Source organism: Janthinobacterium sp. SUN211 (assembly GCF_030587315.1).
In the GTDB taxonomy this organism is placed as follows: Bacteria; Pseudomonadota; Gammaproteobacteria; order Burkholderiales; family Burkholderiaceae_D; genus Janthinobacterium; species Janthinobacterium kumbetense.
This window is the reverse complement of sequence record NZ_JAPWIC010000003.1, coordinates 398,099-455,769: the sequence shown is the minus strand read 5'-3', so window position 1 is coordinate 455,769 and position 57,671 is coordinate 398,099. Positions and strand designations below refer to the sequence as shown.

The window sequence follows — 57,671 nt, the reverse complement described above, 5'->3', positions numbered from 1 at the left end:
CGCATGAGCGGCGATATCGACTACCTGCTGAAAGTCGTTACCACCGACATCAAGGGCTACGACACCTTCTATAAAAAGCTCATCAAGGCGGTGCAGCTGACGGGCGTGTCGTCCGCCTTCTCCATGGAACAAATCAAGTGCAGCACGGAATTGCCGCTGGAATTGATCGCCCACGGCTTGCCTGCCTGACCCATTTTCGCCGCATGGCGAACAAGCATGAAAAATCGGCATGATTGCCTGCTTCTTGCGTTGCTGCATTGCAACATAAATAGCCTGAAAGCAGCAATGGTGCAGTGAAACGCACGGCCCGGCCGGTATACTGCAGGCTTGCCTGCCCGCTTTTCTGCCGATTGTGCAGGCCATCATTCAAGGTCTTCCATGTCACTGCTCCGCCGTCTCTCCATCCAGAAAAAACTCCTGTTCAGCATGGGCTTGTGCCTGCTGCTCTTCATGGCGATCTCGTCCTTTCTCAGCGTGCGCATGAGCAGCGATTACGTGCGCGAACGCGTCGTCGGCCAGGAATTGCCGGCGCAAGTGGGCGAGATCCGCAACGATGTGCTGCGCCAGATCAGCCAGCCCCTGTCCGTGGTGCAGACCATGGCCAACGATGTCTACCTGCAAGACTGGGAAGACGCCGGCTTGCCCGACAGCGGTATCGCCACCTTCCAGCGCTACGCCACCGTGGTCAAGGAAAAGAACAAGGCCGCCTCGATCAACTGGGCGTCGGCCAGCACGGGCAAGTATTTCACCACGGAAGGCTTGCTGCGCACCTTGGACAAGAACCAGGCCGCCGACCAGTGGTTTTATGGCTTGCTGGCCGGCGACAAGGCCTATACGCTCGACATCGACAAGGCGGAAAACTCCAGCGACCTGATGCTGTACCTGAATGCGCGCGGCCAGACGGCGGGCGGCAAGCAGATCGCGGCCGGCCTGGGCCTGTCCATCAATGCACTGGCCGACACCATCCGCAGCTACAAGATCGGCCAGACGGGCCATGTCTACCTGGCGCGCGCCAACGGCGTGCTGCTGGTGCACCGCGACACGGCCCTGGCCGACGGCAAGCATCTGCTCAAGGATTTGCCCGGCTTTAGCGACACCCTGAGCAAGAGCCTGCTGACGGGCAACAAGTACGCGTACGCCATCTACGACGCGCCGGCGGGACGCCAGTTCGTCGCCGCCTCCTTCGTGCCGGAATTGAATCTGTATGTGATGGCCGAAGTGCCGGAAGCGGAAGTGCTGGGCAACGTCACGCGTTCGGCCCTGATCGCCGCCCTGATCGCCGGCCTGGTGGGCGGCGGCATCGCCCTGCTCATCATTTATGTCATCAGCCGCGCCATCGCCGCCCCCGTCGCGCGCGCGGCCGACATGCTCAGCGAGATCGCCAGCGGGAATGGCGACCTGAGCCGCCGCATGCCCGTCGAATCCGAAGACGAGGTCGGCGCCCTGGCCGCCGCCTTCAACCGCTTCGTCGCGTCGCTGAACGTGACGATACGCGAAGTTCGCGACAGTACCGGGGCGATTGCCAGCGCATCGAGCCAGATCGCGTCGGGCAACCTGGATCTGTCGGCGCGTACGGAAGCCCAGGCGTCAAGTCTGGAAGAGACGGCGGCGGCCATGGAAGAGCTGACATCGACCGTGAAACAGAACGCGGACAACGCGCGTCAGGCCAACCAGCTGGTGGTGTCGGCTTCAAGCCACGCCGTCAAGGGCGGCGAAGTAGTCGGACAAGTCGTGCAGACGATGGGCGCGATTACGGAAAGTTCACGCAAGATCGCAGATATTATCGGTGTGATCGACGGCATTGCCTTCCAAACCAATATCCTCGCGCTGAACGCAGCGGTCGAGGCGGCGCGCGCGGGCGAACAGGGACGCGGCTTTGCCGTGGTGGCAACGGAAGTGCGCAATCTGGCGCAGAGGTCAAGCCAGGCGGCGAAGGAAATCAAGGACTTGATCGTCGACTCGGGCAGCAAGGTGGACGCGGGCAGCAAGCTGGTCGACTCGGCCGGCGCCACCATGCAGGACATCGTCGTCTCCGTACAAAGAGTCGCCGACCTGATGGGAGAAATCGCTTCGGCCAGCCAGGAGCAAAGCCAGGGTATCGCGCAAGTCAATGCCACGGTCACGCAGATGGATGACGCCACCCAGCAAAATGCGGCCCTGGTGGAAGAAGCGGCGGCGGCAGCCCAGTCCCTGCAGGATCAGGCCGGGCGGCTGGCGCAGGTGGTCAGCGTGTTCAAGCTGGAAGAAACCGGGCATGCCGCGTAGCAGCCGGCCGGCAAGCCGGCGCTGCCCAAGCCGGCCCGTCCGGCACTGGCCAAGGCAGCGGCACCCGCAGCGCGCCCGACAGCGCCGGCCAGCGATGCGTGGGAAGAATTTTAAGGGTGCTGGAAAACGCTTAAATCGCCGGCGCTTTCACGCTCGCCGCTTGCTTGAAGAAATCATAAATGCCGCTCTCGCTCATGCGGCGGGCATTCGCCAGTTCGCCGCCCTTGGTGGCGTACAGCATCTGGTTGTTGTCGCTCGATACGAGCACGGCGGCGGGGATGCCTTTCTTGAGCGGATTACCATAGGCTTGCGCCACGTCAAGGTTATGGTCGAAGTTACCCACGTCGACCTTGACGACCTTGAACTGCTGTTGCATCAGCTCGGCATTCTTGCCTTCCTTCAAGGCCTTGTCGAGCGCGCGGCAATCCTCGCACCAGTTGGCGCCAAAGATCAGCAGGACTGGCACGTGCGCCGCCTTGGCCTCGGCCAGCGCGCGGGCCACGTCGGCCTTGGCGTCGGCCGCCGCGTTGTACGGCAAATGCGGCGTGGCGACAGGGTTGGCCGGTGTGGGGGCGGCGGCAACGGCGGTGCCGGCAAGCAGCAGGCTGGCAAAGAAAAGGAAAACGAAACGGGAAACGCGCATGCGGGACTCCTGAGAGAGATCGTGAAGCCAGCTGAACAGCTGCCAGCGGGCGTGATTGTCTAGAATATGCGTACCTGTAGGAAATATCCACCATTTAATTGCACTGTGCTTATGCGAAAAACGTATAAGCACGCCAAGTATAAGCCGCTTGAACATGCCAGACAGCCTGCCCCCAACGCTATCCGGCGCCGCGCGCATGCTGCGCAGCACCTATCCCGGCGGCATGCCAGACTCGGCGTACTTCGCCGTGCTGGCCCTGCTGTATGAACACTTTTCCGACCGCAACCTGGCCGAGCTGATGGCCGCCGTCACGCACCAGGATGCGGCGACGGTCCTCAATGACATCCATGCCTGCGCCAGCAGCAAGCGGGAACCGTCCGCCATCGCGGCGGCCAGAAACTTGCTGGCGCGGCACGGCCTGCACGCCGTCTGCGCCGGGGATTAATGCCCGCAGGCAGCGAAATGGAACGCATGGGATAATATCGGGCTCACACAGAGCAACGCGGCCCGAACGCGCCCTCCCCATGACAACTTCTTTCCTGGCACGCTGGCTGCCGCAACCAAACAACGGCAGCCGCCGCGAACAATTGCGCGCCTGCGCGGGCGCCATCTGCGGTCTGTTGCTCACTGGACTCATCTGCCACTTCCTGCTGGCCCCCGACAGCGCCAGTGTCTACCTGATCGCGCCCATGGGCGCCTCTGCCGTGCTGCTGTTCTGCCTGCCGGCCAGCCCGCTGGCGCAACCGTGGTCCGTGGTGGGCGGCAACGTCGTCTCCGGCCTGGTGGGCATGGCTTGCGTGAAGTGGCTGGGATCGAGCGTAGGCGTGGCGGCGCTGGCCGCCTGCCTGGCCATCGGCGCCATGTTTGCCCTGCGCTGTTTGCATCCGCCGGGCGGGGCCGTGGCGCTCACCACCGTGGTCGGCGGCGCCAGCGTGCATGCGGCCGGCTTTGAGTTCGTCTTCATCACCGTGCTGTTCAATTCCGCCGTGCTGGTCGCTTGCGCCGTGCTGTACAACAACCTGACGGGGCGTCGCTACCCGCACATCCAGCAACTGGTGGCACCGCATCCGCACGCCACCCGGGATGACGTACCCAGCAACCGCCTGGGCTTTTCGCCGGACGACCTCGATGCCGTCTTGCGCCAGCACAGCGAAGTGCTCGACATCAGCCGCGACGATTTGCAAGCCATCTTCCTGCAAACGGAAATGCGCGCCTACCAGCGCCGTTTCGGCGTCGTCACCTGCGCCGACATCATGTCGAAGGATGTGCTCAACGTGGAATTCGGCACGCCGCTCGATGTTGCCTGGCGTACCATGCGCGAGCACGAGGTGGGCGCCCTGCCCGTGCTGAACCGGGCACGCCGCGTCATCGGCATCATCACGCAGACGGATTTCCTGCGCCATGGCGGCCTCGACGATTATCAAGGCATGCGCCAGCGGCTGCGCGGCTTGCTGCAGCGCAGCGGCCTGTCCCACGGCGACAAGCCGGAAGTGGTGGGCCAGCTGATGACGCCGTCACCGCACACGGCCCGCCTGGGCACGCCCATCATCGACCTCGTGCCCCTGATGGCCGACGCCGGCTACCACCATATTCCCATCCTCGACGAGGATGAACGCCTGGCCGGTATCATCAGCCAGTCCGACCTGATGGCGGCCCTGTACGAAAGCCGCTTTGCCGAGGCAGCCGCATGACGCCCTTCCAGGCACTGCTGACTGGCCCCGAGGGTGGTTCGGCCGGCACGCCCGTCAGCGCATATTTCTTCGGCAACCAGCTGGCCATCGACGCGCCAGGGCTCAGCATGGATATCGCACAAGTGGTCGTCAGCGTCGGCGGCGTCGATGGACCCGAGCTGTTCCTGAACTGGCTCGACGAACAAGGACGGCAAGCGTCGCTGAAACCGCTCGGCGCGGAGGACATCGCCATCGTCTTGCGCGAAGCGCCGGCGACGCTGCAACCGCAACTGCAGCGTTTGTGGGGCGAGCGCCAGCGCAACCGGCGGCAGGTGTCGGGCTGGCTGCTCGGTTTGACGGGCGCCACCGTCGTTGCCACGGCCCTGCTGTGGTGGCAAGGCGGCCATGCCGTCGGCGCGCTGGCGGGGCTGATTCCCCTGTCGACGGAAAAGCAGTTGGGCGAATTGGCCCTGGCGCAAGTGCGCGCGCAAGGCGGCATCAGCGAGAGTAGCGTGGCGCAGCAAACAGTGCAGGAGATCGGCCGCCAGCTGACGACCGGTTCACGCTACCAGTACCGCTGGCTCGTCAAGCAGGACGACACGGTCAACGCGTTTGCCATGCCGGGCGGCATCATCGTCGTGCATACGGGCTTGCTGCGCCAGGCGGGGGATCCGGGCGAGCTGGCCGGCGTGCTGGCGCATGAAGTGCAGCACGTGGAGCAGCGCCATTCGCTGCGGCAAATGATCAGCAGCCTGGGCTGGGGCGCCCTGGTGGGCGTGACCATCGGCGACATCAGCGCCGTGGCCGCCATGCTGGCGCACCAGGCCGGCACCCTGTATTTCAGCCGCGACATGGAGGAAGAGGCGGACCGCCTGGGTTTGCTGGCCTTGCAGCGCGCGCGAATCCGCCCGGACGGTATGCTGCGCTTTTTCCAGAAGCTCGACGACAAGGACAAGGCCAGCGTACCGGGATGGATTTCCTCACACCCGAAAACGGCGGCGCGCGCGCAGCAGATCCGCAGCCTGATCGCCGCCACGCCCTGCCCTGCCTGCGTCCCCTTGGCCAGCCAGCACTGGCAGGCGATGAAAGCCCTGGTCGCGCCAGCGGACAAATAGCAACATTTCTCCCGCACAATTTGTCCAAACGCACTGGGCAATGGCGTATGCTTACGCCCCGGCTGTTCCATCTTGAACGGCCACCCCGACCCCGCCAAGAACGCCTATCAAAACCTACTGCGCGTCGTAATTTGCGGTCTGCGATGCTCACTGTACCTTCGTACAGTTGCGCTTCTCGACCACAACTTCCTTCCGCTCGCTACGGTTTTATTAGGCGTTGTAAGCCTCCGTTCATTCCCTCCTTACAAAGGATCTCGCGCATGAAGCATCGTTTTGCCGCCGGCACCCTCGGCACCCTGGCCATCTCCCTGTTGCTCGCCCATGCGCCCATGACGCAAGCGGCCCAGCCCGCAGCCAAAACCGTGGCCGTCAGCGCGCCCAAAGCGAAGCAGCAGCTGAAAGTGCTGGCCGACCAATACTACGATGCGCTGGCCCGTTTCGAGCCGATCAATGCCACCGAGAGCGGCGACAACCGTTTCGACGACCAAATCGGTTCAGCCATCGTGCCCGCCGCGCGCGCAAAACAATTCGCGCTGTACCGCCAGTACCAGAAGACCCTGCGCAGCATTGCCCGCGCGCAGCTGTCGCACCAGGACCAGATCAATTACGATATCCTCGACTATGAACTGGCCACGGCGCTAAGCTTCGAGCGCTTCCCGGAATACCTGTTGCCCCTGAACCAGATGGACAGCATGCCCGTCACCCTGGCCAATTATGCGGGTGGAGAGGCATCGCAGCCTTTGACCACGGTCAAAGAATATGACGCTTACCTGAGCCGTATCGGCCAGTTGCCGGGCTGGATAGACCAGGCCATCGCCAATATGAAAGTCGGCATGCAAAAAGGCATCGTGCTGCCGAAGGCGCTGACGGAATCGGCCTTGCCACAATTCAAGAAACTCGTCAGCGCCACGCCGCAGGAGAGCGTCTATTACACGCCCATCAAGAACTTGCCGGCCAGCTTTTCCGACGCGGACAAGGCGCGCCTGACGCAAACCTACACCGTCATCATCGAGGCCAAGCTGATGCCTGCGCTGCAGCGTCTGTCCACCTTCATGGAACGCGATTACCTGCCGGCCGGCCGCACGAGCAGCGGCTGGAGCGCCCTGCCCGATGGCGCTAGCTGGTACCAGGCACGTGTGGCCAGCAGCACCACCACGGATTTGAAGCCGGAGCAAATCCACGCCATCGGCTTGAAGGAAGTGGCGCGCATCCAGGAACAGTACGCGATCGTGGGCCCGAAGATGGGCTACAACGGCCCGGCGGCCGGCTTGCCCGTGTGGGTGTCGGAACAGGCGAAATACCGCCCGTTCAAGACGGAGCAGGAAGTGCTCGACGTCTACCGCAAGCTGAACGTGCTGCTGGACAGCAAATTGCCAGCCCTGTTCACCCTGGTGCCGAAGGCGCCGCTGGACTTGCGCCTGGAACCTGAACTGAGCCGCGACACGGCCGCCGACCACTACACGGCGCCGGCCGCCGACGGTTCGCGCCCGGGCGTGTTCTGGTCCGTCGTCACGGATCCGAAACTGTATGGCGACACAGGCATGACCACGCTGTTCCTGCACGAAGGCAAGCCAGGCCACCATTTCCACCTGGCGCTGGTGCAAGAGATGGACTTGCCGAACTTCCGCCGTTTCGGCGGCAACAATGCCTTCACGGAAGGCTGGGCCCTGTATGCGGAAACCCTGGGCAAGGAAATGGGCCTGTTCGACGATCCGGCCCAGTATTTCGGCCACTTGAACGACGAGATGCTGCGCGCCGTGCGCCTGGTGGTCGACACGGGCTTGCACACCAAGGGCTGGACGCGCGAGCAGACGATCAAGTACATGCGCGACACCCTCGGTTACGACGCCGTGGCGAAAAGCGAAACGGAACGCTACATGGCCTGGCCGGGCCAGGCGCTGGGCTACAAGATCGGTTCGCTGAAAATCGTCGAACTGCGCCAGCGCGCACAGCAAGCGCTGGGCGACAAGTTCAGCCTGCCGAAGTTCCACGAAGTGGTACTCGGCGACGGCACCCTGCCCCTGAAGCTGCTGGAAGCCAAGGTCGACCGTTGGATCGCGCAGCAGAAGTAAGCGGCGGCGCCTGAAAACAAAACGGCAGCACCTCGATGGCGCTGCCGTTTTTTTTCGCCGCGGGCGTTTCCAGCTACACCAGCAGCGCGGCGCTCATCGAGTGTACTTCCTCGGCCGATTCGGCCAGGATGCTTTGCAGGGTCTCGTTGTCGATAATGAAATCGATGACGGAATCGGAGGGCGTGAGCATTTCCACGTACGTCAGCTGCAAGGGCGACGGCACGGGCGACAGTTGCTTGGCCAACAACAAGGTATCGAGCAGGGAGTCGGGCGGGATGGACAGCAAGCCATCGCGCAAGCCTTCGATGGCTTCGCTCACGGCCAGCGGGATCAGCAGCTTCTTCATGACTTCGCGGGAAATGATCTCTTCGGCGGACTCCATCCAGTGATCCGTATCATCGTCGAGCAAGCCGGGGAACTCATCGGCACGCGACAGCAAATAAAAGCCGCCCACCTCATGCACGATACCGGCGAACAGCGCCGTGTCGGCATCGACGTGCGTCACGCGGCGGGCCAGCACGTGCGCCAGCGCCGCCACATGGGCCGTGTGCTCCCACAGCTGGGTCGCCTTCTGGCGCAGGACGGGGTCGATGATCTTGCTGCCAAACTGGCGCACCACCATGGCCGCCACCAGCGCGTACAGATTGCGGTAACCCATGCGCATCACGGCGGCGCGCACGCTGGTCACGGGCGCCGCATCGCCGCGGCTGTACACGGCCGAGTTGGCCAGCGCGACCGTGCGCGCCGCCAGCAAGGGTTCGCCCAGAACCAGCTTGATCGCATGGTCGATATGGCAGTCCGGTTCAGCCAGGGCCAATTGCAATTGCAATGCGGAATTCACACTCGTGGGAAACGTTAATTCTCCCCGCACTGCCTGGGAAACAATTAAACCGAAAGCCTGTAGTTTATTCATCATACGATCAATCCGCCTCAGATATTTTCCCAGCCCAAAATTTCATATGTCAGAAATTGAATGCCAGGCCCGGTCTTTAGAATACAGATGGCGTGTCATTCGCCTGCATGGAAGAATCTGGCAATGCCAGCGCATGCAATTGCGATTCATCGCCGATGACAAACAACTTCGGCTGCTGTAATACCTGCAGCAGAAATGGCTGGCCTTCACGCAGACGCCGGCGATAATCGGCCAGCGTATATAAGTTGGGATTGATTTTACGCCTCAAGGTTCGCTCGGCCGGCGCCAATCCCGTCAACAGATCGCCATAATTGGCTTCTTCGCCCACCAGCAGCAAATCGATGGCGCTGCCAGGCATGTCCTGTCCCTTCGCCGTGGCACCCGACACGAATGCCAGGTGCAACTGGGCACGCAATGGCGCCAGAGTCATGCTGAGGACGCCAACGATGCCGAAAGTTTTCTGCACCAGTCCGCTCAATTCCGGATACACGAGGCTTTCCTTGTTGGGCCAGAAGCGCCGCACATTGCCGATCCGCTCCGACGTTATCAGGCCGGACTCATGCAAGCGGCGCAGTTCCCGTTGCGCCGACGCGCTGCCAAGGCCGGTCAGGCGCATGATCTCGTTCAAGTGAAAGCCTTCATTCACGCGGACAAACAGCAATCCCAGCAGTTTCTGCTGGGCGGGAGTAAACAGGGCTTGGGCAATCATGCGCCAAATCTTAGCATGAATAAACTGATAATTGGCGTGACCCGCCATGCCCGGACATTTGCGCAACACGTGTGCCGGCCGCGACCAGTGGCGGCCGTGCTGGCGGTACTCGGTATCGCCGGACACGCCACGGCACGCCCCGTAACAGCGCCGAAGAGGAAAATCAATGTGAGCGCTCACTACAAAGCGAATAAGGCAACAGTAAAAATTCGGGGAAAAAGAAGGTGATTGAATATGCCTGACCATCAAAATATGTGGATGCCGGACAGATTAATTATATATACCTTGATTCATTTTAATTTTTTCCCGCAAGCCGATCATAATCAAAGCGAGACCCGCATTAAAACGGTCGTCGATTTCCGCATTAAAGATGGCATCCATGGATGCGAGCACATGCGGATAATGGTCGGCCGCCATGGCGGCGAAAGCGGCACGCCGGTTCGATAATGCATGCATCGCAGCGCTTCCCGGTCCCGCGCCTTGCGCTTCCATGACAAAACCGAGCACATAATAGAGCAGCGTAAATGCGCTCCAACTGGCCAGTTTCTCCGACGCCCCGGCTGTACGCATCGGACCGATTAACGCTTCGGCGACGCGAAACACGTTTTCCGATATCACATAGGTACCGCCAAAGACGCGCACGCCATCGCGGCGGGCCGATAACGCCGTGCGCATTTGCGCCGCCACCTGGCGCAACTGCGCTTCCCAGCCCGCATCCGCATCGATGCTCCTTGCCACGTCTTCGATCAGCACGTCGGCCATGCCATCAAGCAAAGCCTGCTTGTTCGCGAAATGCCAGTACAGCGAAGCGGCCTTGATGCCCATCGCGTCGGCCAGGCGGCGCATGGTCAAGCCTTCGATACCCACTTCGTCCAGCAGCTCGAGCGCCCTGGCCACCACGGCTTCGCGTTGAATTTTCATTTTCCTGTCATTTCCCTTGAAACTCTAACGTCGTTAGTTTACCATTTTGCACAGACTAACAACGTTAGATTGAGGGCGACATGCACAATAGCGATATCGAAGTCATCATCGTCGGAGCCGGCCCCGTCGGCCTGGCCCTGGCCTGCGAATTGCGCCTGGCCGGCATCCGCGTGGCCATCCTGGAACGGCGGCCGCAGCGCAGCGCGCATTCGCGTGCGCTGACCATCCATGGCCGCACCCTGGAAATGCTGGGCTTGCGGGGCCTGGATCAGCGCTTTGTTGCGCTGGGCACCTCCTTGTCCAGCGGTCACTATGCGGGCCTCGATACCCGGCTCGACTTTTCCGGCTTCGACACGCCCCATCCCTACACCTTGTTCCTGCCGCAAAATACGACGGAACGCCTGCTGGAAGAGCAATTGCTGGGAGACGGCGTGGCAATTGTTCGCGGCGCGCTCGTGGAACAGACACAGCAGGATGACGATGGCGTCACGGTCGCCGGCACGCACGATGGCGCCCCATTCTGCCTGCGTGCCCGTTACCTGATCGGCACCGATGGCGCTCGCAGCCTCGTGCGCCAGCAGGCGGGCATCGCCTTCGACGGCGTGGCGGCCACGTGCAGTATGCTCATGGGAGATGTTCAGTTGCGCCATCCGCCCGCGTCACCCATGCTGTCCCTGACGAACGCAGCGGGTAGCCTGATGATCGTACCGCTGGGGCAAGGCCGCTACCGCGTCATCACCCTGAATGCGCGCCGCCCCCAGGTTGCGGCGGCGGAAGCGGCCACCCTGGAGGAGTTGTCGCAGGCCAGCACGGCCATCGCGGACTACGATTTCGGCCTGCATGACGCCAGCTGGCTGTCGCGCTTCAACGACGAAACACGGTTGGCCCGAGGCTATCGCCAAGGACGCGTCTTCCTGGCCGGCGATGCCGCCCACATCCACATGCCGGCAGGCGGCCAGGGCATGAACGTGGGGATGCAGGACGCGATGAACCTGGGCTGGAAGCTGGCCGGCGTGCTCAAGGGTTATGCACCGGACAGCCTGCTCGACAGCTACCATGCGGAGCGCCATCCCGTTGGCGTGTCGTTGCAGCACAATACCCTCGCGCAAACGGCCATGCTGACGCGTTTTGACGCGCGCACCCTGGCCCTGCGCGCCACCATCAGCGACATGCTGGCGCAACCGGACGTCAACCGCGCGCTGGCCAGCGAGTTGTCCGGCTTTGGCGTGCGCTATCCCATCTCGCTGGGCTCTGACGCGAGCACCGGCAGCGCAGACTGGATCGGCCGGCGCGTGCCCGACTGGCTGCTGCGCCTGGCCGACGGCACGGCCGTGGGCATCCATGAACTGCTGCACGCGGGAAAATGGCTGCAGTTGGTCGTTGGCAATGCCGCGCACGCAGCACAACCGTACCGTTTCGATGCGGCCTGGCTCACTTCGTTGACCATCAAACCCGGCTGCCAGCCACTGGCCGGCATCAAAAGCCTGCTGATCCGGCCCGACGGTTATGCGGATCACGCAGTCTGATTGACTTATCTCAAGACGAAAAAAAACGGCACCCGAAGGTGCCGTTCTTGTCAGCTAGCAGCGCAGATTACGCTTCGTCGCCGTGGTGTTGCTGGGTTTCGATGTCCTGCAGCGCTTCGGCAGCTTCGCCGGCCATCGAGGCTTTCTCGGCCAGCAGCAGTGCTTGACGCTCTTCCACTTCCCACGCTTCTTTCTCTTTGCGTGCGCGGTGGAAGGCCAGGCCCGTACCGCCAGGAATCAGACGGCCGACGATGACGTTCTCTTTCAGGCCGCGCAGACCATCGCGCTTGCCCATGATCGCCGCTTCGGTCAGCACGCGGGTGGTTTCCTGGAACGATGCGGCCGAGATGAACGAATCGGTCGACAGCGATGCCTTGGTAATACCCAACAAAACGTTTTCGTAGGTCGCTGGAATCTTGTTCTCAACGGCCATGCGATCGTTCTCGTCCAGCAGTTCCGAACGCTCTACCTGCTCGCCAACGATGTAGTTGGTGTCGCCGGCATTAACGATCTGAACTCGGCGCAGCATCTGACGCACGATCACTTCGATGTGCTTGTCATTGATCTTCACGCCTTGCAGACGGTACACGTCTTGCACTTCGTCAACGATGTAACGTGCCAGCGCTTCGATACCCAGCAGGCGCAGGATGTCTTGCGGATCGGCCGGGCCGTCCACGATCATCTCGCCCTTATTCACGACTTGGCCGTCATGCACCAGCACTTGTTTGTCCTTGGTGATCAAGAACTCATGCTTGTTGCCGTCCATGTCCGTGATTTCCAGACGCTGCTTGCCCTTGGTTTCTTTACCGAACGCAACCGTACCCGTGACTTCCGCCAGCATACCGGCATCTTTCGGCGAGCGCGCTTCGAACAGTTCCGCAACGCGTGGCAGACCACCGGTAATATCGCGCGTTTTTTGCGATTCGGTAGGAATACGTGCCAGCACTTCACCAACCGATACCTGTTGACCGTCCTTGACCATGATCAGCGCGCCGACCTGGAAGCCGATCGCCACCGAGTGTTCGGTGCCGGCGATCTTGACTTCTTCGTTCGCGTCGTTGATCAGCTTGACTTGCGGACGCAGCGTTTTCGTCAGCGAACCACGACGTTTCGCATCGATCGCCACCAGGGTGGACAGACCGGTCACTTCGTCGACCTGACGGGCTACGGTGACGCCTTCTTCGACGTTCTCGAAACGCACTTGACCGGCGTATTCGGTAATGATCGGACGGGTCAGCGGATCCCACGTTGCCAGGGCCGTACCGGCCTTGATGACCATGCCGTCCTTGACGATCAGGGTCGCACCGTACGGTACTTTATGACGCTCACGCTCACGGCCATGGTCGTCGGTGATCAGCACTTCGCCGGAACGGGAAATGACGATTTGCGCGCCCTTGCCGTTCGTCACGTAACGCATGGTTGCCGTGAAGCGGATGGTACCGTTCGACTTGGCTTCCACCGACGATGCCACTGCTGCACGCGATGCCGCACCACCAATGTGGAACGTACGCATGGTCAGCTGGGTACCAGGCTCACCAATCGACTGCGCTGCCACCACACCGACGGCTTCGCCGGCGTTGACCAGCATGCCGCGGCCCAGGTCGCGGCCATAGCACTTGGCGCACAGGCCGAAGCGCGTGTCGCAAGTCAGTGGCGTGCGAACCTTGACTTCATCGATGGACAGACGCTCGATCTCTTCGACCATGTCTTCGTCCATCAAGGTGCCGGCTTCGTACAGCGTTTCCTGGGTTTCAGGATTGACGACGTCATGCACCACCACGCGGCCGAGGATACGGTCACGCAACGGTTCGATGACTTCACCACCTTCGACCAGTGCCTTCATGACGGCGCCGTTCATGGTGCCGCAATCGTCCTCGATCACCACCAAGTCTTGCGTCACGTCAACCAGACGACGCGTCAGGTAACCGGAGTTAGCCGTTTTCAGCGCCGTATCGGCCAGACCTTTACGCGCACCGTGGGTCGAAATGAAGTACTGCAAAACGTTCAGACCTTCGCGGAAGTTCGCGGTAATCGGCGTTTCGATAATCGAGCCATCCGGTTTGGCCATCAGACCACGCATACCGGCCAACTGACGAATCTGGGCTGCGGAACCGCGCGCGCCGGAGTCGGCCATCATGTAAATGGCGTTGAACGATTCTTGCGTCGACTTGGTGCCGTCGCGGCGGATCACGTCTTCGACTTTGAGCTGGTCCATCATGGCCTTGCCGACTTCATCCGAGGTCTTGCCCCAGATATCGACTACCTTGTTGTAACGCTCGCCGGCGGTCACGAGACCCGAGGCGTATTGCTGTTCGATCTGCTTGACTTCCGACTCGGCCGTCGCGATCAGCGTGACTTTTTGAGGCGGTACCAGCATGTCGTCGACGCAGATCGAGATACCGGCGCGTGTCGCCAGGCGGAAACCCGATTGCATCAGTTTGTCTGCGAACACCACGGTGGCGCGCAGGCCGCACTTGCGGAACGACGTGTTGATCAGCTTGGAAATTTCTTTCTTTTTCAGCGCGCGGTTCAGGACGGAGAACGGCAGGCCTTTAGGCAGAATTTCCGACAGGATCGCACGGCCGATCGTCGTTTCGTAGCGGGTAACCGTTTTCTCGAATTCGCCCGTTTCGGCGTTTTTCGGGTATTCGGTAATACGCACGGTAACGCGGGTCGTCAGTTCGACTTCCTTGTTGTCGTAGGCGCGGATCACTTCCGATACGTCAGGGAACATCATCCCTTCGTTCTTCGCATTGATCGCTTCGCGGGTCGCGTAGTACAGACCCAACACGATATCCTGGGAAGGAACGATCGATGGTTCGCCGTTCGATGGGAACAGGATGTTGTTCGATGCCAGCATCAAAGTGCGTGCTTCCATCTGCGCTTCGATCGACAGAGGAACGTGGACCGCCATTTGGTCACCGTCAAAGTCGGCGTTGAATGCGGCGCAGACGAGCGGGTGCAGCTGGATGGCCTTGCCTTCAATCAGGACTGGCTCGAACGCCTGGATGCCCAGACGGTGCAAGGTTGGTGCACGGTTCAACATGATCGGATGTTCACGGATCACGTCTTCCAGGATGTCCCACACGACCGGCTCTTGAATCTCGACCAGCTTTTTCGCTGCCTTGATCGTGGTAGCCAGACCCATCAGTTCCAGTTTATTGAAAATGAATGGTTTGAACAGTTCCAGCGCCATCAGTTTCGGCAAGCCGCACTGATGCAGTTTCAATTGCGGGCCCACGACGATGACCGAACGACCGGAGTAATCGACGCGTTTGCCCAGCAAGTTTTGACGGAAACGGCCGCCCTTGCCCTTGATCATCTCTGCCAGCGATTTCAGCGGACGCTTGTTGGCGCCGGTCATCGCTTTGCCGCGACGGCCGTTGTCCAGCAGCGAATCGACCGCTTCTTGCAGCATGCGCTTTTCGTTGCGCGTGATGATCTCTGGAGCACGCAGCTCCATCAGGCGTTTCAGACGGTTGTTACGGTTGATGACGCGGCGATACAGATCGTTCAGATCCGAGGTCGCGAAACGGCCGCCATCCAGCGGTACCAGCGGACGCAGTTCCGGCGGCAGCACTGGCAGCACTTCCATGATCATCCAGTCAGGCTTGATGCCCGAACGTTGGAACGCTTCCAGCACTTTCAGGCGCTTCGCGTATTTCTTGATCTTGGCTTCGGATTTCGATTCCTTCAGTTCCACGCGCAGGGTTTCGGCATCGCGGTGGATGTCGATCGAGCGCAGCAGTTCACGGATACCTTCGGCGCCCATGAAGGCGGTGAAGTCGTCGCCGTACTCTTCGTACTTGGCGGCGTAGTCGTCTTCCGACATGATCTGGCACTTCTTCAGCGGGGTCATGCCTGGATCGGTCACGACGTATGCTTCAAAGTACAGCACGCGTTCGATGTCCCGCAGGGTCATGTCCAGGACCATGCCCAGACGCGACGGCAGCGACTTCAGGAACCAGATGTGCGCGGTAGGCGAAGCCAGCTCGATGTGGCCCATGCGCTCGCGGCGCACTTTGGCCAGGGTGACTTCGACGCCGCACTTTTCGCAGATCACGCCACGGTGTTTCAGGCGCTTGTACTTGCCGCACAGGCATTCGTAATCCTTGATCGGGCCAAAGATCTTGGCGCAGAACAGGCCGTCGCGCTCAGGCTTGAAGGTACGGTAGTTGATGGTTTCCGGCTTCTTGACTTCGCCGTAGGACCACGAACGGATTTTCTCAGGCGAAGCGAGACCGATCTTGATTGCATCGAAGGTCTCGTTGGTCTGTACTTGCTTGAATAGATCGAGCAGTGCTTTCATGTATCACTCCAGAGGTGATTAAATTTCTATATTCCTGAGACTACATTGCCCGGCGTGGTTTCCCAGCCGGGCTTTGTGTTTCCCAAACCAAATGACAGGTGGCTGTCTTTTAGTTGCGTTCGAGGTCGATATCGATACCCAGCGAACGGATTTCCTTGACCAGCACGTTGAACGATTCCGGCATGCCGGCGTCGATCACGTGGTCGCCCTTGACGAGGTTCTCGTACACTTTGGTACGTCCATTCACGTCATCGGACTTGACGGTCAACATCTCTTGCAAGACATACGACGCGCCATACGCTTCCAGTGCCCAGACTTCCATCTCACCGAAACGCTGACCACCGAACTGGGCTTTACCGCCCAGTGGCTGTTGCGTCACCAGCGAGTAAGGACCGGTCGAACGCGCATGCATCTTGTCATCAACCAAGTGATGCAGTTTCAGCATGTGCATGACGCCGACAGTAACCTTGCGCTCGAACGCTTCACCGGTGCGACCGTCATACATGGTCACCTGGTTTTTCGAAGCGGTCATGCCCAGGTTCTTGGCGATGTCGTCCGGATACGCCAGGTCCAGCATGCGGCGGATCTCTTCTTCATTGGCGCCGTCGAACACTGGCGTGGCGAATGGAACACCTTTTTTCAGGTTTTCCGCCAGCTTCATGATCTCTTCGTCGTCGAAGTCGTTCAACTCTTCGGCACGGCCGTTGTCGTTGTAGATCGTCGTCAGGTACTTGCGCACTTGCTCGACCTTGGTTTGCGCCTTCAGCATTTCGCCGATGCGGATACCCAGACCCTTGGCAGCCCAGCCCAAGTGAGTCTCGAGAATCTGACCAACGTTCATCCGCGAAGGAACGCCCAGCGGGTTCAGCACAACGTCGGCTGGCGTGCCGTCGGCCATGTATGGCATATCTTCCACAGGAACAATACGGGAAACCACACCCTTGTTACCGTGGCGACCTGCCATCTTGTCGCCCGACTGCAGGCGGCGTTTCACGGCCAGGTACACCTTGACCATTTTTTGCACGCCTGGTTGCAGCTCATCGCCTTGCGTCAGTTTCTTGCGCTTCTCTTCGAAGGCCAGATCGAACTGGTGACGCTTCTCGTTGATCGATTCCTTGATCGCTTCCAGCGCTACTGCTGCATCGTCGTCCGCAGGGCGGATGTCGAACCAGTGGTATTTGTCCAGATCGGCCAGGTATTCCTTGGTGATCTTGGCGCCTTTGGCCAGCTTTTTCGGGCCGCCGTTGACAACTTTGCCGATCAGCATTTTTTCCAGACGCTGGAAGGCATCGCCTTCAACGATACGCATCTGGTCGTTCAAGTCCAGACGGAAACGTTTCAGTTCGTCATCGATAATTTGCTGAGCACGCTTGTCGCGCACGATGCCTTCACGGGTGAAGACTTGCACGTCGATCACGGTACCGATCATGCCCGAAGGCACGCGTAGCGAGGTATCTTTCACGTCCGACGCTTTTTCGCCGAAGATCGCGCGCAGCAGCTTCTCTTCCGGGGTCAGCTGAGTTTCGCCTTTAGGCGTTACCTTACCGACCAGGGTGTCGCCGGCTTGTACTTCCGCGCCGATGTAGACGATACCGGACTCATCCAGACGAGCCAGCTGGTTTTCAGCCAGGTTCGAGATGTCGCGCGTAATTTCTTCCGCGCCCAGTTTCGTGTCACGGGCTACTACCGACAACTCTTCGATGTGAATCGAGGTGTAGCGGTCGTCCTTGACGACGTTTTCCGAGATCAGGATCGAATCTTCGAAGTTCAGACCATTCCATGGCATGAAAGCCACGGTCATGTTCTGGCCCAGCGCCAATTCACCCAGGTCGGTCGATGCGCCGTCGGCGATCACGTCGCGCTTGGCAACACGGTCGCCCACCTGCACGATAGGACGCTGGTTGATGTTGGTGTTCTGGTTCGAACGGGTGTACTTGATCAGGTTGTAGATGTCTACGCCCACTTCACCAGCGGTTGCTTCGTCATCGTTGACGCGAATCACGACACGGCCCGCATCGATGTAATCGACGATACCGCCACGCAGCGCTTGCACGGTGGTGCCCGAGTCGACCGCAACGGTGCGCTCGATACCGGTACCGACCAGCGCTTTTTCCGGACGCAAGCAAGGCACAGCCTGGCGTTGCATGTTGGCGCCCATCAATGCACGGTTCGCATCATCGTGTTCGAGGAACGGGATCAGCGAGGCAGCGACGGAAACGATCTGGCCTGGCGCCACGTCCATGTACTGGATGCGCTCTGGAGAGACCAGAATGGTTTCGCCGGCTTCACGGGCCGAGACCAGTTCATCGGACAGCATGCCTTCGTCGTTGATGGTCGCATTCGCCTGAGCGATGATGTAGCGGCCTTCTTCGATGGCGGACAGGTAGTCGATCTGATCGGTAATCTTGGAACCTTCGACCTTGCGGTACGGGGTTTCCAGGAAGCCGTATTCATTCAGGCGGGCATACAGAGCCAGCGAGTTGATCAGACCAATGTTCGGACCTTCCGGTGTCTCGATCGGGCAGACGCGGCCGTAGTGGGTCGGATGCACGTCGCGCACTTCAAAGCCGGCGCGTTCGCGTGTCAGACCGCCGGGTCCCAGAGCCGATACGCGGCGCTTGTGGGTAATTTCCGACAGAGGATTGGTTTGGTCCATGAACTGCGACAGCTGGGACGAACCGAAGAACTCGCGAATCGCGGCCGAAATCGGCTTCGAGTTGATCAGGTCGTGCGGCATCAGGTTGTCCGCTTCGGCTTGGCCGAGGCGTTCCTTGACCGCGCGTTCAACACGCACCAGGCCGGCGCGGAATTGATTCTCGGCCAGTTCGCCCACGCAACGTACGCGACGGTTACCCAGGTGATCGATATCGTCGACTTCGCCGCGGCCATTGCGCAGTTCCACCAGGATCTTGATCACGGCCAGCACGTCTTCGTTCGACAGGGTCATGGCGCCCGTCAGTTCATCGCGGCCAATGCGGCGGTTGAACTTCATGCGGCCCACGGCCGACAGGTCGTAACGGTCCGAGTTGTAGAACAGGCCGTTGAACAGCGCTTCAACGGAATCTTCCGTTGGCGGTTCGCCTGGACGCATCATGCGGTAGATCGCCACTTTCGCAGCCATCTGGTCGGCGGTGTCGTCGATACGCAGGGTTTGCGAGATGTAGGCGCCCTGATCCAGGTCGTTGGTGTACAAGGTCTGGATTTCGGAAATATTGGCATCGCGCAAGCGGCCCAGCAAGTCTTCCGTCAGCTCATCGTTCGCGGACGCGACGACTTCGCCGGTGTCGCCATCGACGATATTCTTCGCCAATACGCGGCCCAGCAGGTAGTCTTCCGGTACGGAAATGTGCTTGATGCCGGCAGCTTCGATATCACGCACGTGTTTCGCGTTGATACGCTTGTCTTTCAGCACCAGGGTCTTGCCCGACTTGTCGACGATGTCAAAGCGCGCCACTTCGCCGCGCAGACGTTCGGAGACGAATTCCATTTCCGCGCCTTCGGAGCGCAGGTTGAAATTGTCGAAGACGAAGAAGTTCGCCAGGATTTGCTCATGCGACATGCCGATGGCTTTGAGCAGGATCGTCACTGGCATCTTGCGGCGGCGGTCGACGCGGAAGAACAGGATGTCTTTCGGGTCGAACTCGAAGTCCAGCCACGAACCGCGGTAAGGAATGATACGCGCGGAGAACAGCAGTTTACCGGACGAGTGGGTCTTGCCGCGGTCGTGCTCGAAGAACACGCCAGGCGAACGGTGCAGCTGGGAAACGATAACCCGCTCCGTGCCGTTGATGACGAACGAACCGGTAGTCGTCATGAGCGGCAATTCGCCCATGTAGACTTCCTGTTCTTTCATTTCCTTGACGACAGGCTTGGTTGGCGATTCCTTGTCCAGGATCACCAGGCGCACTTTCGCGCGCAGCGGCGACGCGAACGTCAGGCCACGTTGTTGACATTCTTTGACGTCAAAGGCAGGATCGCCCAGAACGTACGACAAGAATTCGAGACGCGCAAAACCATTGTGCGAAACGATAGGGAAAATCGAAGTGAAAGCCGACTGCAGGCCATCATTCTTGCGGCCGGACGGTGCTATGTCCTCTTGCAAGAAACTATGATAAGACTCGAGCTGGGTCGCCAGCAGGAACGGAACGTGGTGAACGTTGGCGCGCTTCGCGAATGATTTGCGAATGCGTTTCTTCTCAGTAAATGAGTAGTGCATGGACACTCCGTGAGTGACAGAAAGGATAGAAAATTCAGGTTTTGCAAGTGTTCGTTTGCACCGCTGCGTGTGACACAGACGAAACCTCAAGGCTCTGCTTTCCGGCTTGAATCGAACAAAACTGCTGCTACAAATACGATACAGACGACAAAGGAGCCAAAGTCGGATTTCCCCCCTTGCGAGGGGAAACCTCAGACTTTGACTCGGGCGCTAACTGACGCCGGTACAGATATTACTTCATCGAAGCGGTTGCGCCGGCTTCTACCAGTTTCTTAACTGCTGCTTCAGCATCAGCTTTCGACACTGCTTCTTTCACAGTTTTTGGTGCGCCATCGACCAGGTCTTTAGCTTCTTTCAAGCCCAGGCCGGTGATTTCGCGAACTGCTTTAATGACGCCAACTTTGTTTGCGCCGAAGGTGTCCAGAACAACGTTGAACTCGGTTTGCTCTTCAGCAGCAGCTGCTGGGCCTGCTGCAGGACCGGCCGAAGCCATCGCTGCTGCGGACACGCCGAATTTTTCTTCGAATGCTTTAACCAGGTCGTTCAGGTCCATTACGGACATGGCGCTAACTGCTTCCAGGATATCGTCTTTGCTAATTGCCATTTTGAAACTCCTAAATTTATTACGTTAGTTACATCAGATTGGTACTGAGAGAAAAAAGCGCGCGCAATTAAGCGGCTGCTGGGGCTTCTTCTGCTGCTGCTTCTGCAGGAGCTTCGGCGCCTTCGCCTTTTTTCGCTGCCAGGGCAGCCAGACCACGTGCAAAGCCCGAAACCGGAGCCAGCATAACGCCCAACAACTGCGAAATGAGGACTTCACGGCTAGGAATGCTCGCCAACGCGGTGACAGCAGCTGTATCCAGCGGCTTGCCTGCGTAGTTACCTGCTTTGATGACCAGTTTGTCGTTGGTTTTAGCGAAGTCAGCGATGACTTTAGCTGCTGCAACGGCATCGGCCGAGATCGAGTAGATCAACGGGCCGGTCATGGCATCTGCCAGGCTGGCGAATGCGGTACCTTCAACGGAGCGACGAGCCAGAGTGTTTTTCAACACACGCAGGTACACGCCTTGGGCACGCGCTTTAGCACGCAGTTGCGTCAAGTGACCAACCTGGATGCCACGATATTCGGCCACGACGATCGTTTGCGCATTTGCTACTTGTGCGGAAACTTCGGCGACGACGGCCTTTTTGTCATTCAGATTGAGACTCACGGTCAACCTCCTTAAATGATGTTCGGCAATCACAACCGAGTGGTTGAGCGCCTTGCATCGGTTCGAACACGGCGTCCGAAGTCAAGAAGTACTAAACTGAGCGGATGGATTCACGCAGCATGAGGACTACAAAACTTGTTCGGGTACACCATCTGCGTTGGGCACTTGCCGTTGCCGGCAAGCCTATTAACCTTCTGCATGTGCGATCGCAGTCGGCCCAACGGTCTTTGATTGTCTGTCTGCCCGGTGCGAACACCGGGCAGACAGCCCAAAGATGCGCCCGCAGCGCCCGAAGGCGCTACAGGACTTGATTCTGTTACTTAAGCTGCCAGGCTAGCCTGGTCAACACGGACGCCAGCGCCCATGGTCGACGACAGCGAAACTTTGCGCAGGTACACGCCTTTGCTCGATGCTGGCTTGGCTTTGTTCAGTGCGTCGATCAGTGCGACCAGATTCGACTTCAGATCTGCGTCAGCGAACGATTTACGGCCGATGGTAGCGTGGATGATACCGGATTTGTCGGTACGGTACTGAACTTGACCGGCTTTCGCGTTTTTCACGGCGGTAGCGACGTCAGGAGTAACAGTGCCAACTTTCGGGTTAGGCATCATGCCGCGTGGGCCCAGGATCTGACCCAGGGTACCAACGATACGCATGGTATCTGGCGAAGCGATAACGATATCGAAAGGCATGTCGCCGGCTTTGATCTGCTCAGCCAGGTCTTCCATACCAACGATGTCGGCGCCAGCTGCTTTAGCAGCTTCAGCTTTTTCGCCCGACGCGAATACTGCCACGCGTACGGTTTTGCCGGTACCAGCTGGCAGCACGACGGAGCCGCGCACCACTTGGTCGGATTTCTTAGGATCAACACCCAGTTGTACCGATACGTCGATCGATTCATTGAACTTGGCCGTTGCGCACTCTTTGATCAGAGCGACAGCGTTGTCGAAAGCGTACACTTTGGTACGGTCGACTTTGGCTTTCAAAGCCTTGATACGTTTGGATAACTTAGCCATTATACAACACCTTCCACCGTGATACCAATCGAACGAGCGGAACCAGCGATGGTGCGTACAGCAGCATCCATGTCGGCAGCGGTCAGATCAGGGGTTTTCAATTTAGCGATTTCTTCAGCTTGTGCGCGGGTCAGCGTACCGACTTTGTCGGTATGTGGCTTCGGCGAACCTTTGGTGATCGCAGCAGCTTTTTTGATCAGGTAGGTTGCTGGAGGCGTCTTCATCACGAACGTGAAGGACTTGTCCGCAAATGCGGTGATCACGACTGGAATCGGCATGCCTGGCTCCAGACCTTGGGTCTGTGCATTGAAGGCCTTGCAGAATTCCATGATGTTCAGACCACGTTGACCCAGAGCTGGACCGATTGGTGGGGATGGGTTTGCTTTACCAGCTGGCACTTGCAGCTTGATAAAACCAATGATTTTCTTTGCCATGATGGCTCCTATCTTGGATTGAGTAGTAGCGCCCCGCCGATCCTACCCTGGCGGGGCTCCTCTGACCGGATTTCGCTGAGACTGCCGCGACGCTCCTGGTGGCGCTTGATAATACTTAGACTTTTTCGACCTGGCCGAATTCGAGCTCTACCGGAGTAGCGCGACCGAAAATGGTGACCGAGACGCGCACTTTGGATTTCTCGTAGTTGACTTCTTCGACATTGCCGTTGAAGTCGGTAAACGGACCATCCTTGATGCGCACTTGCTCGCCCACTTCGTACAAGGTTTTCGGACGGGGCTTTTCAACACCCTCTTGCATCTGCTTCATGATGCCGTCGATTTCGCGCGCGGAGATCGGCGTCGGCTTGTTCGACTTGCCACCAATGAAACCGGTAACCTTGCTGGTGTTCTTGACCAAGTGCCAGCTTTCGTCCGTCATTTCCATTTCAACCAGCACATAGCCAGGATAGAAACGACGTTCGGTGACGGACTTGACACCATTCTTGACTTCGACAACTTCTTCGATCGGCACCAGGATCTGGCCGAACTGGTCTTGCATGCCCGCGCGCTCGATGCGCTCGGTCAGTGCGCGCATGACGCTTTTTTCCATGCCGGAATAAGCATGCACGACATACCAGCGCTTGCTGCTCACTGGCACGCTCAGCGCTGCACCAGTGTCCGCTACCGGAGCGTCGCCCGGAACGGACTCGTTCGCCGCTTCATCATGCACATTTTCGCTCATTATTTTTTCCAACCCAGAATTACGTCATACAACAAAAACTCGAGCAATTTATCCGTGCCCCACAGGAAAATCGCCATGACCAGCACAAAGGCAAACACGATCGCAGTAATCTGCGTGGCTTCTTTGCGGGTAGGCCAAACGACTTTCTTGGTTTCGCGCACAGCTTCTTTGGCGAAATTGAGAAATTCACGGCCGGTCGTCGAGACATACAAGAGCGCAACAGCAATAACCAAACCAGCCACAAGCGCGCTTGCACGCACCAGAGCTGGTTGGCCTGCCAGGTAATAAAACCCGACTACTCCTGCAATCGCAGCCACTATTGCCAGCGCGACTTTTATCTTGTCACTCGACGTGCTAACGGTTTGCACGGATTGATTTGACATTTTTCTACTTTCGGTGCCCTGCACCTTGACGGTGGCAGGGACGGAGGGCATCGAACCCCCAACCTTCGGTTTTGGAGACCGACGCTCTGCCAATTGAGCTACGTCCCTACGTAAAACTTTCGAGGAGTGCTATTCTACCACCCAGGACGCCCCAGGTGGAAGCATAACATTTCCTTATGCGATGATTTTTGCAACCACGCCGGCGCCAACGGTACGGCCGCCTTCACGGATAGCGAAGCGCAGACCTTCTTCCATCGCGATCGGGTTGATCAGCTTGACGGTGATCGACACGTTATCGCCTGGCATGACCATTTCTTTGTCTGCTGGCAACTCGATCGAACCGGTTACGTCCGTCGTACGGAAGTAGAACTGTGGACGATAGTTGTTGAAGAATGGCGTATGACGGCCGCCTTCGTCTTTCGACAGAACATAGATCTCGCCGGTGAAGTGAGCATGCGGTTTGATCGAGCCTGGTTTTGCCAGAACTTGACCACGTTGCACGTCTTCACGCTTGGTGCCGCGCAGCAGCAGACCAACGTTGTCGCCTGCTTGACCTTGGTCCAGCAGCTTGCGGAACATTTCCACGCCGGTGCAAGTCGTTTTGACGGTATCGGTGATACCAACGATTTCGATCTCTTCGCCGACTTTAACGATGCCGCGCTCGATACGACCGGTCACAACGGTACCGCGACCCGAGATCGAGAACACGTCTTCTACTGGCATCAGGAAAGCACCATCAACAGCGCGCTCTGGCGTTGGGATGTAAGCATCCAGCGCATCGGCCAGACGCAGCACTGCGTCAACGCCCATTTCGCCTTCTTTGCCTTCCAGCGCCATACGTGCCGAACCTTTGATGATTGGCAGGTCGTCGCCTGGGAATTCGTACTTCGACAACAGCTCGCGCACTTCCATTTCAACCAGTTCCAGCAGCTCTGCGTCGTCGACCAGGTCGCACTTATTCAGGAACACGATGATGTATGGAACGCCAACTTGGCGGGCCAGCAGGATGTGTTCGCGGGTCTGTGGCATTGGGCCGTCAGCTGCGGAGCACACCAGGATCGCGCCGTCCATCTGGGCAGCACCGGTAATCATGTTTTTGATGTAATCGGCGTGGCCTGGGCAGTCAACGTGCGCGTAGTGACGCGTTTCCGTTTCGTACTCGACGTGGGCGGTGTTAATCGTGATACCGCGCGCTTTTTCTTCTGGAGCTGCATCGATCTGGTCGTATGCTTTAGCTTCGCCGCCGAATTTCTTCGACAGAACCGTTGCGATTGCAGCGGTCAGCGTGGTTTTACCGTGGTCGACGTGGCCGATGGTGCCGACGTTGACGTGCGGCTTGGTCCGTTCGAATTTACCTTTTGCCATTTTGAACTCCTAATGATTTGATTAGATTGCTCAGGCACACGCCCGACGGTCTGGTTTGAATTGCTTCTGTGCTGCCTGCTGCGAATTCTGGTGCCCTTGACGTGGATCGAACACGTGGCCTCTCCCTTACCAAGGGAGTGCTCTACCACTGAGCTACAAGGGCTGTAATTTGTTGCATGCGATGCATCAAGCATCTGAACGGAAACTGGAGCGGGTGAAGGGAATCGAACCCTCGTCGTAAGCTTGGAAGGCTTCTGCTCTACCATTGAGCTACACCCGCGAGGTATCGTTCACTTTATCTTCACTTACTTTTGCTACTACCCAGTTTTCCTTGCAAAAACTTGGTGGAGGGGGCTGGATTCGAACCAGCGTACTCATAGAGAACAGATTTACAGTCTGTCGCCTTTAACCACTCGGCCACCCCTCCGCGGGAACCGCAGAGTATGAAGCATCTACTCACAACTGTCAACCTTATTTGCTGATGCCTGACTGCTGCATTTGCTTATAAAGAAGAAGTTGGCTGCTTCGGGGCGTGATTATAAGCTCCCGATTTGAGAATGTGCAAGGGTTGGCGCGAAAAAGTCTGCTTTTTTTGGATTTTTTTTATCCCCCCTGCCGGGAAGCCGCATTTTCCCGTCATTTCTCTCTTTTACCGGGCGTCAGGCGGATGCATCCAGGAGTTGCCGAGGGGCTTATACTTACGCAACAACTGCTGATGCAGGCCCGACAGCACGGGCAATTTGGGATTGCGCGGGTCCAGGCGGCGCACGCCGGCGATAAACGTCAGCGCCTGCTGCCCCATGCGCTCATCCCAGCCTTCGTGCTCCAGGCATTTCAGCACGGCCACGGCCGCATTGAACACCACTTGCGGATTATCGGGCAGGCGCGTGACGGCTTCGCCCATCAGATCGACGGCGCCACGGAAATCGCCCTCTCCCGCCCTGGCGGCGCCGGCCGCCACCATGTCGGCCACTTCCTGGCGGCTTTGCCGCGCCAGCGCCTTGGCCAGCTCTTCGCGCCCGGCATGCTCGAACACGGCCATGGCGCGCGTCATGGCGGCGCTGTCGGGCGCGTTGCGCATGACTTCGCGCATTACCTCGGCGGCGCCGTCTTCGCGCCCATGCGCCAGGCAGTGGCGCGCCAGTTCGGTTTTCAGCATGTTCGAGCCGCCCACGCTGTGGCGGTTGGCGGCCAGCGCCGCGTCGAGCGATTGCTGCAGGCGCTCCTCGTTGCCCGTATGCGCATGCAGCATGGCGCTGCACAGCGCACTGCACAGTTCCGCATTCTTTTGCCCGCCCATCGACTTGTCGAGGTCGCGGATCACGGCGCCCACCTGCAGCGGGTCGCCCTTGCGCACCAGGGTCTGCACCAGGCGCACGTGGTCTTCCGGATCGCGGAATTCCGAATACTTGGCCTTGCTGACCACCAGCTTCAGGGATTTTTCCGCCATCTCGATATCGTCGGCAGCCAGGGCCGCCTCGCCCAGGCGGCGCAAGCGGCGCACGGCGTGCGGCGACAGGGCCACCGCTTCGCTCAGGGCGGCCTGCGCCAGTTCCGGCTTGCCTTGCGCCAGATGCGTGCGCGCCAGCCAGTCGTACGCGTCGAGAAAACGTTTGTTGTTTTCCAGCAATCCCTCCAGGGTGCCTTGCGCCGCTTCATACTCGCCCAGCAGGAACTGCGTCTTGGCCTGCCCCAGGCGCGCCCAGCCGATGGACTTGGCTGCGTACAGGCCCGCGTAGATCGGCTCGGCGTCGGCCGCCTCGCCCAACAGCAGGTGCAGTTCCGCGCGCAAGCGCAGGAAATCGGTGGCGTAGCGGGGATACAGGCTGGCGCCCTCGGCGCAGGCGGCAATCGCCGCGCGCTCATTGCCCACGTCGATCAGTTCATACACGGGCACGAAGGCATTGCGCTTGTCCAGCGCGCGGCCGATGCGCTCGAGCATGTTGTCAGCAGTAAACGGCTTGAGGATGTAATCGGTAGGCAACAGCTCGACGGCGCTGACCACCTTGGCGAAGCTGCCTTCGCCTGTGACCATGAAAAACATGGTCGACGCGTGCATCAGTTTGTGGTGGCGCAAGTCTTCCAGCATCTGCTGGCCATCCTGCCCGCCATCGAGATCGTACTCGCACAGGATCAAATCATACGATTTGCTGCCCAGCATGCGAATCGCCTGGCCCGAGCTGGCCGCGTCATCGATCTTCGCCAGGCCGCACAGGTTGAGCATATTGTGCAGGCTGGCGCGCATGCCCGGATGCGGCTCGATGATCAGTGCGCTAAGGCCCTTGAGTTCTTTCATGTCGTGATGTCCGAAAACTCCGCGGCGCGCCACACTGGTGCGTGGCGCCAGCCAGCATGAGGCTGCCGAGTATATGACGGCGCCGCGCGCAAGGGAATGGCGACGTGCCGAAAAATGCCGACGACGTTGCTGCTCAAGCGACGGCGCGCTCCGGATGCCACAGTTGCGGCTCATGGTCGATCAGTTCCAGCAGCGCCGTCACCACTTCCGGATCGAACTGGCTGCCGCTGCGCTGTTCGATGTATTCGCGCACCTGCGGATACGGCCACGGCTCCTTGTAGGGCCGCTCGTGCAGCAAGGCATCGAAGACGTCGACCACGGCAACGATGCGCGCGGCCACGGGAATGTTGCGCCCTTTCAAGCCATTCGGATAACCGGCGCCATCGAAGTGTTCGTGGTGGCCGCCGGCGATCTGCGCGCCATACGTGAGGTAGCTGACGCCGTCGACCATGTTGGCGGCCCGCTCGAGGATGGTGCGTCCGACGCTGGCGTGCAGCTGCATCTGCGCCCGCTCCTCGTCCGTATGCTTGCCGGGCTTGAGCAGCACGGCATCCGGCGTGGCCACCTTGCCCACGTCGTGCAGGATGCTGGCCAGGCCGATCATGTCGAGCAGCTGCGGGGTCAGCTCGTCGGCATACACGCCGCGTTGCTGCATGCGCCGGGCGATGGCGTCGGACAACAGCTGCACCCGCCGCACGTGGCCGCCCGTGTCGCTGTCGCGGAACTCGGCCAGGTCGGCCAGCGCCACCACGGTCGCCTCCTGCGCCTTGCGCAGCTGGCCGAACATGTACAGGTTGTCGAAGGCGGCGGCGATACGCTGGCAAAACACTTCCAGCAGATCGCGCTGGATCTGCGCCAGCGGCCACGGCGGCGTGACGGAAATGGCCAGCTCGCGGTTGCCTTCCGTGTGGATGAACAGCACATTGGCCGGATGCTCGAACTGGCTGCGCTTTTCCGCGAACGCCTTGTCGATGGTGGACGTGAGGGCATGGTCGGCCGGCATCGCTTCGGACTCGGCCAGCACGGCATACGTGCCCGTGGCGGCCACCACCTCGGGCCGTCCGGCGCCGCCCTGCATCAGGCACAGCACGCCGTCGGCGCCCACGTCGAGGATGGCGCTGACCTGGTTCAGCACGCCGGAAGCGAATTCGCGCAGGGAATGGATCTGATACAGATTGGTGGCGCCGGCGAGGATCTTGCCCAGGCCGATGCGGCTGCGTTCGAGCATCATCAGGCTCTCGTAGGCGCGCAGGGCCGAGATGACGGTGGTAAACAACTTTTGCGTCGTCAGTTCCGTCTTGGCCTTGTAATCGTTGATGTCGTATTCGATGATGACGCGCTGCTCGGGCGCCTGGCCCGGCTGGCCCGTGCGCAGCACGACGCGCACGATGGAATTGTTCAGGTCGGCGCGGATGCGCTTGGCGAGGATCAGGCCGGCGTCATCCGTTTCCATCACCACGTCGAGCAGCACCAGCGCGATATCGGGCGTGTCGCGCAGGATGTCGTACGCCTCGCGGCCGCTGTAGGCGGAAAACAGTTCCAGTTCGCGGCCCTTGAAACTGACATTGCGCAGCGCCAGCCGCGTGACTGCATGCACGTCGACGTCATCATCGACGATCAGGACACGCCACAGGCGCTGGTCGGGCGCGGCCAGCCCGGCAGGACTGGCCACCGGCTCATCTTCGTCGAGCAGCCAGTTATCATCTGCATCGGCCTTGAGGTCGGTCATGAATACTCCTAATGGATAAGTTCGATGTGGACGCTGCGTTGACGCATATCAAGCATAATCAGATTAGATGCTGCTTACAACAGGATTCTGCGTACCGCCTTCGCTGGCGGACGGCGACGACGCCGGCGCCGAGGCACCGCTGCGCGTGGCGCCGCCACAACTATCCTGGCCCGGCCCGACGGCCTGGTAGCGCACTTCATACTTGCCCGCGCTGAGCTGCTCCACCAGCAGCTTGTCGTACGCGAGGATGTACAGGTAGCGCACGTTCGAGCGCCGCTCCGTGTCAAACAGCTTGACGAACACGGGCGCGGCATTGCTGCTGTTGTCGATGCTCACGGCAAGCTCATCGCCCTTGTTACCGATCGGGAATCCATCGACATAGCCGGAATGGGCCGGCCAGGGTTCGCCATTCGGCGCCACCAGCGATGGGGACTCGGCCTTGCCTGCCCCATCGCAGGCGGGCTGGATGCCTTTCAAACTCAGCTGGGACACGGCCAGCACGCGGATCTCCGGCGTCTTCGCTTGCGGCGGCTCGGGCGCATACGGCTTGCCCACGGCCCAGCTGTCGACTGCCACCGCCTCGCCTTTCGATGGCGGCGCGGCACCGGCCGCCGGCGTGGCCGCTTCCGCATGGGGCTTGGCGCCGTCGCGGGCCAGGCCGCTCCAGGCCGACGCCAGCGCGGCAGGCACGGGCTGCGACGTGTCGAGCATCAGCAAGGCGGCCAGCCAGCCCAGCAACAGGCAGATAAACAAACTCAGCCACCAGCGCCAGTTGCGCCAGACGGGTTGCAGGCCGCGCCGCGGCTTGCCCTTCGGCGGCGGCACATCCTGCGCCCAGGCGTGTTCATGCGGCTGGGCATGGCCTTTCGCGCGGCCATCGCGGCTCTTGCCTTCTTCCTGGTGGGTGCTTTCCAGCCATTCGATTTCCCATTCCTCGGCGGCGATCCACTCGTCGTGTTCCTTGCGGCGTTGTGGATCGGACAAGGTGCCATAGGCGCTGTTGAGGATCGCCATGATGCGGGCGGCCTTTTCGTCGCCGGGATTCTTGTCCGGGTGGTATTTCTGGCTGAGGGCTTTGTACGCGGCACGTATGACTTCCTGCGGCGCCAGGCGCGCCACCTTCAGGTTGTCATAGTGTGTATGTATCTTTCCCATCGTTCTATCTTGAAATCGGTGCGCGGCGACGGGTTCTTGCAGGATGGAACCGTGCTGTGTCGGTCATCATATACGATATGACAAGATAATAACCGCCGGCGGACAGGAAATTGCAGGGCGATACTGCCCTGCCTTGATATTGCAGGCGCTTACAAGCGGTGACTGCGGTCGCTGGACAACAGCGCTTCCGGCAACTCCACGCGGTGCCCCACTACCAGCACCTTGAACAATTCCCCCATCTCGGCGGGCGACACCAGCTTTTGCACGGCGCTCGCTTGCGGCAAATAGGTCTTGACCTGCTCCGGATCGGTGCGCAGCAGCAAGTCGCCGAGACCCGCGCCCAGCAGGAAGGACGCCTGGTTCATGTAAGCGAGCACATCGAGGCCCGCCTCCTGCGCCGCCACCGCCATCGCCGTAAAATCCACGTGGGCCGTGATGTCCTGCAAGCCGGGCAGATAAAACGGTTCCGCGTGGGCGTGATGGCGGTAATGGCACATCAGGGTGCCCGTGGCGCGCAAGTCCAGGTAATACTCATGCGCAGGGAAACCATAATCGAACAGCACGGCCGCGCCGCCCTTGCCATTGGTCAGCATGCGCGCCAGCGAGCGCATGAAACCGCAGGCGACGCCATGAATTTCCGTGACATAGCCGACCGGCAAGGCGTCCTCCTCGGGCACCTGGGCGGCGATCTGCGCAGCCACGTCGGCGCCGGCCGGGCGTTCGACAAACACGAACTGGCCGTCGGCGATGCTGACGTCGAGTTCGCACCAGCCGGCGGGCGTCTTGCTGATCAGGTTGACGGGCATAGCGTCCAGCACTTCATTGCCGAACACGGCACCCTCGAAACTGTCGGGAAAGCCGTCGAGCCACACCACTTGCGGGAAGGCTGCCAGCGCCAGCTCCTGGCGCGCGCGCAATTCGCCGGACAATTCGACGATCGCATACTGTTCGACATGGATGCCGGCATTCGCCGCTTCCGTCAGGATATCGCAGGCCAGCTTGCCCGTGCCGGCGCCGAATTCGAGGATGCGCGGGGCCGTTTGCGCCATAATAGCGGCTGCCACATGGGCCAACGTGGCGCCGAACAGGGGCGAAATCTCCGGCGAGGTTGTAAAATCGCCATCTTTGCCCAGCTTGGCGGCGCCGCCGCTGTAATAGCCGAGGTCAGGCGCATACAGCGCCAGCTCCATGAAGCGGACAAAGGGAATGGCGCCGTCATTGCGCGCGATTTCGGCGGCAATCTGGTGCTGCAAGGCATGGGACGCGGCCAGCGCGTCGCTATCGGGTGCGGGAAGAGACATTCCCGCATTGTAGCGAATCGGCGGCGCATGCCGCCAGTGTGGCGTCCACCGAATATCTCAACCATAGCAAAGACATGACAGAAGCAACGACAACGCCATTCGACAGCACACCCCGCGTCGCCCTCGTCACGGGCGCCGCGCGGCGCATCGGCCGCGCCATCGCGCTGGGCCTGGCGCGCGACGGCTGGGATATAGCCGTCCATTACCGCGATTCGCGCGACGAAGCGCTCAGTCTGGTCGCGGAAATCACCGCGCTGGGCCGCCGCGCGCAAGCGTTCCACTGCGACCTGGCGCAGGAAGCGGCCGTACGCCAGCTGTTGCCGCAGGCACAGGCGGCGCTGGGCCCCGTGACGTGCGTCGTCAACAACGCATCGTTGTTTGCATACGACAATGCGGGCGATTTTTCCGTCGCCGCGCTCGACGCCCACATGCACGCCAACCTGGCCGCTCCCATTCTGCTGGCGCAAGCCCTGTACCAGGCCACCCCGGCAGGCGGGCAAGCCGTGGTCATCAACTTGCTGGACCAAAAACTGTACAATCTCAATCCTGATTTTTTGTCGTACACCCTGTCCAAGGCGGCGCTGCTGTCGGCGACCACCATGCTGGCCCAGGCGCTGGCGCCGAAAGTGCGCGTGGTGGGCATTGCCCCCGGCATCACCATGGTCTCCGGCGAGCAGACGGAAGCGAACTTTGCCAAGGCGCATGAAAACACGCCGCTGGGACGCTCCAGCACGCCCGAGGATGTGGCCGACAGCGTCTGCTACGTGGCCGGCGCGCGCGCGCTGACGGGCACGACCCTGCTGGTCGATGGCGGCCAGCATTTGATCGGCTTGCCGCGCGACGTCATGTTTTTGACCAAATAATCAGCAGCCCTACCAAACAACCAGCACTCCAGCATTCCCTAAAAGGTAAAACTATGTCGTCCGCCCTGTCCCACCCTCGCCTGGCCGATTGCCGCCGCCTGTTCCTGCGCAATTACGAAGTCCTCATCAACATCGGCGTCTACGACTTCGAAAAAAAGGGCGAGCAGCGCGTCCTCATCAACGTCGACCTGTACATCCCCCTGGCCCTGTCGACGCCGAAGGATGACCAGTTGGAAGAAGTGGTCGACTACGACTTCATGCGCGAAACCATCGCCAAACGCATGGCGCAAGGCCACGTGCAGCTGCAGGAAAGCCTGGTTGACGACGTGCTGGCCGCCATGCTGGCCCACCCGCGCGTGCGCGCCGCGCGCGTATCGAGCATGAAACCGGATGTGTATCCCGACTGCGAAGGCGTGGGCGTGGAAGTATTCAAGATCAAGGATGAAGCATGAACAACATGAATGACAGCGCCGTACTGGAAACGATGACGGCCGCCGTGGAAGTGCCGGCCAATGTCGAAGCGCAGAAACTGGCGCGCAAGAAGGCGGAAAAGATCGCCCTGGAAAACAACAAACTACACAAGCGCTTGTGCCGCCTGGTAGGACAAGCCATCGGCGATTTCAACATGATCGAAGACGGCGACAAGGTGATGGTCTGCCTGTCCGGCGGCAAGGATAGCTACGCGCTGCTGGACATCTTGATGACCTTGCGCGAACGCGCGCCGATTCACTTCGATATCGTCGCCGTCAACCTGGACCAGAAGCAGCCGAACTTCCCGCCGGAAATCCTGCCCGCCTACCTGACGGAACTGGGCGTCGCCTTCCACATCGAAAACCAGGATACCTACAGCATCGTCAAGCGCCTGATCCCGGAAGGCAAGACGACTTGCTCGCTGTGCTCGCGCCTGCGCCGCGGCATCCTGTACCGCGTGGCCGACGAGCTGGGCGCCAACAAGATCGCCCTGGGCCACCACCGCGATGATATTTTGGAAACGTTCTTCCTGAATATGTTCTTCGGCGGCAAACTGAAAGGCATGCCGGCCAAGCTGCAGTCGGACGACGGCAAGCACATCGTCATCCGCCCGATGGCCTACGTGAAGGAAGAAGACACGCAGCGCTATGCGGAAGTCAAGGGCTTCCCCATCATTCCATGCGACCTGTGCGGTTCGCAGGAAAACCTGCAGCGCAAGCAGATCAAGGGCTTGATGCGCGAATGGGACAAGAAATTCCCCGGCCGCGTGGAAAGCATCTTCTCGGCCCTGTCGAACGTGGCGCCATCGCACCTGATGGACCCGAAACTGTTCGGCTTCAAGGATTTGAAGGCGGACGGCGTGGCCAACCCCATGGGCGACATCGCCTTCGACGAAGAGCCGTGCTCGACGCCGACCACGTTCGGCACCATCGCGCTGCAACCGCTGTAAAAACTTCCTGTTGTCCCGCCGCCACCGTCCAGGTGGCGCGCGGTATCTTCCCTCCGCCTCTTTCCCCCCGCGTCCATTTGAGGTACCGTAGTCAGCTCTGCCGGTACGCGGTGCGTCACGCGCGCATCCCTGCACGGCGGTCAGCACGCATTCTTCCGACAACCTCACTGGAATGAACCATGACGCCATCCGCGCTCAAGCGCCCCCTGCTGTTTTCCCTGCTCGCTCTCGGCCTCTCCTCTGCCTTCGCCGCGCCTGCCGCTGCGCCCGTCGACCGCCAGGCCGACCGCTGGGACCTGACGGCGCTGTATCAAGACGACGCCGCGTTCGATGCCGACGCGAAAAAGCTGTCGGCGCAGCTGCAGCAACTGGGCACCTGCAAGGGACAGTTGAAAGCGTCGCCGGCCCGCCTGAAAAGCTGCCTGGACCTGTACGCCGAGGCGCGCAAGCGCGTCAACACGCTCACCACCTACGCGGCGCAGTATTACGACCAGGATACGGGCGACAGCAAGGGCAACCAGCTGAACCAGCGCGCCGCCCTGCTGGGCAACGACTTCTCCCAGGCGACAACCTTCCTGCAGCCGGAAATCCTCGCCCTGGGCGGCAAGCGCATCGACGCCATGCTGGTGAAGGACAAGGGTTTGCAACTATACCGTTTTCAATTGAGCAACATGCTGCGCAGCGCGCCGCACACGCTCGACGCGGCTGGCGAACAGCTGGTGGCCCAGTTCGGCCTCGCAACAAGCTCGGCCGCCAGCGTCTACCGCACCCTGGCCAATGCGGAAATCCCATGGCCCACCGTGAAACTGTCGGACGGCAAGGAAGTACGTCTCGATCAGGCGGCGTACACGAAATACCGGGGCGATGACCAGCGCGCCGACCGCAAGCTGGTGTTCGACGCCTTCTTCGGCAAGTGGAAGGAATATGAACGCACGTTCGGCGAAACCCTGTACGGCCAGCTGAAGACGGACGCCGCGTATGCGAAAGTGCGCCGCTATGCCGATTCGCAAAGCGCGGCGCTCGACGCCGACCATCTGCCGCCGGCCGTCTACCAGACCCTGATCGCGCAAACTAACGCCAATCTGCCCACCTTGCACCGCTACTTCAAGCTGCGCGCGCGCATGCTGGGCGTCAAGGACCTCGCGTATTACGACATCTATGCGCCGCTGCTGAAAAGCGAGCGCACCTTCCCGCTGGCCGACGGCAAGCAGATGATGCTCGATTCGGTCGCGCCGCTGGGCCCGGACTACGTCAAGGCCCTCACCGCTGCCGTGGACGCGCGCTGGATGGACGTGTACCCGCGCCCGCGCAAGGTGGCGGGTGCCTATATGAATGGCGACGCGTACGATGTGCACCCGTTCGTGCTGCTCAACTACACTGACAATTACGAAGCCGTCAGCACCCTGACGCATGAATGGGGCCACGCCATGCACTCGGTGCTGGCCAACAAGGCACAGCCATCGGTCTATGCGCCGTACAGCATCTTTGTCGCGGAAATCGCCTCGACGACGAACGAGGCACTGCTGCTCGACGCGCGCCTGAAGCAGGCCAGGGACGATGACGAGCGCCTGCTGTACCTGGGCGCGGCGCTGGAAAACCTGCGCGGCACCTACTTCCGCCAGGCCATGTTCGCCGAATTCGAAGCGGCCATCCACGGCAAGGTGGATAAAGGAGAAGCGCTGACGGGCGAAGAGATCACGGCCATCTATGCCGGCATCCTCAAGCGCTACCATGGCGAGGCGCAAGGCGTCATGACCATCGATCCCGCCTACGCGCTGGAATGGGCCTATGTGCCGCATTTTTATCACGGCTTCTATGTGTTCCAGTACGCCACCTCGATCGCCGCGGCGCAGGATTTCGCGCAGCGCATCCTCGACAAGGAACCGGGCGCGCTGGCCGCCTACCTGAAGATGCTCAGCTCCGGCGGTTCCGCGTATCCGTATGAGCTGGTGAAGGCGGCTGGCGTCGACCTGGCCTCGCCGAAACCGTACCAGGCGCTGGCGGCGCGCATGAACGGCATCATGGACCAGATCGAGGCGATTCAAAGCCGCCGGGGAAAATAAGCGCCCGCGCGGACCGGAATCAGGCCGGCTGGTCTGATTCCGGCTTGTCCGCCCCCGCTGCCGCAAACGCCGCCGCATCGCTCTCGAACATGTCTTCCAGTTCCTCGCGCGCCTGGCGCGTGAGGGACATGACTTTTTGCTGGTCCTGGAAGTGCGGCGCCACTTCCAGCAGGGTTTTCAGGTTATGCCGGCCAAAGATGCCGGCCGCGCGCTGCGCCCGCTCCGGGCTGAAACCCACCTGCTGCAAGGTCTGCTCGCCCAGCAGCAGCGCCGCGGCGAACGTTTCGCGTTCGATCAGCGTCACGCCCCGCTTCATCAATTCATAGTAATGCGTGACGTTGCGCGCGCGCGCCAGAATCGTCAGTTCCGGCAGGCGCAGGCGCACGGCGTCGACCAGCGCCAGGCTGTCGTCCACATTGTCGATGGCGATCACCAGCGCCTTCGCCTTCTCGATGCCGGCCGCCACCAGCAGGTCCACGCGCGTGGCGTCGCCATAAAACACCTTGAAGCCGAACTTGCGCAGCAGGTCGATCTGGTCCGGGTCGTGATCGAGCACCGTCACGCCGATCTTGTTGGCTGCCAGCAGGCGGCCGATGATCTGGCCGAAGCGGCCGAAACCGGCGATGACGATGGGATTGTCCTGCGCCTCGATATGGTCGTCGGGGCGGCGCTTCTTCTCGCCTTGCAGGCGCGGCGCGACGAATTTGTCGTGCAACAGCAGCAGCAAGGGCGTGGCCACCATCGACAGGGTCACCACCACGACCAGCAGCGCGGCCGTCTCCGGCGCAAACACGTGCGCGGCCTCGGCGGCGGCAAACACGACGAAGGCAAATTCGCCCCCTTGCGACAGCAGCAGCGCAAAGAACAGCTGCTGGCCGCGGGGAATGTCGACAAACTTCGACAGCACGTACAGCAAGGCGACCTTGACCGCCAGCAGGCCCGCCACCAGGGCCAGGATCAGCAAGGGCTGGGCGCGCAGCACGCCGAAATCGACGGACATGCCCACGGCGATGAAAAACAGGCCCAGAAGCAGTCCCTTGAACGGCTCCAGGTCGGAAATGAGTTCATGGCGGTATTCGGAGTCGGCCAGCAGCACGCCCGCCATGAAGGTGCCCAGCGCCATCGACAGGCCCACCGATTCCATCAGCACGCAGATGGCGATCACCAGCAGCAGGGCAAAGGCCGTGAAGATTTCGCGCAAGTCCGTCCTGGCGATGAAGCGCAGGATGGGGTTCACCAGGAAGCGACCGCCGATCACCAGCGCCGCCAGCACGGCGGCCAGCTTGGCCACGCGCAGCCAGCCCGGTTCGCCACTATGCGTGACCAGCCCGCCCAACAGCGGCACCAGTGCGATCATGGGAATGGCGGCGATATCCTGGAACAGCAAAATGGAAAAGCCGGCGGAACCGGCCGGCGTGCTCATCAGCTTGCGTTCGCCCAGGGTGGCCAGCACGATGGCCGTCGACGACAGCGACAGGCCCAGCGCGCCGACCAGCGCCGTGCGCCAGTCCACGCCAAAGGCCATGGCCACGGCGCACAAGCCCGCGCTGACGACGCCCACCTGCGCCCCGCCCCAGCCGAAAATCGGGCGGCGCAGCAGCCACAAGCGCTTCGGCTCCAGCTCCAGGCCGATCAAAAACAGTAGCAGCACCACGCCGAATTCGGAAAAGCTGAGGATCACCTCGACATTCTTGATCAGGCCCAGGCCCCAGGGTCCGATGACGACGCCGGCCACCAGGTAACCCAGCACGGCGCCCATGCCCAGGCGCTTGGCCAGCGGCACCATGATGATGGCGGCGACCAGGTAAAACAGTATGTTGATGAGAAAGCTGTGGTGTTCCATGCGGATTCCGGAAAAACGTGACTGGAATCGCAATCATGCCTGAAGTGGCGCGCCAGCGGGGTATCAGGGTTGCGGCGCATCGATGCGTGCGCGCAGTTCGTCGACATTCACGCGCTGGAGGTAGCTTTCGATATTCTTCCACACGGCGTGGTAGCCGTAGCCGCCGTTTTTCAGCTCGTCGATCGCCTTTTCGCGCGGCCAGCCCTGGTACAGCATGCGGTACATGGCGGCCATCATGCCCGTGCGGTCGGCGCCGTGCAGGCAATGCAGCAGCACGGGACCCTGCTGTCCGGCGGCGCGGATGGCACGCATGGTGTCGATCACATGGCGGTCGCGGATAGCCCAGGTATTGATGGGGATGCGGACGGCGCGGATGCCGCTGCCTTCCAGCACCTGCGTATCGGAGTGGAAGGAGCGCAGGCTGATCACCGTCTTCACGCCCAGCGCCTGCAGCTGGGCCACGTCGGCGCTATCCAGCCTGGCGCTGCGGTACAGGACGGGCGTGACCTGGTGCAGGTTCGACACCTGCGGCAGCGGCGTGGCCCAGTCCGGATGGCGTGGCGGCGATGATTGCGCCCCGGCCGGCGCGGCGGCCAGCCCCAGGGCAAGGGTCAACAGTACGACGTGCAGCATCATGGTTTCCTGGTTATTGAGGAACGGCGCCGGCACGCAGCACCTGCGCCAGCACGTCCAGGGCGGCGCGCGGGCGGCCCAGGGCCAGCGCCTTTGCGCGCATCGATTGCAACTGCTCGGGATGCTCGAGCAACAGGCGCACCCGGTATTCCAGGGTGACGGCATCGAATGCCTTCAGGGCCACGCCCTGCTCCAGCAGATAGTCGGCATTGCGCTCTTCCTGGCCGGGAATCGGCGAGTTGACGATCATGGGCAAGCCCAGCGCCAGGCATTCCGAGGTGGTCAGCCCGCCCGGCTTGGTGATCACCAGGTCGGCGCACGCCATCAGGCGCTCGACTTCGCTGGTAAAGCCTTGCGCCAGCAAGCGGCCCGGATACTGGCCGGCCAATGCCTGCAGCGCCGCTAGCGCGACGGTGTTTTTCCCCGCCAGCACGATCAGCTGGAAGTCACCCGGCAGCGCCAGCAGGCGCGCGGCGACCGTTTCAAGGCTGCCCAGTCCCGCCCCGCCGCCCATCAGCAGGATCGTCGTGCGCCGCGGGTCGAGGCCAAACGCCTGCGCGCACGACACGCGGTCGGGCGCCTGCGCGAATGCGGGCATGATGGGGATGCCCGTCACGTGGATGCGCCCGGCGGGGATGCCTTCGTGGCGCATGCGAAACGCTACTTCGTCGGTGGCGGCGAAATAGCCCTGCATCTGCTCGTGCACCCACATGCGGTGCAAGTCGAAATCCGTGACCTGCACCCACACGGGGCAAGCCAGCTGCTGCTGGCGCAATGCGCGCGACAGCAATTCGGCCGGCAGGAAATGCGTGCAAATGATGGCGTCGGGCTGAAAAGCGGCGATCCGCGCCATCAGCGCGCGCGTGTTGAGGCGCTCGACGGCGCGGCGCAGGCGCTGCATCGAGCCGTCGCGCGGCGCATCGTGGGTGGCGTGATACAGATAGCCCCACAGCGCGGGGGCCTTGTTGACCAGCTTGATATACAAATCCGTGTACAGCTTGCGGAAGGCGGGCGTGACGAAATCCATCACGTCGAGATGCAGGGCCAGCGCTGCTGGGCCGCCGGCATCGCGCGCCGCATACGCCTCGATGGCTTGCGCCGCGCGCATATGGCCGGCGCCGGCCGAGACGCTCAGGAGAAGAATTTTTTGTGTCATGAAAAACCGATGTGTGAACAGGTTGCGCGCGGACGCGAAAGATGCATTAGCAGGATAACATCACTGCAAGCTGGCCGGTTTGATCTGGCCACGCGCGCGCTAGCCAATGACGGGGACGGGCAAGGCCGACACTTTCCAGCTGCCTTTGAGCTTGCGTTCGATCAAGGCCGGCAAGGCGCTGGCGTCAGGCGCGCCTTTTTTCGTGAACTTCACCGGTACCAGCAGATAGATGGTGACCTTGTCATCGTCGGCAATGTCCTCCTCCGGCTCCGGATTCCAGCGCTTGTCGATGGCCAGCAGCGCGTCGACGCCATCCGGCCAGGCCAGGTCCGTCAGGTGCGGATCGTCGCGCCGCAGCAGCTCGCCCGCCGCCAGGCTGGCCTGGTCGAGCGTGCGCCGTCCCAGGCGTGCCAGCAGCGCCACCGGAAAGCGCCAGGGGCTGTGCTCCGCAAAGCCGTGCACGGTCAGCGGCCAGCGGCCAGGCAGGCAGATGGCCAGTTCGGTCATCGGGGATTGCTGGAACAGGCCGACCGTAAACAACAGCTTGAAATCGCTCTTGCCGCCGATGCAGCTGATCCCCAGCGAAAAGCGCGCATCGCCGCTGTCCGGGCTGAACACGGCCGGCAATACCCAGCCGGCGCTGTTGTGCATGAAGGTGCGGATCGATTCCTGCGGCGAGGCGGCCGCCTGCTGCGGCACGTCGAGTATGCTGACGCCGCCGGCGGCAGCGAGCAATTGGGCGATCGCGGGAAAACCCCAGCCGCTGGCGATATCGACCGGCGCCTGGTTCCAGCGCGTATGCAGGCGGTTCGGATTGGCGCCCGACTGCAACAGCAATGCCACCACGTCCTGGTGGCCGCCCACGCAGGCGCTGGCCAGCGGCGAGAGTATCTTGTCCGGCAAGCCGTCGACGGCAGCGCCATGCCCGAGCAGCCAGCGGCAGGTATCCAGATGGCCATGGCCCGCCGCCACGTCCAGCGGCGTATGGTTGCGGTAACCGGGCAAGGGCAGGTCGATGTCCAGGCCCAGCGACACGAGCAGGACGCAGACGTCGCGGCTACCGCCGGCCGCGGCCAGATGCAGCAGCGATTCGCCGTCATCCATGTTGTAGCGGCGCAAGGTCAACAGCAGCGGTGTGGCCTCGAGCAGGCTGCGCACCTGTTCCACCTGATTTTCGCCGACGGCGTCGCAGAGGCGAAAAAACGTCTCGCGGTGCTGGTTGTAGAGTGTCTTGTTGACCATGCATGTTCTCTGCTCGTGGTGGCGGCGCCATCATCGAGCGGAGAATAGCATTTTCTTCCGATTAATCTGTGCGATTTGACAACTTCGGTGTGCGCGTCGGCGGCAATGCCAAGCCGGCCGGCGCCACATCCGTGCGCAGCACCGGATACAGGTTCAGGCGTTCATCCCAGGACGCGTGGCGGCGGGCGAAGAATTCCAGGCGCGCGGCCGGGCTCTTGGCAAATGCGGGATCGCTGGCCAGCTTCTGCTGGAACTGCGCTGCCAGCGCCGGGTCGGCCGCCAGCTGCGCGCGCGCCACGTCTTCGGCCACGTATTCTTCCATGTACTCCTTGCGCTCGAAGGCCGTATTGAAACTGCCCCAGGCCAGCAGGGAATCGGGCGCGCGCGGTTCGAGCAGGGCCACGACCAGGCGCGCCTTGGCCTGGTTGACGGGCACGTACAGCGCGCCCGCACCGACCACGCGCGCCTCTTTCTGCCACTCGCCCTGCACGGCCACCGTCTGGCGTCCCTCGAACGACTGCGCGCCGAATTTCACCTGCGTGGCGCGGAAGGTCTCGACCGGCAGCTTGCCCGGCGCGCCAGCCAGCACCTGGTACGACACGCCATGCTGGCGCAGCTTGGCCGCCACCATCTGCGCCTGCGCGGCGGGCACCAGGTAGCCGGCCTGCGGCGCGGCCTGCTGCAGGTCGGGCACGATTTCGTCGCGCAATGGCACGTTCCAGATCTGCGGCGTGGTTTCATCGTAGCGCGTCATCAGCGCGCCCGATACTTCGGACGGCGTACGCGTGTAGGCGTAACCGCGAAACGCGATCATGCGGCTCTTCTCCGTCGTCTTGTAGGTGAGCGGCAGGGTGCTGCCTGCCAGCTGCGCGGCGCGCGCGTCCGCCTCGAGCGCCGTTTGCCGCCACTGCGCGCCATGCTGCGCCACTTGCGACAGCAGCGAGACGATGGTGTTGCGGGTAATGCGCACGCGGGTCGGATAATCCTTCCACGAATGGGTTTCCACCAGCATGCCGAAGCGGTTGCGCAGCTGGAAATAGCCATGCGAAAAGCGGGGATTCGGCGCCGAATCGACAAAACCCGATTGCGGATTGTCGTTCTCGGCAAACGAAATATAAAACGGTTTCGGGTCCGAACCCTGGCTGGCCAGGTCGGCCAGCACGCCGTCGCGCAGCGCCGTTCCCGCCACGCGCAGGGCCGCATCGCCCGCATGCACGGGTTCGACCTGGATCGAGATATCGGGTTCGAACTGGGCGCCGTCGGTGACGTGCAGGTCGACGTAGGCCAGCGGGTCCCAGGCGTTCACCAGCGCCAGCATGTGCTGCATCTCGGGCGTATCGGCCTTCATGTATTCGCGGTTCAGATTGTAGTTTTGCGCCGTGCTGCGCCAGCCCATTTCCACGGGACCGCGCTGGTTCGGACGGTTCCACTGACCGAAGCGCTCATGGCCATCGACATTGAAGACGGGGACGAACAGCAGCACCTGCTTGTCCAGCGCGCCGGGCGCCGCCTTGCCCTCCAGGACTTCGCGCAAGGCCAGGAAGCCCGCATCCTTGCCATCGATTTCGCCCGCATGGATGCCGCCCTGCACCAGCAGCACGGGCAGCTTGCGGCGTGCCGCTTCGGCCGGCGTCAGCGCGCCCGTATTCGTCACGGCCAGCGCCAGCATGGGGCGGTTTTCCGGCGTGCGGCCAAATTCGATACAACGCACCTGCTTCGGATAGCGCGCCTGGAACTGGCGGCACAGGGTTTCCACTTCCGCGTAGCGGCCCGTATTCAAAAAGCCCGAGCGCTCGGCCACCGTCGTCAGGGCGGGAGCGGGAGCGGCGTGTGCGCTGGCGGCAAACACGGTCAACAGGGCGGTGGACAGCAGGGCGTGGCGTAGCATGGGTCAAACTCCATCGAGAGAGGACAAGCGGGCAATTATAGAGTGGCGGTCGGATAAAAACGCGCCGGAAAATAAAAAAGCCGGAACAGTGTCAGCTGCTCCGGCCTTGCTTCGGCAAGCGTGAATTACGAGCCAAAATGGTAGTTGAACTCGACCCACCCCTGGCGGCCTTGCGGGCTGTAGTTGCCGATCAGGTAGTACGGCCAGCCGTTGCTGGCGTCGCGCTTGATCTTGTCGAACACGTTGTTGACGATCAGCGAAACGGTGGCGCGGTCGTTGATGCGGTAGACGGTGCTGATGTTGGCCAGCGCCGTCGGCGTCAGGTAAGCCTTGCCGGCGGCATTCGGCACCTTGCCGTAACGGCTGACCAGCAAGGTATTCGACCAGTCGCCCGCGGCCCAGTTGACGCTCAGGTTCAACTTGTCGGGCCAATCCCTGTTGGTCATCGATTTGGTTTCGTCGGTCTCTTCATCACCGGCAAATTGCTGCGATTTCTTGCTCAGTACCTTGGCGTAGTTGGCCTTGAAGGCGAAGCGGCCATAGTCCGTCGTGCGCAGCAGATACTTCAGGCTGACATCGATGCCGCTGCTGCTTTGCTTGGCCGCGTTGATCGGATTGACGGTGATGGTCTTGATCTCGCCCGCCTTGTTCAAGGCATTGGCCGCGTAACGCTCGATACGGCCCAGGGTATCGATACAGGTCGGCGAGCCGATATCGGCCTTGCCGAGGCGGCAATCGGATTCGTCGCGCAGCAGCTTGTCGGCGTCCAGATTCGTCACCAGGTCGTCGATCTTGATGTTCCAGTAATCGACCGAAACGTCGAAATTGGAACTCGGCGACCAGACGCCGCCCACGCCGAAGGACTTGCCCTTTTCCGACTGCAGGTCGCGGCTGCCGTTCTGCACGTAATCGGCACCCGGCGATTTATTGGCATACTCGCAGCCGTCGATGGCCTTGCCCGCAGCATCGCAACGGTAATAGTCGGTGGTGCTCGCATAATAGCCTTTGCCGCGTGCCTGGTAGATGTAATTCATGTCCGGCGCGCGGAAGCTGGTGGCATAGTTGGCGCGGAACAGCAGCTCCGGCGCCGGGCGCAATTCCAGCCCGCCGTTGTAGGTGAACTTGCCTTCCTTGCGGCCGGCAAAGCTGTAGCGGTCATAGCGGCCGGCGACGGTAGCGGTCAGCTTTTCATGCAGCGGCACATTCAACTCCGCGCCCAGCGCATAGCGCGAACGGGTGCCGGCCGTGACGCCCGAACCGGTGGCGACATTGAAATAGCCCTGGTCGATGCGCGCGTCGGGTTCGTTGCTGAAGCCCTGCTTGCTCGCTTCGGCAATCGTGGCGATTTTCACCGTGCCGGCGGGCAACTGGAACAGGTCGCCATTCGTGGCCAGGCTCAGGGTATTCGTCCAGGCCTTGTCATGGCTGGTGCTGTAGCCGCTGATACTGTCGAATTCGGCCGGCGTCAGGCGCTGCGACAGGCGCGCGGGATCGGCTGCGTAGATGGCCACGCCCTTGGCGTCCGTGCCCAGCTTGGGCCCCAGGAAGAAGCTGTCGATGTTCGACAACATGCGCGGCGTGTGGCCTTCGCTCTTGTAGATGGACGCGTTGTAATTGGCTTCATACTGCCAGGCGCTGCCCGGAATGCGGCCCTTGGCACCGAGCGAGATGGCCGTGGCCAAGTCGTCCCAGCTGCGGTTGTAGCGCTGCACGCCGCCGATTTCCTCGGGCGAGATAAAGCGCGTCCACTCTTCGTAGGCGCCGCTGTTCTGGTTCAGGAAGGAATTGCCGTTCAGCGAAGCCGAGGCCCACGACGGGCCGCGCGTATTGTTGACGGTCTTGTTCTTGCCGATCAGAACATCGGCAAACAGGGTGGTGTCGGCATCGAGCTCGTAATTGGCGCTGCCGAACACGTTCTGGCTCTGGTTCTTCGTCTGCGTGGTCCAGAAGGTCGGGCGGGCTTTCGGGCTGGCGCAATAGCTGCCGTTTGCCGCCGTGTACTTGCTGACGCTACCGCCGAACATGTCGCCGAACTGGCTGCAGGTGTCGCCCAGGTCGACATATTTGTCTTTTACCAGGGTGCGGCGCGCGGCGACCGTCGTCGGCACGCCGGAGCGGCTGGTCATGAAGTCGCGGTCCATGCTCCACAGCGGGTCGCGCTGGCTCAGTTCCACGCTGAACAGGGTATGCAGCTTGTCGAAATTGCCGCCGCCCGTCAGCTGCACGCGCTGGTTGCCGGCGCCGCCGCGCGAGGTGCCGCCCAGCTTGACGTTGATATCGAAGCCGTCCGTCTGTTTTTTCAGGATCACGTTGACCACGCCGGCGATCGCGTCCGAGCCATAGATGGCCGAGGCGCCGCCGTTGAGGATTTCGATGCGCTCGACAATGCTCGACGGGATGTTCGCCAGGTTGGTGAAGTTGACGGCGCCGTCATAGGCGATGGGGAAGTCGGCCAGGCGGCGGCCGTTCAGCAGGATCAAGGTATGGTTCGGACCCAGGCCGCGCAGGCTGATGGTATTGGCCGACGGCGTGAAGGTATTGCCGTAATCCTCGCCCTGCGTAAAGCCGCTGTTCTGCACCTGGCTGGTCAACGCGTCGAAGACGTTCTTGTAGCCCTGCTTGGTGATTTCGTCGCCGGTCAGGATGGTGACGGAAGACGGGCCTTCCAGGCTGGCGCGGGGAATGCGCGAACCGGTGACCACGACGGCTGGCGGGGTGGCCGCCGCCTGCTGATCCGCTGCGGGCGCTTGCGTTTGCGCGTGCGCCTGCCATGCGGTGCCGCCCAGGATGGCCAATACGCCAAGGCTGAGCGGTGTTAACTTGAACTGTTTCGACATCGTTGCGCTTCTCAAGGTGGGAGAAAAGCGGCAAGATAGCAAAATGTCAGTCATTCCAGAACGAATGGATTCATCTTTCTATATATCAAAATTGTTATATAGAAATATTCATGAGCAGGAAAACGCTAGGCGTCCTCGCTAGCTCATGGCAGGAACATGCGCGTTAACGGCGCCTGATGGCAATTTCCTTGTAGGACGGCCGCAACAGGCGCGCGGCCGTGTCGGCCGGACTCTCCATCGAACTCAGCAGCCTGGTGGCCCCCATGGCCGGCGTGCAGCTGCCGCTGCTGCGGTAGCGCAACGCCGCCGCCAGCATGCCTTCCGCCGCGTCGCCCAGCGCATGCTGGTAATCGTCCGCCACGTCGCAGGTCGGCGCCATGCCATCGGCAAAGTCGCCAAAGCCCTTGGCGTTGACACCCTGGAATTGCACGGCGAAATACGTGGTGCCGCAATTCGGCGCGGGATAGAAACCGTAGGGCTTGCCACATGTCGTGCCGCCGATCAGGTTGACTTGCACGTCCACGCCGCGCAAGCCGTTGATGATCGCTTCGCTGGCCGAGCAGGTGTTGCCCGTTGTCAATAAGGTCACCCGCTTGAGCCCCAGCGAGGGCAGCGGCGTGCCCTTGGCCAGGGGATTCTGCGCGGGAAAGCCCTGGCTTTGCGCATGGAATGGCACGGGCGCTTCCGGCCGCGTCTTGTCATTGAAGAGCACCTGCTCGAAGGTCTTGCCGGTGGTGACTTGCGGACCGGCGATCATGTAAGCGAGTTCGCTGGCGACATCGAGGTAACCGCCGCCGTTGTAGCGCACATCGAGCACCAGGTCGCTGATGCCGGCCGCCTGGAAGCGGCCCATGGTCTCGACCAACTGGCGTTCGGCCACGTTGTTGTGCGTATTGAAGGTCAGGTAGCCCACCTTGCCCGTGGGCGTATCGATGATGCGCTCGTTCTGCACGGCGCTGGTGCTCACGTCCACCGCCGTCAGGCTCACCGACAGGGGCGCGCCGTTACGGCTGAATCCCAGCGTGTGCGCGCCTTGCGCCTTGGGGAACAGGCCGGCGTTGAGGATAGCCACGCTGGCCGTGTCGGGGACATTGACGAAATCGACGCCATCGACGGTTTGCAGCACGTCACCACGCCGCAAGCCCGCCAGTGCCGCCGGCGAGCCTGGCTCGACGATCGAGATCACCGCCTTGCGCGGCGGCGTGGTACGCGTCAGCGCCAGCAGCATGCCGTAACCCAGTTCCACGCCATTGAGCGAAGCTTCCCATTCGGCCGTCGTGTACGTGAAATGGAACTGGTCCTTCGGCTTGCCGGATGCCGTCGTGGCCGTTGTTTTCAGCACATCGAAGTACGCGACGGGCGTGGCAAAGCTCTGCGCCTGGTAGGTGGTCGGCACTTCGCGGTACCACAGATACGTTTCATCGATCCAGCTGCGCACCCACGTCAGTTCATCGAGCAAGGTGCCCGGCTTGTCGATGCTGCTGCCGCCGCGCGGCGCCGCACAGCGGTTCTCGACCGTGGACGAAGCGACCAGCGCCGCCGGACCCGCCGGCGTCACGGGCGGCACGACGGGCGCGCTGTCGCTGCCTCCGCCTCCGCCGCAGGCACTCAACAACAATACGAGAGGAACCGCCAGGGCGGAAAAGCGCAGGGAAGACATGACGAACTTTCCGAAAAGAAATTATCGAAAAATTATAAGACGTTTTACAAACAGGCGTTGTTTTCTTTGATACAAAAAAATGGCGCCCGCAGGCGCCATTGCTACAGCGTGAAATTCACCCCATCACGCCACGGTGGCCGCCACGGGTGCCGCCACGACGGGCGGCAGCGGCGTCGGCGCATTGAAGGCGATCAGCAAACTGGCTTCCTTCTCTTTCGCCGCCTTCAGATGACGCTCCTTCACGTGGCCATAGCCGCGGATGTCTTCCGGAATGCTGGCAATCGCCACGGCTTGCGCCAGCTTGGCCATCGTCAGTTTCGGCAGCAAGCCACCCACCGTCGTGCGGTACTCGAGTATCAGCGCCCGTTCCATCTTGCGCTCGGCCGTATGGCCGAACACGTCGAAGGCCGTGCCGCGCAAGCCCTTGAACTTGGCCAGCACGCCGAACGCCTTCAGCATCCACGGGCCATATTCCTTCTTGATCAAATGGCCATGGGCATCCGTTTTCGCCATGATCGGCGGCGCCAGGTGGAACTTGAGCTTGATGTCGCCCTCGAACATGGCGGCGATCTTCGCCTGGAAGGCGCCGTCCGTGTACAGGCGCGCCACTTCGTATTCGTCCTTGTAGGCCATCAGCTTGTAGAAGTAGCGGGCCACGGCTTCCGTCAGGCGCAGGTGCGGACCATTCAGCGCGCTTTCGGCGGCGCGCACCTGGCCGACGAAGTCCAGGTACTGCTGCGCATACGCGCGGTCCTGGTAAGCCGTCAGCAGGGCCACGCGCTTTTCGATCAGGTCGTCGAGCGTTTCGATGCGCTTGAATTCCACCACCTTGGCTGGCGTCGTCATGCGCACCAGGCTGGCCGCATCGTGGGCGCCGGCGCGGCCCCAGTTGAAGGCCGCCTTGTTGAACGCCACCGAGACATTGTTCAAGTCGATGGCCTTCATGATGGCAGCTTCCGACAGCGGCACTTTGCCTTTTTGCCAGGCATAGCCGAGCATGAACATGTTCGTCGCGATGGAGTCGCCCATCAGCGCCGTGGCGATCTGGCCCGCGTCGATGAAGTCCACGTGGTCGCTGCCGCACGCCTTTTCGATTTCCATGCGCGCCGAGGCGCCGGGGAATTGCCAGTCCGGGTTTTTCACGAACGCGGCCGTCGACGAGCTGGTCGAGTTGATCATGGCCCAGCTGCGGCCCTCTCCCATGCGCGACAAGGCGTCGCGGCTGGCCGTGACGATCAAGTCGCAGCCGATGACGAGGTCGGCCGCACCGGTACCCACGCGCGTCGAGTGGATATCTTCCTGGCGGTCCGCCAGGCGCACGTGCGACATCACGGGGCCGCCTTTTTGCGCCAGGCCGCTCATGTCCAGCACGGAACAGCCCTTGCCTTCCACGTGGGCCGCCATGGCCAGGATCTGGCCCACGGTGACGACGCCCGTGCCGCCGATGCCGGTGACCAGGATGCCGAACGGCTCGGCCGTCGACGGAATGACGGGCGTCGGCAAGGCCGGCGCCGCTGGCGCGTCCTTGTCGGCGGCAGCCGCCTTCTTCGGCTTTTTCAAGCCGCCGCCTTCCACCGTCACGAAGCTGGGGCAGAAACCCGTCGTGCACGAGAAATCCTTGTTGCAGGACGACTGGTTGATCTGGCGCTTGCGCCCCAGTTCCGTTTCCAGCGGTTCCACCGACAGGCAGTTCGATTGCACGGAACAGTCGCCGCAGCCTTCGCAGACGGCTTCGTTGATGACGGCGCGCTTGGCCGGATCCGGGTATTCATTGCGTTTCCGGCGGCGGCGTTTTTCCGAGGCGCAGGTCTGGTCGTAGATCATGGCCGATACGCCGGGCATGTCGCGCAGTTCGCGCTGCACGTCCATCAGTTCCGAACGGTGGCGCACGGTGACGCCTTCCGCCCAGGCGTAATCGTCCGGGTATTTTTCCGGTTCATCCGTGACGACGATGATGGGGCCCACGCCTTCGGCGGCGATCTGGCGCGAAATGATGGCCGGCGACAGGGGGCCGTCGAATTCCTGGCCGCCCGTCATGGCCACCGCATCGTTGAACAGGATTTTATAAGTGATGTTCACCTTGGCCGAGACGGCCGCGCGGATGGCCAGGATGCCCGAGTGGAAATACGTGCCGTCGCCGAGGTTGGTAAATACGTGCTTTTCATTCGTGAACGGCGCCTGCCCCACCCAGGTGACGCCTTCGGCGCCCATGTGGGTGAAGGTCGACGTTTCGCGGTCCATCCACAGCACCATGTAGTGGCAGCCAATGCCGGCCAGCGCGCGTGAGCCTTCCGGCACCTTGGTCGAACTGTTGTGCGGGCAGCCGGAGCAGAAGAACGGCGTGCGGTCCTTTTGCGGATCCGGTTTCACGCTGATGGCCTTGAGGACGTTTTCCTTCGCTTCCAGGTAGGCGATGCGCTCCTTCACGCGCTGCTCGACCGGGTGGCCGGCGTAGTAGCGCGAAATGCGGCTGGCAATGGCGCGGGCGATCATGGCCGGATTCAGTTCATAGGTGGCCGGCAGCAGCCAGTCGCCGTGCCCCGTCCCCTTCTGGTTGCTCCATTCGCCCGTGTCGTCGAACTTGCCGACCACGCGCGGACGCTCGCCGTCCTTCAGGTTGTACAGCTCTTCCTTCAACGCGTATTCGAGGATTTGCCGCTTTTCTTCCACCACGAGGATTTCGTCGAGGCCCTTGGCAAATTCATGCACGCCGTCCGCTTCCAGCGGCCAGGTCATGCCGATCTTGTACAGGCGGATGCCGATGTCGGACGCCGTCTGTTCGTCGATGCCCAGGTCGGCCAGCGCCTGGCGCGTGTCCAGGTAGGATTTGCCGGCCGTGATGATGCCGATGCGCGCCTTCGGGCTGTCCCAGATGATCTTATTGAGCTTGTTGGCACGCGCATACGCCAGCGCCGCATACCATTTGTAGCTATTCATGCGTACTTCTTGTTCCAGCACCGTGTCGGGCCAGCGGATGTTCAAGCCACCGGCCGGCATTTCGAAGTCGGTCGGCAGGGTGATCTGCACGCGGTCCGGGTCGAAATCGACGGCGGCGCCCGACTCGATGATGTCGGTCACGCATTTCATCGACACCCATAGCCCCGTATAGCGGCTCATGGCCCACGCGTGCAAGCCGTAGTCGATGTATTCCTGCACCGACGACGGGTACAGCACGGGGATGCCGCAGGCGTTCAGGATATGGTCGGACTGGTGCGCCGTGGACGAGGATTTCGCCGCATGGTCGTCGCCGGCCAGCACCAGCACGCCGCCATGCTTGGCGGAACCGGCGTTATTGGCGTGCTTGAACACGTCGCCGCAGCGGTCGACGCCGGGGCCCTTGCCGTACCACATACCGAACACGCCGTCGTATTTCGCGTCTTCGAACAGATTCGTTTGCTGCGTGCCCCAGACGGCCGTGGCGGCCAGGTCTTCGTTCAGGCCCGGATGGAATTTGACGTGGTGTTCATCGAGGTATTTCTTGGCCTTGATCGCCGTCATGTCGACGGACGTCACAGGCGAACCGCGGTAACCGGTGATGTAGCCGGCCGTATTCAGGCCAGCCTTCAAATCGCGCTCGCGCTGCAGCATGGGCAGGCGGATCAGCGCTTGCGTGCCCGTCATGAAGGCGCGGCCACGCTCCAGCGTGTATTTGTCGTTCAGGGAAATTTCGGACGCGTGCGCGCCCGGCTCAAGACTCGAGCCCTTGATTGGTGCATTCATTACTTGTCTCCATTATTCTCTGTGCTACGCGTGCAAAGTCGGTTGAACTCACACGTACCGGCTGTGCCTTGTGGACAATGCCGGTGCGGAAAAATGACTTGTTTGTCGTAGACTACCACAGGAATGCGCGCAGTTCTTTGCTGCGCTGCACTCCGGTGCTGCTGCCTTTTTTACTACTATTTGTTACAAAGCAACATTACGCCGCGTTCGTATCTTTCAGCACGCCGCGCTTGATCTGGTCCAGCTCGATCGATTCGAACAGCGCGCGGAAATTGCCTTCGCCGAAGCCCTGGTCGCCCTTGCGCTGGATGATCTCGAAGAAGATCGGGCCGATCACCGTCTGCGTGAAGATTTGCAGCAACAGTTCGCGTTCGTTTTCCGTGCTGTGGCCATCGATCAGGATGCGCAGGCGGCGCAGTTCTTCCAGCTGCTCGCCGTGGTTCGGCAGGCGGCGGTTGACCAGCTCATAGTAAGTTTCAATCGTATCCTGGAAATCGATACCCGTATCGCGCATGCCTTGCACGGACGCGTAGATATTGTCCGTACCCAGGGCGATATGCTGGATGCCTTCGCCATGGTACTGGTCCAGGTATTCGGCAATCTGCGACTTGTCGTCCGACGATTCATTGATCGGAATGCGGATCTTGCCGCACGGCGAAGTCATGGCCTTCGATTTGAGGCCCGTCAACTTGCCTTCGATGTCGAAATAACGCACTTCGCGGAAGTTGAACAGGCTTTCATAGAACGTCGCCCATTCCTTCATGCGGCCACGGTGCACATTGTGCGTCAGGTGGTCGATATACGTCAGGCCATGGCCGACAGGGTTGGCGACGGCGCCGGGAATGGCGACGAAATCGACGTCATAGATGCTGATGTCGCCGATGCCACCCGGTGCGGCCGCGTCCGGCTTGTCGGCGCCCTTGCCGCGCCAGCGGTCGACGAAGTACAGCAGCGAATCGCCCACGCCCTTGATGGCGGGGATATTCAGCTCCATCGGCCCTGTCTTATTGTCGAAACCCCAGGCGCCCAGTTCCAGCGCGCGGCGGTATACGAAGGCCGCGTCGTCGACGCGGATGGCGATGGCGCACACGGACGGGCCGTGATGGCGGGCAAAACGCTGCGCGAACGAATCTTGTTCGGCATTGATGATGAAATTGATGTCGCCCTGACGGTACAGGGTCACATCCTTGTGGCGGTGGCGCGCGATGGCCGTGAAGCCCATGTTCTCGAACAGCTTGCCCAATGCTTTTGGGTCTGGTGCTGCATACTCGACGAACTCGAAACCATCGGTACCCATCGGGTTATCCCAAGGCTGAAATTGCATGATGTCTCCTCCAAGAAGTAGCGCACAGTATAGGCGCGGTCTGTGGGCATTAAATGCCAAAGATCTCCCGAACAATCATGATTTGCGCAATAATATTGCGTGAAACAAGAACCACCGGAGGAAGCATGAGCAAAATTACGCTGGATAAAACGGATCGCAAGATCCTCGCCGTCCTGCAGGCCGATGGCCGCCTGTCGAACCAGGACGTGGCCGAGCAGGTCAGCCTGTCGCCGTCGCCATGCTTGCGCCGCGTCAAACGGCTGGAAGAAGCGGGCGTGATCCGCCAGTACGTGGCCCTGCTGGACCCGGAAAAGATCGGCCTGGGCTTGCTCGCCTACGTCAACGTACGGCTGGAAAAGCACAGCGACGCCACGGCGCACAGCACGGCGCGCGTGCTGGCGCCCAACCTGGTGACGAATACCTCGCCGCGCGCCGACTTTGCCGTGGCCGTGGCGCAATGGCCGGAAGTGGTGGCCTGCTATGCGATGACGGGCGAAATGGATTATCTGTTGCGCGTGCATGTGGAAGACATGGAGCACTTTTCGCGCTTCATGATGGCGACCCTGCTGCGCCATCCGGCCGTGCTGGACGTGAAATCGAGCTTTGCCTTGCAGCGCATCAAGGATACGACGGCCCTGCCGCTGCTGTAATTACTCAGCCGGCGGGGGTGCCGGCGGCGCTGACTTCTTGCGCCCGGGCAAGCGCTCGAACAGTTTATAGGCGGCGCGTGTATTGGCCTTGAACGTGTAGTCGAACATGGCAAACTGTTCCTGCACGGCTTCCTGCAGCATGCTGGTCGGGTTCGGCGGCAACAGTTTCAGATATGCATCGGCTTCGCCATAGTCGCGCTGGATTTCCATGCCCGCCTTCTTGGCGATATGCATCATCGTCTTGTTTGACGACAAACAGTGCATGTACAGGGTATCGACATCGTTGTTACGGCAGTGAATTGCCGCCCGTTCGAACAGTTTTGAACCAACCCCCATGCCGCGCATGGATTTCGACACGGATACGCCAAACTCCGCCACCTGCTCCTTGTCCGTCACCACGCTTTTCGCCGGCGACTGGTCCTTCGGCGCAAACGCCAGGTGCCCCACGCCCACCAGCTTGAACAGGCTGTTGTAGACGCCGTAAATCATGTCGCGCGAAAAATCCATCTTTTGCACGTACTGGGCCACGAGTTCATCGGGCAAGGCGCTGCCGAAGCGCAGCAGGCGGTCGCTTTTCTCGAGCGACAGGAAATGCTTCATCATACGGCGCCGGTCGCGCTCATGCAATTGCTTGACGAGCACGGTCGGACGCCCGCCACCGCTACGGCTGAGCCAGCGGCGAAACGGGTTTTGAAACAGCTTGGGTAAGGTCACGTCGACTCCTGGGGGCGGTGCTGCGGCACGTCAGGCCGGCATTGTGCAGTGCAACATTGTGGCGCCATTGTAGCCTATTCCCGCCATTCAAGCCTGGGCCAGGAACGCTTGCACGGCCGCCACCCGCGCCGCGTGGATGACTTCGGGGATGCGTTTCGGCTCCGCACAGCCTTGCGCCAGCGCACCCGCATTCACGGCGCGCGCCGCGTCCAATCCGCCCTGCAGCCGCGCCGCCTGAGGGAAATCGCCAGTGACCAGCCCGTCGCAAGCCACGGCTTGCAACAGTTGCGCAAAGCGCTGCGGCTTGCGCAAGCCGTCGCAGCGTTCGCACAAGCTCACCACGGCTTCGGCGCTCAGCGCCAGCGCGCCATTGATATGGTCCCGTTCGCGCGCCGCCATGACGGCCAGCTCGCGGCACTCGTTGGGCACGCGCAAGCGCTCGCTCAGTTGCTCGATGGCATCTTTGCTCATATGCAGCATCAGGGCGGCGAAACGCACGGGCAAGTCATGACCTTGCGCTGCCGCATGATCGACGACCTGCAGCAAGCGTTCGCTCAGCGTGATTTCGCCCATGATGCGCGCCAGGGCGCCGCATTCATGCAGCACCGTCAGCATGCGCGAAGGATGGCTTTCCATCAGCCCCTTGGCCACTTCCTGCCACACGCGCTCGGCCACGAGGGCGTCGACTTCGCCGTCGGCCACCATGCGGCGCATCAAGGTCAGGGTAGCGGGCGCGACAGTAAAAGTATGAAAACGGGCGGCAAAGCGGGCCAGGCGCAAGATGCGCACGGGGTCTTCGCCAAAGGCGTCGGAGATGTGGCGGAAGATTTTATTGCGAATATCCTCGATACCGCCGAACGGATCGGTCAACGTCCCGTCCTCGGCCCGGGCGATGGCGTTGATGGTCAGGTCGCGGCGCACCAGGTCGTCTTCCAGCGTGACGTCGGGCGCCGTGTGGAAGACAAAGCCCCGGTAGCCGGGCGCCGTCTTGCGCTCCGTGCGGGCCAGGGCGTATTCTTCCTGCGTCTTCGGGTGCAAAAACACGGGAAAATCCTTGCCGACGGGCCGGAAGCCCTGGCGCAGCATGTCTTCCGGCGTGGCGCCCACGACGACGTGGTCGTGGTCTTTCACGGGCAAGCCCAGCAGTTGGTCGCGCACCGCGCCACCGACCGTGTAAATCTTCATAACACTCTTTTCTTATTCAGGTAATTCCGCGTCGTGCTTGGCAGCGACTTCCGTTTCCGCCAGCGCTTCCGTGATCCAGCGCGCCACGGCCGGGTGCGCCTGCACGCGCTCGCAATACGCGTTCAGGGCCGGCGCCAGGCTCACGCCATACGTGCGGAAACGCATGACGACAGGGGCGAAATATGCGTCGGCGATGGAAAAGTCGCCAAACAGGAACTGGTGGTGGCCAAAGCGCGACAGACACTCTTCCCAGATTTCGCTGATGCGGCCGATGTCCGCCTGCGCGGCGGCCGTGCGGCCCCGCCCCGGCAGCTTGGCCTTGATATTCATCGACATGTCGGTGCGCAAGCCGGTAAAGCCGGAATGCATTTCCGCGCAGATACAACGCGCCATGGCGCGCGCGGCCACGTCTTGCGGCCACATGTGTTTATCGGGAAACTGCTCGGCCAGGTATTCGCAGATGGCCAGGCTGTCCCAGATCGTGATCTCGCCCGCCAGCAGCACGGGAACCCGGCCGCAGGCCGAGTATTCGGCGATCTTGGTGGCCGTGTCGCTCTGGTCGAGCAGCACGCGCACTTCCTGGAACGGGATGCCGAAGGCCGTCATGGCCACCCACGGGCGCATCGACCACGATGAGTAATTCTTGTTGCCGATGATGAGGGTCAGGCCCGGCTCGCGCGCGGCGGCCAGGGTTTGCGTCAGGCTGGGATCAAGGATGGTCGTTTGCATGGTCGGCGGACTTTAGTTGGATGATGGCAAATCGGCGGAAACGGCGCTGTTTTTCGGTCCCACGGTGCCCAGGCGCGCCTTCAGCGACTGCGGGCTCTTCTCGAACAGGGCAGCGTAATAGGTGGCGTTGGCCATCACGTTTTTCACGTAGCCGCGCGTTTCCGTGTACGGAATGATCTCGGCAAAGACGGCGCCTTCCAGCGGACGCGTCATGGTGGCGCGCCAGATACGCAGGCGCCCCGGTCCCGCGTTGTAGGCGGCGCTGGCCAGCACTTGCGAACCGTCAAGACCGCCAAGCACCATGTTCAGGTAATTCGTGCCCAGCAAGACATTCGTGCGCACATCGCTCAAGGTTTCCGTGACGAAATCGGTGAGGCCGATCTTCTTGGCAACATAGCGGGCCGTCGACGGCATGACCTGCATCAAACCGGACGCGCCCACGTGCGACTGCGCATCCATGATGAAGCGTGATTCCTGGCGGATCAAGCCATACACCCAGGCCTTGTCCAGGCCCAGGGTTTGCGTGGCCGGATGCATGACGTCGTCATGCGGCGTCGGGTAGCGCTGCGTATAGTCCACTTCCAGGCGCGTGCGGTCCGAGGTGTTGACCATGCGGTCGAGCACATTGTTTTGGCGCGCAAATTCCGCGGCCGCCAGATGCTGGCGGTCCGTCATCGAACGCAATTCCCAATTCCACTCGCGCGTGCCTTCGAAGCGCAGGCGCATGTTGAAAAATTTCAAGGCGCGCTGCAAGCCCGGATTGGCGGCCATGGCGGCAATTTCCGTCGGACTGACGGGCTGGCCCGGCGGCGGCAAGACCAGATGGTTGCCCAGCTCTTCATTGGCCAGCAAGCCATAAAAATTCGACTGGTCGGCAATCGTGCGGTACAGGGCGTCCGCCTGCGCATTCGGGCGGCCCGGCGTTTCCGCCTGCTGCGCGCGCGCCAGCCAGTACACCCAGGTGGGATCCGTGCGCAGCGAGGCCGGCATGGCCTGGATGGCGGCCTTCACCAGTGGCCAGTTGCCTTCACGCAAGGCGATACGCGCCTTCCATTGCATCTGCTCCTGGGTCAGAGGTGCGCCATTGGTTTTTTGCCAATATTCGAACGCTTCCGGCGCCAGCGCATACGACGCTTGCAAGGCCAGGCTGGCCCAGCCGATGGCCTGCTCCTGCGGCGTCAATTGGGCGCTCGCTTTTTGCAGGGCCACGACGCCCAGTTTCAAGGTGCTTTTCGCCATGCGGCCGACGGCCACCAGGTACATTTCGTGATCGGCACGGCTGGCGCCCGCGCCCTTGGCCAGCACCAAGGCCGGCAAGTCGATGGCTTGCGCCATCTTCGCGTCGGACGCGCCCAGCAGCAGTGCGATGCGGCGGGCCGGGCCGGTAGCGTTGGTCTGGCCCGCCAGGCGGATCTGCGCCCACAGGTCGTTCGTGTCAAACTGGCCATTTTGCGCCAGTGCCGCGATCAGGCTGCCGCACGCTTCACCATAGCCGGGCGGCGAGACGAGCAGGTTGCGCGCCTCGGACGCCACGTTCTGCCCCTTGGCGGCGCGCGACATCAGCGCGTAGCACTTGAGCTGGGTGTCGTCGTCGAGGGCGAATTGCGGGTATTGTTCATCAAACACGACCCAGTCGCGCTTGCGGCCCAGTTCCAGCAGCCAGTCGTTGCGGAAGCGGTCGGCGATGGCGCTGCCCTTGTAGCGGTTCAGGTAATCGCGAAATTGTGCCTCGGTCAACTGTTTGATGCGCGGT

General features: G+C 61.5%; 42 protein-coding genes and 4 tRNA genes (2 of these 46 running past the window's edge). 12 read left to right on the top strand and 34 right to left on the bottom strand.

Going from position 1 to position 57,671, the window contains the following annotated elements; genetic code table 11:
- Positions 1 to 189, top strand: partial view of an Lrp/AsnC family transcriptional regulator gene (locus O3301_RS13310; RefSeq protein WP_305056594.1) — the end only. The gene continues 309 nt to the left of window position 1, outside the view; 189 of the gene's 498 nt are visible here — the last part of the coding sequence; its start codon lies beyond the left edge, outside the window; it ends in the stop codon at positions 187 to 189.
- Positions 190 to 378: 189 nt separating this feature from the next.
- Positions 379 to 2,265, top strand: a complete 1,887-nt coding sequence (locus O3301_RS13305; RefSeq protein ID WP_305056593.1) for a methyl-accepting chemotaxis protein — start codon at positions 379 to 381, stop codon at positions 2,263 to 2,265.
- 130 nt (positions 2,266 to 2,395) lie between these two features.
- Here O3301_RS13305 and O3301_RS13300 read toward each other — a convergent pair whose 3' ends face one another.
- Complete coding sequence (locus O3301_RS13300; RefSeq protein WP_305056592.1) at positions 2,396 to 2,908, bottom strand: co-chaperone YbbN; 513 nt, start codon at positions 2,906 to 2,908, stop codon at positions 2,396 to 2,398.
- Between the two features lie 154 nt (positions 2,909 to 3,062).
- On the opposite strand from O3301_RS13300, the gene O3301_RS13295 reads away from it, so the two are divergent.
- The 4 genes from O3301_RS13295 to O3301_RS13280 all read left to right on the top strand — a co-directional run bounded on the left by O3301_RS13295 (position 3,063) and on the right by O3301_RS13280 (position 7,765).
- On the top strand, positions 3,063 to 3,353 hold the full coding sequence (locus tag O3301_RS13295; RefSeq protein WP_305056591.1) for a DUF3349 domain-containing protein: 291 nt from the start codon (positions 3,063 to 3,065) through the stop codon (positions 3,351 to 3,353).
- 79 nt (positions 3,354 to 3,432) lie between these two features.
- A complete protein-coding gene (locus tag O3301_RS13290; protein ID WP_305056590.1) occupies positions 3,433 to 4,599 on the top strand; it encodes an HPP family protein in 1,167 nt (388 codons plus the stop codon).
- On the top strand, positions 4,596 to 5,693 hold the full coding sequence (locus tag O3301_RS13285; RefSeq protein WP_305056589.1) for a M48 family metallopeptidase: 1,098 nt from the start codon (positions 4,596 to 4,598) through the stop codon (positions 5,691 to 5,693). Before O3301_RS13290 ends, O3301_RS13285 begins: the two co-directional genes overlap by 4 nt.
- A gap of 260 nt (positions 5,694 to 5,953) precedes the next feature.
- Complete coding sequence (locus O3301_RS13280) at positions 5,954 to 7,765, top strand: DUF885 family protein (protein ID WP_305056588.1); 1,812 nt, start codon at positions 5,954 to 5,956, stop codon at positions 7,763 to 7,765.
- A gap of 73 nt (positions 7,766 to 7,838) precedes the next feature.
- Here the strand turns inward: O3301_RS13280 and O3301_RS13275 are convergent, their stop codons facing one another.
- From O3301_RS13275 to O3301_RS13265, 3 genes are all read right to left on the bottom strand, one after another.
- On the bottom strand, positions 7,839 to 8,678 hold the full coding sequence (locus tag O3301_RS13275; RefSeq protein WP_099668278.1) for an HDOD domain-containing protein: 840 nt from the start codon (positions 8,676 to 8,678) through the stop codon (positions 7,839 to 7,841).
- A 76-nt stretch (positions 8,679 to 8,754) separates the two neighbouring features.
- The gene (locus tag O3301_RS13270) at positions 8,755 to 9,435 is read right to left on the bottom strand and encodes an ArsR family transcriptional regulator (RefSeq protein ID WP_305056587.1); all 681 of its coding nucleotides are present in this window, start codon (positions 9,433 to 9,435) and stop codon (positions 8,755 to 8,757) included.
- 222 nt (positions 9,436 to 9,657) lie between these two features.
- Positions 9,658 to 10,308 carry a TetR/AcrR family transcriptional regulator C-terminal domain-containing protein gene (locus tag O3301_RS13265; RefSeq protein ID WP_305056586.1) on the bottom strand — a complete coding sequence of 217 codons (651 nt, stop codon included), beginning with the start codon at positions 10,306 to 10,308 and terminating at the stop codon, positions 9,658 to 9,660.
- Positions 10,309 to 10,388: 80 nt separating this feature from the next.
- Between O3301_RS13265 and O3301_RS13260 the strand changes: the two genes are divergently transcribed.
- On the top strand, positions 10,389 to 11,834 hold the full coding sequence (locus O3301_RS13260) for an FAD-dependent monooxygenase (protein ID WP_305056585.1): 1,446 nt from the start codon (positions 10,389 to 10,391) through the stop codon (positions 11,832 to 11,834).
- Positions 11,835 to 11,901: 67 nt separating this feature from the next.
- Here the strand turns inward: O3301_RS13260 and rpoC are convergent, their stop codons facing one another.
- From rpoC to O3301_RS13175, 17 genes are all read right to left on the bottom strand, one after another.
- Complete coding sequence (rpoC, locus tag O3301_RS13255; RefSeq protein WP_034753138.1) at positions 11,902 to 16,143, bottom strand: DNA-directed RNA polymerase subunit beta'; 4,242 nt, start codon at positions 16,141 to 16,143, stop codon at positions 11,902 to 11,904.
- 109 nt (positions 16,144 to 16,252) lie between these two features.
- Positions 16,253 to 20,359, bottom strand: coding sequence for a DNA-directed RNA polymerase subunit beta (rpoB, locus tag O3301_RS13250; protein ID WP_077398780.1), 4,107 nt, complete (start codon positions 20,357 to 20,359; stop codon positions 16,253 to 16,255).
- A 232-nt stretch (positions 20,360 to 20,591) separates the two neighbouring features.
- Entirely contained in the window at positions 20,592 to 20,963 is a 372-nt protein-coding gene (rplL, locus tag O3301_RS13245) for a 50S ribosomal protein L7/L12 (protein ID WP_070223390.1), read from the bottom strand.
- Between the two features lie 67 nt (positions 20,964 to 21,030).
- Positions 21,031 to 21,570, bottom strand: a complete 540-nt coding sequence (gene rplJ, locus O3301_RS13240; protein ID WP_034753621.1) for a 50S ribosomal protein L10 — start codon at positions 21,568 to 21,570, stop codon at positions 21,031 to 21,033.
- Positions 21,571 to 21,890: 320 nt separating this feature from the next.
- The gene (gene rplA / locus O3301_RS13235; protein ID WP_034753134.1) at positions 21,891 to 22,586 is read right to left on the bottom strand and encodes a 50S ribosomal protein L1; all 696 of its coding nucleotides are present in this window, start codon (positions 22,584 to 22,586) and stop codon (positions 21,891 to 21,893) included.
- Positions 22,586 to 23,020 (bottom strand): 50S ribosomal protein L11, encoded by a 435-nt coding sequence (gene rplK, locus O3301_RS13230; protein WP_034753131.1) that lies wholly within the window; start codon positions 23,018 to 23,020, stop codon positions 22,586 to 22,588. The genes rplA and rplK overlap by 1 nt, the downstream gene beginning before the upstream one ends.
- 115 nt (positions 23,021 to 23,135) lie before the next feature.
- Positions 23,136 to 23,762: a transcription termination/antitermination protein NusG gene (nusG, locus tag O3301_RS13225; protein WP_077398778.1), complete on the bottom strand. Its 627-nt coding sequence runs from the start codon at positions 23,760 to 23,762 to the stop codon at positions 23,136 to 23,138.
- Entirely contained in the window at positions 23,762 to 24,145 is a 384-nt protein-coding gene (gene secE, locus O3301_RS13220; RefSeq protein ID WP_010394308.1) for a preprotein translocase subunit SecE, read from the bottom strand. Before secE ends, nusG begins: the two co-directional genes overlap by 1 nt.
- Positions 24,146 to 24,177: 32 nt before the next feature.
- Positions 24,178 to 24,253, bottom strand: a tRNA-Trp gene (locus O3301_RS13215).
- Positions 24,254 to 24,319: 66 nt separating this feature from the next.
- Positions 24,320 to 25,510 (bottom strand): elongation factor Tu, encoded by a 1,191-nt coding sequence (tuf, locus tag O3301_RS13210; RefSeq protein WP_077398776.1) that lies wholly within the window; start codon positions 25,508 to 25,510, stop codon positions 24,320 to 24,322.
- 88 nt (positions 25,511 to 25,598) lie between these two features.
- A tRNA-Thr gene (locus O3301_RS13205) sits at positions 25,599 to 25,673 on the bottom strand.
- Between the two features lie 43 nt (positions 25,674 to 25,716).
- Positions 25,717 to 25,790: transfer RNA gene (locus tag O3301_RS13200), tRNA-Gly, on the bottom strand.
- Between the two features lie 62 nt (positions 25,791 to 25,852).
- A tRNA-Tyr gene (locus tag O3301_RS13195) sits at positions 25,853 to 25,937 on the bottom strand.
- A gap of 222 nt (positions 25,938 to 26,159) precedes the next feature.
- Complete coding sequence (locus tag O3301_RS13190; RefSeq protein WP_077398774.1) at positions 26,160 to 27,806, bottom strand: tetratricopeptide repeat-containing response regulator; 1,647 nt, start codon at positions 27,804 to 27,806, stop codon at positions 26,160 to 26,162.
- 133 nt (positions 27,807 to 27,939) lie between these two features.
- Positions 27,940 to 29,535, bottom strand: coding sequence for a DUF3369 domain-containing protein (locus tag O3301_RS13185; protein WP_099665767.1), 1,596 nt, complete (start codon positions 29,533 to 29,535; stop codon positions 27,940 to 27,942).
- A gap of 63 nt (positions 29,536 to 29,598) precedes the next feature.
- Positions 29,599 to 30,690: a J domain-containing protein gene (locus tag O3301_RS13180; RefSeq protein ID WP_305056584.1), complete on the bottom strand. Its 1,092-nt coding sequence runs from the start codon at positions 30,688 to 30,690 to the stop codon at positions 29,599 to 29,601.
- Positions 30,691 to 30,839: 149 nt separating this feature from the next.
- On the bottom strand, positions 30,840 to 31,991 hold the full coding sequence (locus tag O3301_RS13175; RefSeq protein ID WP_305056583.1) for a class I SAM-dependent methyltransferase: 1,152 nt from the start codon (positions 31,989 to 31,991) through the stop codon (positions 30,840 to 30,842).
- A 74-nt stretch (positions 31,992 to 32,065) separates the two neighbouring features.
- Between O3301_RS13175 and O3301_RS13170 the strand changes: the two genes are divergently transcribed.
- From O3301_RS13170 to pepF, 4 genes are all read left to right on the top strand, one after another.
- Entirely contained in the window at positions 32,066 to 32,854 is a 789-nt protein-coding gene (locus tag O3301_RS13170) for an SDR family oxidoreductase (RefSeq protein WP_289918484.1), read from the top strand.
- A gap of 53 nt (positions 32,855 to 32,907) precedes the next feature.
- Complete coding sequence (locus tag O3301_RS13165) at positions 32,908 to 33,306, top strand: dihydroneopterin aldolase (protein WP_046682033.1); 399 nt, start codon at positions 32,908 to 32,910, stop codon at positions 33,304 to 33,306.
- Between the two features lie 32 nt (positions 33,307 to 33,338).
- Entirely contained in the window at positions 33,339 to 34,274 is a 936-nt protein-coding gene (gene ttcA / locus O3301_RS13160; RefSeq protein ID WP_251349712.1) for a tRNA 2-thiocytidine(32) synthetase TtcA, read from the top strand.
- 179 nt (positions 34,275 to 34,453) lie between these two features.
- Positions 34,454 to 36,337: an oligoendopeptidase F gene (gene pepF, locus O3301_RS13155; protein WP_305056582.1), complete on the top strand. Its 1,884-nt coding sequence runs from the start codon at positions 34,454 to 34,456 to the stop codon at positions 36,335 to 36,337.
- 19 nt (positions 36,338 to 36,356) lie between these two features.
- On the opposite strand, the gene kefC is transcribed toward pepF, so the two are convergent.
- The 9 genes from kefC to hppD form a co-directional block, all read right to left on the bottom strand.
- The gene (gene kefC, locus O3301_RS13150) at positions 36,357 to 38,180 is read right to left on the bottom strand and encodes a glutathione-regulated potassium-efflux system protein KefC (protein ID WP_305056581.1); all 1,824 of its coding nucleotides are present in this window, start codon (positions 38,178 to 38,180) and stop codon (positions 36,357 to 36,359) included.
- Positions 38,181 to 38,243: 63 nt separating this feature from the next.
- Positions 38,244 to 38,816: a dual specificity protein phosphatase family protein gene (locus tag O3301_RS13145; RefSeq protein WP_305056580.1), complete on the bottom strand. Its 573-nt coding sequence runs from the start codon at positions 38,814 to 38,816 to the stop codon at positions 38,244 to 38,246.
- 10 nt (positions 38,817 to 38,826) lie between these two features.
- A complete protein-coding gene (locus O3301_RS13140) occupies positions 38,827 to 39,969 on the bottom strand; it encodes a glycosyltransferase (RefSeq protein ID WP_305056579.1) in 1,143 nt (380 codons plus the stop codon).
- 99 nt (positions 39,970 to 40,068) lie between these two features.
- The gene (locus tag O3301_RS13135; RefSeq protein WP_305056578.1) at positions 40,069 to 41,211 is read right to left on the bottom strand and encodes an ankyrin repeat domain-containing protein; all 1,143 of its coding nucleotides are present in this window, start codon (positions 41,209 to 41,211) and stop codon (positions 40,069 to 40,071) included.
- Between the two features lie 61 nt (positions 41,212 to 41,272).
- Positions 41,273 to 43,099, bottom strand: coding sequence for a M14 family metallopeptidase (locus O3301_RS13130; protein WP_305056577.1), 1,827 nt, complete (start codon positions 43,097 to 43,099; stop codon positions 41,273 to 41,275).
- A gap of 125 nt (positions 43,100 to 43,224) precedes the next feature.
- The gene (locus tag O3301_RS13125; RefSeq protein WP_305056576.1) at positions 43,225 to 45,936 is read right to left on the bottom strand and encodes a TonB-dependent siderophore receptor; all 2,712 of its coding nucleotides are present in this window, start codon (positions 45,934 to 45,936) and stop codon (positions 43,225 to 43,227) included.
- Positions 45,937 to 46,099: 163 nt separating this feature from the next.
- Positions 46,100 to 47,596, bottom strand: coding sequence for a S41 family peptidase (locus O3301_RS13120; protein WP_305056575.1), 1,497 nt, complete (start codon positions 47,594 to 47,596; stop codon positions 46,100 to 46,102).
- A 123-nt stretch (positions 47,597 to 47,719) separates the two neighbouring features.
- A complete protein-coding gene (locus O3301_RS13115) occupies positions 47,720 to 51,316 on the bottom strand; it encodes an indolepyruvate ferredoxin oxidoreductase family protein (RefSeq protein WP_289899557.1) in 3,597 nt (1,198 codons plus the stop codon).
- Between the two features lie 196 nt (positions 51,317 to 51,512).
- Positions 51,513 to 52,640, bottom strand: a complete 1,128-nt coding sequence (hppD, locus tag O3301_RS13110) for a 4-hydroxyphenylpyruvate dioxygenase (RefSeq protein WP_099665780.1) — start codon at positions 52,638 to 52,640, stop codon at positions 51,513 to 51,515.
- A gap of 125 nt (positions 52,641 to 52,765) precedes the next feature.
- Between hppD and O3301_RS13105 the strand changes: the two genes are divergently transcribed.
- A complete protein-coding gene (locus tag O3301_RS13105) occupies positions 52,766 to 53,290 on the top strand; it encodes an Lrp/AsnC family transcriptional regulator (protein WP_034753092.1) in 525 nt (174 codons plus the stop codon).
- Here the strand turns inward: O3301_RS13105 and O3301_RS13100 are convergent, their stop codons facing one another.
- The 4 genes from O3301_RS13100 to O3301_RS13085 form a co-directional block, all read right to left on the bottom strand.
- Complete coding sequence (locus tag O3301_RS13100) at positions 53,291 to 54,004, bottom strand: GNAT family N-acetyltransferase (protein ID WP_305056574.1); 714 nt, start codon at positions 54,002 to 54,004, stop codon at positions 53,291 to 53,293. It lies immediately after the preceding gene.
- A gap of 87 nt (positions 54,005 to 54,091) precedes the next feature.
- Positions 54,092 to 55,189: a multifunctional CCA addition/repair protein gene (locus O3301_RS13095; protein ID WP_305056573.1), complete on the bottom strand. Its 1,098-nt coding sequence runs from the start codon at positions 55,187 to 55,189 to the stop codon at positions 54,092 to 54,094.
- Between the two features lie 12 nt (positions 55,190 to 55,201).
- Positions 55,202 to 55,918, bottom strand: a complete 717-nt coding sequence (locus O3301_RS13090) for a glutathione S-transferase family protein (RefSeq protein WP_289899559.1) — start codon at positions 55,916 to 55,918, stop codon at positions 55,202 to 55,204.
- 12 nt (positions 55,919 to 55,930) lie between these two features.
- Positions 55,931 to 57,671 carry the 3' portion of a lytic transglycosylase domain-containing protein gene (locus O3301_RS13085; protein ID WP_305056572.1) on the bottom strand. It continues 215 nt past the right edge of the window, so only the last 1,741 of its 1,956 coding nucleotides appear in the window; the start codon falls outside the window, past its right edge; the stop codon is at positions 55,931 to 55,933.

Excerpts from the sequence above, each read along its gene's own strand:
- O3301_RS13305 (WP_305056593.1), top strand. The coding sequence starts at position 379 with ATGTCACTGCTCCGCCGTCTCTCCATCCAGAAAAAACTCCTGTTCAGC.
- O3301_RS13300 (WP_305056592.1), bottom strand. The coding sequence starts at position 2,908 with ATGCGCGTTTCCCGTTTCGTTTTCCTTTTCTTTGCCAGCCTGCTGCTT.
- O3301_RS13295 (WP_305056591.1), top strand. The coding sequence starts at position 3,063 with ATGCCAGACAGCCTGCCCCCAACGCTATCCGGCGCCGCGCGCATGCTG.
- O3301_RS13290 (WP_305056590.1), top strand. The coding sequence starts at position 3,433 with ATGACAACTTCTTTCCTGGCACGCTGGCTGCCGCAACCAAACAACGGC.
- O3301_RS13285 (WP_305056589.1), top strand. The coding sequence starts at position 4,596 with ATGACGCCCTTCCAGGCACTGCTGACTGGCCCCGAGGGTGGTTCGGCC.
- O3301_RS13280 (WP_305056588.1), top strand. The coding sequence starts at position 5,954 with ATGAAGCATCGTTTTGCCGCCGGCACCCTCGGCACCCTGGCCATCTCC.
- O3301_RS13275 (WP_099668278.1), bottom strand. The coding sequence starts at position 8,678 with ATGAATAAACTACAGGCTTTCGGTTTAATTGTTTCCCAGGCAGTGCGG.
- O3301_RS13270 (WP_305056587.1), bottom strand. The coding sequence starts at position 9,435 with ATGGCGGGTCACGCCAATTATCAGTTTATTCATGCTAAGATTTGGCGC.
- O3301_RS13265 (WP_305056586.1), bottom strand. The coding sequence starts at position 10,308 with ATGAAAATTCAACGCGAAGCCGTGGTGGCCAGGGCGCTCGAGCTGCTG.
- O3301_RS13260 (WP_305056585.1), top strand. The coding sequence starts at position 10,389 with ATGCACAATAGCGATATCGAAGTCATCATCGTCGGAGCCGGCCCCGTC.
- rpoC (WP_034753138.1), bottom strand. The coding sequence starts at position 16,143 with ATGAAAGCACTGCTCGATCTATTCAAGCAAGTACAGACCAACGAGACC.
- rpoB (WP_077398780.1), bottom strand. The coding sequence starts at position 20,359 with ATGCACTACTCATTTACTGAGAAGAAACGCATTCGCAAATCATTCGCG.
- rplL (WP_070223390.1), bottom strand. The coding sequence starts at position 20,963 with ATGGCAATTAGCAAAGACGATATCCTGGAAGCAGTTAGCGCCATGTCC.
- rplA (WP_034753134.1), bottom strand. The coding sequence starts at position 22,586 with ATGGCTAAGTTATCCAAACGTATCAAGGCTTTGAAAGCCAAAGTCGAC.
- rplK (WP_034753131.1), bottom strand. The coding sequence starts at position 23,020 with ATGGCAAAGAAAATCATTGGTTTTATCAAGCTGCAAGTGCCAGCTGGT.
- nusG (WP_077398778.1), bottom strand. The coding sequence starts at position 23,762 with ATGAGCGAAAATGTGCATGATGAAGCGGCGAACGAGTCCGTTCCGGGC.
- secE (WP_010394308.1), bottom strand. The coding sequence starts at position 24,145 with ATGTCAAATCAATCCGTGCAAACCGTTAGCACGTCGAGTGACAAGATA.
- tuf (WP_077398776.1), bottom strand. The coding sequence starts at position 25,510 with ATGGCAAAAGGTAAATTCGAACGGACCAAGCCGCACGTCAACGTCGGC.
- O3301_RS13190 (WP_077398774.1), bottom strand. The coding sequence starts at position 27,806 with ATGAAAGAACTCAAGGGCCTTAGCGCACTGATCATCGAGCCGCATCCG.
- O3301_RS13185 (WP_099665767.1), bottom strand. The coding sequence starts at position 29,535 with ATGACCGACCTCAAGGCCGATGCAGATGATAACTGGCTGCTCGACGAA.
- O3301_RS13180 (WP_305056584.1), bottom strand. The coding sequence starts at position 30,690 with ATGGGAAAGATACATACACACTATGACAACCTGAAGGTGGCGCGCCTG.
- O3301_RS13175 (WP_305056583.1), bottom strand. The coding sequence starts at position 31,991 with ATGTCTCTTCCCGCACCCGATAGCGACGCGCTGGCCGCGTCCCATGCC.
- O3301_RS13170 (WP_289918484.1), top strand. The coding sequence starts at position 32,066 with ATGACAGAAGCAACGACAACGCCATTCGACAGCACACCCCGCGTCGCC.
- O3301_RS13165 (WP_046682033.1), top strand. The coding sequence starts at position 32,908 with ATGTCGTCCGCCCTGTCCCACCCTCGCCTGGCCGATTGCCGCCGCCTG.
- ttcA (WP_251349712.1), top strand. The coding sequence starts at position 33,339 with ATGACGGCCGCCGTGGAAGTGCCGGCCAATGTCGAAGCGCAGAAACTG.
- pepF (WP_305056582.1), top strand. The coding sequence starts at position 34,454 with ATGACGCCATCCGCGCTCAAGCGCCCCCTGCTGTTTTCCCTGCTCGCT.
- kefC (WP_305056581.1), bottom strand. The coding sequence starts at position 38,180 with ATGGAACACCACAGCTTTCTCATCAACATACTGTTTTACCTGGTCGCC.
- O3301_RS13145 (WP_305056580.1), bottom strand. The coding sequence starts at position 38,816 with ATGATGCTGCACGTCGTACTGTTGACCCTTGCCCTGGGGCTGGCCGCC.
- O3301_RS13140 (WP_305056579.1), bottom strand. The coding sequence starts at position 39,969 with ATGACACAAAAAATTCTTCTCCTGAGCGTCTCGGCCGGCGCCGGCCAT.
- O3301_RS13135 (WP_305056578.1), bottom strand. The coding sequence starts at position 41,211 with ATGGTCAACAAGACACTCTACAACCAGCACCGCGAGACGTTTTTTCGC.
- O3301_RS13130 (WP_305056577.1), bottom strand. The coding sequence starts at position 43,099 with ATGCTACGCCACGCCCTGCTGTCCACCGCCCTGTTGACCGTGTTTGCC.
- O3301_RS13125 (WP_305056576.1), bottom strand. The coding sequence starts at position 45,936 with ATGTCGAAACAGTTCAAGTTAACACCGCTCAGCCTTGGCGTATTGGCC.
- O3301_RS13120 (WP_305056575.1), bottom strand. The coding sequence starts at position 47,596 with ATGTCTTCCCTGCGCTTTTCCGCCCTGGCGGTTCCTCTCGTATTGTTG.
- O3301_RS13115 (WP_289899557.1), bottom strand. The coding sequence starts at position 51,316 with ATGAATGCACCAATCAAGGGCTCGAGTCTTGAGCCGGGCGCGCACGCG.
- hppD (WP_099665780.1), bottom strand. The coding sequence starts at position 52,640 with ATGCAATTTCAGCCTTGGGATAACCCGATGGGTACCGATGGTTTCGAG.
- O3301_RS13105 (WP_034753092.1), top strand. The coding sequence starts at position 52,766 with ATGAGCAAAATTACGCTGGATAAAACGGATCGCAAGATCCTCGCCGTC.
- O3301_RS13095 (WP_305056573.1), bottom strand. The coding sequence starts at position 55,189 with ATGAAGATTTACACGGTCGGTGGCGCGGTGCGCGACCAACTGCTGGGC.
- O3301_RS13090 (WP_289899559.1), bottom strand. The coding sequence starts at position 55,918 with ATGCAAACGACCATCCTTGATCCCAGCCTGACGCAAACCCTGGCCGCC.